Genomic DNA, 56,074 nt, shown 5'->3' with positions numbered 1-56,074 from the left:
GGCATGCCACCGGGAAATCCTGTCGCTCGCGGAGGCTGCAATCCCTCATCCCGTGGACAGGCCGAACAGGGCTATTGCGACCACCGCATAGAACACCAGCCCGACCAGCAACTGCCCCGTGGGTGTGACCAGGCGACGACCATCGTGGGTGTACCACAGGGCGCCCGATGCGCCGTGCATGCGGTGGTCCTGGCTGCCCAGGGCTTGGCACTGGCAGCGGCCGAGCGTTGCCGCGCGTAACACCATCTGGCCGGTGAGGGCGAGAAAAAATTCATACGCCATGTCGTTGAGGGCCTTCTCGTGTGCTGCCGATGGTTGTCATCGTAGCGGAGAGGGATGTGCACCGGATGGTAGGTGCAGCGTCCGTGTGGACCGATGGGTTGGGCATAGGGAGCATGGCTACTGGCACCAGTTGTCCTTTTGCGCGGGATCCGCTGCGTCGCAAGACAGGGAGATGTCGTTCAAGTAGAAAGCCCTCTGGGACGCAAGCCTCTTCCAGGCAACCTTGGCCTTGAAGTCCCTGAAATCATTCAGCCCCGTCGTTGTCTTCTTTTTGCCCGTCAAATAATTGGTGCTGTACTCGGATCGTTCGCCCGTGCTGCGGGAGGACTCGGAGCGGTCATAACCAACCAGCTGGAACCGGGTGCCCTGGGCGCGGAAAGTGAACTTTTCGTTCACCACGCCATAGCTGCCGCAGCTTCGCCAATCTTGCAATTCGATGACCAGATTGCCTCTGGCAATCGACACACCACCGTTCTCGAGTGGATCCGCCAAGCAATCCATGCCTTCAGCACTCTCGCTGGGGAGCAGATCATCCCTGCGCAGGACTTCTTTCAGCCCGCTGAATGAGCGCAGGAGAATGGTGAGACGGCGTGGATTCAAATTGAGGATGTCCGGTCCCAGAGACCCCTCTGGCTTCTTCTTGAAATTGGCAGGATTGGTGGCTTCAGTGACAAGCACCACGTCGTCCATTCCGTCACCGTTCAGGTCCCCTGCGTTGTGGGTGATGACCTTCCAACCGTTGGGTATCCACTGGGCAAGGGCGTCAGGGGGCGCTGCGAAAGACGGTGCTGCCAGGAAGGCCAGTAGCAGAAGATGCAGGGATCTCAACATGGGAGTACCTCTATGGGTCTACGGCAGGTCATTCCAGATGAATCGCCCCGGGCTCTGTGAAGGCTGTTGGGTTCAAGCCATGCCGCCACCTCGGTCGTCTGACTGGCGATTTGTCGACAGTAGTTTGCCTCAGCTTTTACAGGGGGGAGGTACATGATGGGTTCAAGCAGGCCCTGGTGGGCGGTTGCGGGTTGAACCAGTTCAATGACGTCAACGGCTTTTGCAACCTGGGCTACTGGGTGCGCCAGTCGTGGCAGCGCCGCGGCCCGAGTTGGGTGCCTGAGGCTTGAGGCCCTCGGATCAGCGCGGGATGACGCACCTGGACGGCACCGGATATCTGGTGCTGCCCCTACACCACCAGCACCTTGCGGTACGCGCAGTTGCGCCGGTCCACCCCAAAGCCGCAGTCCTCGTACACGCGGTTGGCGCCGCTGGCGTTCTGGCTGTCCACACCCAGGCCCGACTCGGTCATGCCGGCGGCGGCCTGGGCGCGCAGGCTGTGCGAGATCAGCGCGCGGGCCAGGCCGCGGCGGCGCCAGGGCTCGCCCACGCTGATGAACTCGGTCCAGCCGCGCTGGCGGCCGTTGCCCTGGTTCCAGGCGGCATCGATGTAGGTGCGCACCTGCCCGGCCACCTGGTGCGAATGCACGTCCCAGGCCACCTGCCACAGGTGGGGCTGGAAGATGGGGCTTTGCAGCCATTTCAGGTAGTCCACGTCGTCGAGCGGGCAATACCCCCAGTGGTTCTGGAAGGCGCGGCAATGCGCGTCCCAGATGGCGCGGTAGTGGTCCGGCTGCACGGGCCGCAGTTCCAGGCCCTCCGGCAACGGGAAGTCCGCCACATCGGTGAGCGTGGGCCGCACCATGGTGAAGAAATAGCGCTCGGGGGTGTAGCCGGCCTTTTCCAGCAAGGCCGCGCGTGCGGTCTCTCCCTGGGTGACAAAGGCATGGTGGGCATGCCGCGGGGCGCTGCCGTACTCCGTGGCTGCCTGGGTGCGCTGGCGCTCTTCCAGCCAGGCATGCAGCGCCGCGCCGATGCCCTGGCGACGCCAGTGCGGTGCGACCACCGCGAACTGCGAATACAGCTGCAGGCCATCGGCCTGGGCCCAGGGCCAGGAGCGCACGTAGCCGGCAATCTCGTTGCCGGCATCGGCGATCCACACATCGCGCTCGGGTACGCAACTGGTGAAGCTGGCATAGTCCCGCGCCACGTCGTCCACCGTGCGGAAGAAGCCCGTGCCGTCGGCCGCAAAGCTGGCGTTGGCGCAGGCCACCATGGCCGGGTAGTCCGCCGGCCCGGCAAAGGGGCGGAAGGTGATGGGCGCAGGCGGGGTTTCAAGGTGCATCGATGGATTGTCCTCAGAACGCCCAGGCGCCCAGCTGGTAGTAGTCAAAGCCGCTGCTGCGCCCGCCCAGGCACTGGGCCAGGAAGTCCTCGGTCTTGCGGTACATGGTGAGGTTGTTGGGCCAGCGCTGGTTGCCGTGGCCGTCGCCCTGGAAGGTGACGTACTGCACCGGGCGGCCGGCCTGGCGCAGGGCTTGCACCATGCGTTCGGACTGCTCCAGCGTCACGCGCACATCGTTCACGCCGTGCATGATGAGCAGGGGGCGTGTCTCGGGCCCCACCTTGAACAGCGGCGACTTGGCGTCCATGGTGCGGCGGTCTTCGGGCCGGGCCGGGTCGCCCACGTAGCGGTGCCAGCCGGCGATGCCCATCTCCCAGTAGGGCGGGGCTTTTTCCAGCAGCAGGGCCAGGCTGGACATGCCCACCACGTCGATGGCGCAGGCAAACACTTCGGGCGTGAAGGTGGCGCCCACCAGGGCTGCGTAGCCGCCGTAGCTGGCGCCCTGGATGGCCACGCGCGCGGGGTCGGCAATGCCTTGCTGCACGGCCCAGCGCACGCCGTCGACCAGGTCGTCGTGCATGCGGCCGGCGAACTCGCCGATGGCCTTTTCCATGAAGGCGCGGCCGTAGCCACTGGAGCCGCGGTAGTTGATCTGCAGCACCGCATAGCCGCGGTTGGCCAGGAACTGCTGCATCGAGCGGCTGGTGGGTCCCACCGTCCAGCGGTCGCGTGCCCAGGGGCCGCCATGCACCAGCAGTACCAGGGGCAGGTTGCGTGGCTCCACCCCTTCGGGCAGGGTCAGGTAGCCGTGCAGCGGCAGGCCGTCGCGCGCGGTCAGGGCGATGGGGCGGCTGCGGGCCAGGGTGCCGCGCACCAGGCTCAGGCCGGACTCGCCCAGCAGCTCGGGCGGGCCGTCGGCCGGCAGCAGGTAGCTGCGCTGGCCGCGGTCGGTGGCGACCACGGCGGTCAGGGTGTGCTCGCTGTCGTCCATGCTGGTGATGGAGACCTCGGCCGGCTCGCCGCCGGCCAGCGCGTCCAGCCGCTCGCGCAGCCGGGCGTCGAACACCTCGCGGCGCGGGTAGCCGGGCAGGGAGTAGGCCACCAGCGGCTGCTGCGTGCGCGGGCTGATGAGGGCGTGGTCCAGGTCCACGTCGTCGCTGGCGTGCACCACGGTCTCAGCGCCGTCGGCCAGGCGCAGGCGCACCAGGGCCTTCTTGTCGCGCCCGCGTGCGGACAGGGCCCACATGTGTTCGCCGCCATCGTCGGCGGCCTCCAGCAGGCGCACGGCGTCGAAACGGTTCCACTGCATGCCGTCGCGCCAGCCGCCGGGCGCGGCCGCATCGGGGCGCTGCAGCGTGACCTGGTCGCCGGCCAGGGTGGCGCGCGCGTGCAGGCGGCCCTGGCGGTCCACGATCCAGGCGCTCACATTGCCGGGGTTGGTGGCCACCACGGTGTGCGTGCCGGTGCGCGGGTCCACGCGGTACAGGTCGAAGATTTTTCGGTCGCGCCGGTTGCTGGTCACCATCAGATCGGGGCTGCCCTGCACGGTCTGCACCAGGGCGCTGAGCGTCTTGCCAAAGGGCGTCAGGTCCACCCAGCCCGCGCCAGGGCGGTCCACCGCCAGGGCGTGGAGGTGGGTGTTCTCGTCGCCGGTGGCATCCACCGTGGCGACCAGGTAGCGGCTATCGGCCGACCAGCGCAGGCTGCGCGCGCGGATGGGGTAGGCGCGTGCATCGGTCTGCCCCATCGTCCGCACCCAGACGGCGGGCTGCAGGCCCGACACGCCCATCCACGCCAGGCGCGTGCCATCGGGCGAGATGCGGTAGTTGCCCGTGCCCTCCAGGCTGGTGACGAAGTCGCGTACCGGGATCAGCGCGGGCAACTGCGCACCGGCTGCCGCCAGCGAGGGGTGCGTGGGCCCGGTGGCGCAGCCGGCCAGGGCCAGCAGGCCGGCCGCTGCCACCGCCACTGCCAGCGCCAGGCGGGCGCGCCCGCGTGGTCGGGATGTGGCGGTCAGCGTGGTCAGCGTGCCGTGGCCTCGGGGCGGTGCGGGGTGGTCGTGGTGGTGGTAGGAATGCATGCAGCCATTGTGCAAACACCTTGCTTAACGCCAGCCAAAGGCCCGTGCTGAACGGCCTGCATGCACGGCGCTGCCGAGACGAGGGAGCGCCATGCGAGGCGGCTGCCAACGAAAACGCCCGCCGGTAGGGGCGGGCGTTGTCTTGGGATCTACCTGGCGGCTATTTATTGCATGTCGTAGACCCGCTTGTAGCGAAAGCTGTTGAGCATTTCGCCCAGGCTTTCGGCGGTGGTCGCGCCCAGTCCATAGCCGATGAAAAAGGCGGTGCCTGACAGGTGGGTCATGTCCTGGTTCACAAACAGAAGGGAGGATGTGTTTTGCAGGCGGTCGGCCCAGGCCAGCGGGTTGGCTGGATTCAAGCGGTCGAAATTGGGCACCGAGTAGGTGTACATGGTGCCATCGGGCGTGATCGCCACGAGGAAAGGATGCCCCTTGGCGCCACTGGCGAGGTGTTCGGGCTTGATCTCCACGTACGCGGTCAGCGTCAGGCGGGTCCGGGTCCCTATAGCCACCATGGTGCCCAGCCCGGATGCACCCGCACCCTCGAACACCACGCGCACCGGCGACGGTTGCGATGGCCCCACCGGCCCCACACCCAGTTGCCCAAAGTCGTTGTTGCCCCAGGCCAGGAGCGTGCCGTCGGTGGTGACTGCCAGGGAGTGCGAGTCGGATGCCGCGACCTGTGCATACCCGGCGCCAAGCGGTTGCGGGGTTTCCGTGTTGCTTTGGGTGCCATTGCCCAGTTGGCCCTTTTCATTGGAGCCCCAGGCCCAGGCCGTGCCATCGGTCTTCAGCGCCACCGTGTGGCTGGATCCTTTGGCGACCTGGCGATAGCCGCCACCCACCAGCACGGGGGCTTCGCGCTCTTTCCATTGCCAGAGGGTTCCATCATCCTTCACGCCCGCGGCCGAGCGGGAGCCCAAGGCCACCTGCACGAAACCACGGTCCACCGGGCCGGCGTTGCCGTAACCGCCCTCCCAGCCCGGGTTGATGAACAGGTCCCCGGGGTACACGTTCAAGAAAACAGACCGAATGGCGCCGTCGTCCAGCACGAACAACGCGTTGTTGCGGCCACCGACCATCTGCCGGTAGCCGGGTGGCGCCCGGTCCAGTATGCCGTCGCTACCGGCATTCCCTCTGAAGAGATTTTTCATATGGTCCCAGTACCAGAAGGATCCGTCTGTCTTCCTGGCGGTTTCCGAGGTCAACAGCTGCGCAAAGCCACTGCCCACCTGCACCGGCTGGGTTACGGCCAGCTCCTGGGTTGTCGACGTCCCCACAACGCCCCACATCCACAATGTGCCATCGGTCTTGAGGCCCACCATGTGCAAATCGCCCACAGCAACCTGGGCGAAACCGCTGCCGATCTGCACGGGCTTGTCTGCACTGACCGTGGAGCCAGTGCCCAATTGCCCATACCGGCCGTTGCCCCAGGTCCACAGCGTTCCGTCGCTGAGCACCGCTGCGGAGCTATTCGAGCCCGTGGCCATGTGCACCACGGTGGCGGCGTGCACGCTGCCCATGCCTGCCACCAGGGCGAGCAGCAGCCAGAATTTGAAGGCCACAGGCGCCAGGTGGCGGGATGCGGTGGATCGCAGGTGATGTCCTGCAAAAGACGATAAGAATCTCATCAGAAAACCCTCTCTTTGAAGTATTGGTGAAGCCTGCCGAAGCCCAAAAAATGGGCCTCTCCAGAAAGTCCGTGCGCAGGAACGAACGATAGACACGCCATGGTGGCGATTTCCCCTCTCTGAAATCTGGCGAATGTTTTTTTACGATCAGCAGGGGTGCCTCTCAAGTGCCATGGTATTGCGCAGGCTCGCGAAAAGCGGTGACTCGCATCACCACACCCGGTCGGCCAAACAAAGCGTTACGAAATCAGTTCAGGGACGCCTTTTTTTTCAGCTGCATCATCCCTGCCTTGGCGATCCAGATCCAGGCGGGCTTCACAGACCCATGGTCTGCGATCAAGACAGGGCACGCGGCATCGCGACGACTTGGTTGTGCGTTGCCTTAACGCCAGCCAAAGGCATGCACCCGGCAGACACCGGGGCCGGCCCGCCCACGCCACAATAGGCGCCACCATGCACATCCTGCTGATCGAAGACGACCTGGACCTGGGCCGTGCCCTGCAGTCCGCGCTGAAGGTGGAGGGCCTGACCAGCGAGTGGCTGCGCCGCGCCGTGGACGCGCCCCTGGCGGTGGATCCGACCACGGTGGACTGCGTGCTGCTGGACCTGACCCTGCCCGACGGCAGCGGCTTTGACCTGCTGGCGCGTTGGCGCGCGCAGGGCGAGCAGGTGCCCATCATCGTCATCACCGCGCGCTCGGCGGTCGAAGACCGGCTGGCCGGGCTCGATGGCGGGGCCGACGACTTCGTGGTGAAGCCCTTTGCCACGGCCGAGCTGATGTCGCGCATCCGCGCCGTGCTGCGCCGCAGCGCCCGCCAGGCCAGCGAGCGCTGGGCCCTGGGCGAGCTGGTGATCGAGCCCCGGCGCCACCAGGCCCAGCGCGGCGGCCAGGCGCTGGATTTGTCGCCGCGCGAGTTCCAGCTCTTGCTGGAGCTGGCGCGCGAGCCCGGCGCCGTGGTGCCCAAGGGCGTGCTCGCGCAGCGCCTGGACCCGCTGGGCGAGCCGGTGGACTTTGGCGCCATCGAGGTGCATGTCTCCAACCTGCGCCGCAAGATCGGTGCCGAAGCCATACGCACCGTGCGCGGCGTGGGCTACCTGCTGCAGCCATGAGCGCCGTGACCGATACGCTGCTGCCCAGGCCCCAGGGGCGCTTGCGCGCCCTGTGGCGGCGGCTGGCCGAGCCCACGCTGGTGCGCCGCAGCGTGGCCTCGGTCATGGTGGCTTTCGTGCTGGTGTGGGCCGTGCTGCTCGGCTACAACTACTACAAGTACAAGCAGGCCATCACCTACGACCCGGGCATGCTCAAGTACGGGGATGCCGTGCTGGAGTCGCTGGCCGGCATGGCGGACCCGGCGCATGCGGCGGCGGCCCTGGCCGCCACCGACCACTGGACCAATGTGCGCCGCCGCCAGATCGGCCTGCTGCCCGGCGTGCTGCTGCACGGGCTGCACGACCGCGCCTCGGGCCAGCCGGTCTATGCCGCCAGCGGCCTGCAGGGCATGGACCTGCCGCCGCCGCCCGCCGCGGGCCCGGACTCGAACCTGGTCGAAGCGAGCGTGCAGGGCTGGCCCTACCGCATCTACACCGGGCGCAACGAGCGCTGGGTGCTGCGCATCCTGGAGCCCAAGCGCGCCGACGCCGACTACCTGCACTACAACGGCCGCTACCTGGTGCCCTACCTGCTGCTGGCCGCACCCTTTGTGCTGCTGCCCGTGTGGCTGTCGGTGCGCAACGGCCTGCGGCCCCTGCAGCAGTTGGCGCAGCGCATCGCCCAGCGCGGCAGCGACGAGCTGCAGCCCGTGGGCTTCAACGCCCGGCACCGCGAGCTGCAGCCGCTGGAGCAGTCGCTGGACAGCCTGCTCGCCCAGCTGCGCGCCAAGGTCGAGCGCGAGCGCGCCTTCGTGCAGGACGCCGCGCACGAGATCCGCACCCCGCTGGCCGTCATCACCGCCCAGGCCCATGTGATGGCCCGCTCGCCCAGCGCGCACGAGCGCACCCAGGCCCAGGCGCACCTGGAAGATGCCATCGCCCGCACCTCGCACCTGGCCCAGCAGCTGCTCGACCTGGCCGCGCTGGACGAGGCCCAGCGCCCTGCGCCGCGCGAGCTCGACGTGGCCCAGTGGCTGCGCGCCGCGCTGGCCCAGGCCGCGCCCCAGGCCATGGCGCGGCACATCGAACTCTCGCTGGACGCCCCCGACAGCCTGCCCGCGCGGCTCGATCTGCCTGCGCTGGAGTCCATCGCCCACAACCTGATCGACAACGCGCTGCGCTATGCGCACGAAGGCGGCAATGTGGCCCTCACGCTCGCGCAGCAGGGCGGCCAGCTGCACCTGGCCGTGCAGGACGATGGCCCCGGCATCGCCGCCAGCGAGCACCAGCGCATCTTCGAGCGCTTCTACCGCGGCCTGGGCCATGCCGCCAACGGCTCCGGCCTGGGCCTGGCCATCGTGCGCCAGGCCGCGCTGCGCATGGGCGGCCAGGTGCGCGTGGGAGAGGGGCTGGGCGGCAAGGGGGTGGGCTTCTTCGTGCGGGTGCCGCTACCGGGGGCGGCCGGAACCTGAGCCTGAGCCTGGTGCCGAAGCCGAGGCTGGCGCCTTGCCCTGCAGGTGCTGCGCGGCGCGCTCCTGCAGCCGCTGTTGCTCGCGCGCCAGCCTCCGGCGGTCACTCGCTGGCTCCCATGAAGGAAGCCATCGAGAAGTTTCGGTATCCCGGGATCAATCCGGAAGCCTGACCTGGATCACCGCATGGGGAACGGAGATGTAGAGCCTGGAATCACGGATTGCGATGCCGGCGGGGCGGCCGATGCTGCCTGGCAGATCCACTGCTGCAAATCCCCGGCGCCCCACCTGTCCCACGGGGGTGCTGACCTGGCCGCCAGGGGTGATCTTGCGGATCACATTGTTGGCAGGGTCGGAGACATACACGTTGCCTTGGTTGTCGGCCGCGAGGCTGGCGGTCTCTGGCCCCCCTTGCGAATCCACCGAGAACCGTGCCGCTGAACCCAGGCCATCGGCATGGCCGGGGGCGGCGTCGGGCCTACCTGCCAAGGTGCTGACGAGCCCGGACGGAGTGATCTTGCGGATGGTTGGACCCAGGCCCTCGAAGTTTTTCAGGCTATCGACCACATAGAGGTTACCGGCTGCATCGGTGGTCATGTTGCCCAGCCACGAAAATCTTGCGGCCTGGCCTTGGCCATCCCTGTGCCCCCACTGGGCTTCGCTGCCTGCGAACAAGGTGGCTTTCCCTTGGGTATCTATCTTGAAGATGACCCCTTGGTAGGAGGACGCATAGACGTTGCCTGCGGTGTCTGCAGCAATGCCGGTCACGGGGTTGACGGCCGGTACGCCCGTGCCCATCGATGGATCCACTTTCAGCAATGGATTCACATCCGCCAGAAGCACGGCCTCGCAGTTGCGCACCTTCAGGATGCGGGAATCGATATAGGTGTAAAGGTTGCCTGCTCCGTCAGCGGCCAAGGCCGATCCGGGGACGGTGGCCATTGCACTGGAAAGCAGCTCCTTGCCCAGGCCTGTGATCGAAGTGCACCGCCCTCCGCCCTGGCCCAGGGTGCCTGCCAGACCGTCTGCTTGCACCGTGCGGATGGTGTTGTTGCCCTTCTCGCGCACATACAGCATCCCCGAGGAATCGAAGGCCAGCGCCGAGGGCTGGTCAAAGCGCGCGGCATCGCCTTGCCCATCTTTGGCACCCGCGGGAGAAACCGGGCCTGCGACCACCGTGTACGTGCCCTGCTGTGTGTAGCTGCGCAACTGCACGAATTTATACGAGGTATTGTTGCCGCCGACGCCTTCGGCCACCAGGAATTGGCCATCGGCTTTGGCCACCATGGTAATGGCCTGGCACAGGTCATCGTTGCTGCGTCCGCTGTAGTTGTGGCAGTCGGACGGGGCGCTGACCAGGGTCGTGACACGTCCATCGCTGCCGACATGGCGAATGTCAAGCCGTACATACCGTATGGACGGGGGGCCGAGCATGAGTTCGGTGGTCGCATCCTTGACCAGCACCATCAGGCGATCAGCGGGGTCGAATGCGATGGCCACGATGTTCTTGCCGATCTGCCCTTCGGCGCCCGACACCACAGTGGCCAGGCCGTTTGCCGAGTACTTGAGGATCACTCCGGCGTCTGCTGCGTAGAGAGTCCCTGCAGAATCCGTGGCGAGGAGTGGGTTGCGTCCTCTGGTTTGGCTGGCGATCGTGCTCACTGCACCATCCGCAGTGATCTTGCGGATTCGACCTGTTTGGGTTTGATTCGGGAGCAAAGCTTCTGACACATAGACCGTACCTGTCTTGTCGACGGCGATGCTGCTGGGGTTGCACAGGATGGCGCCGTTGCCCACACCATCCTGGTTGCCACATGCCCCTGCCCGGCCCGCCAGGGTGGTCACGAGTCCTGCTGCGCTGATCTTGCGCACCAGGTGGTTCGCGGTATCGGCCACATAGGTGTTTCCTGCTGCGTCCACGGCAACCGCAGCGGGGCGGTAGAACCGCGCGTTCTGGCCGTTGCCGTCCGCATAGCTGGCTGGGGTGCCAGGCGTGGCGCCCAAAGGCACCCAGCCTCCGGCCAAGGTACTGACCTGCTCGCCATTGGCGCTGAGCTTGCGTACCAGGTTGTTGTTGGTGTCTGCGATGACCACTTCCCCCGAACTGGTCAAGGCCATTCCCGCCACGTTCGTGCTGAAGCTCGCGGTCGTTCTTGTCGGGCCGTCCTGATTGCCTTCGCTGAGCGTGTAGCCAGCAAGAAGGGACAAGCTGGCCGAATGCGCGGGTGGTGGGGCAGGCGATTCGACCGAACTGTCGGAACCGCCTCCGCATGCGGAGAGCATGGGAACCATCAATACGGCCAAGTGGCCGATGCGTTGCAGTCGCTTTTTAAGTGGCGCTGCGGTGGTGCTGTTGCTGCTGACAAGGGCGCGAGAAGGGCTGGGCAATGGGGGCGGGGTGGTGGTCGTCACTGGCATGGTCGAAACCCTCTCGGTTCAAAAGATAAAAAAGACAGCCCACCCGTGTCGCGCTCGCAGCAGTGCGGTGAGGTCCGCACGCAAGGGTGGGGCAAGGGCCTTCGCGACCCCGAAATTGGTGTGAACAGGCCCTGATCTTTGTGGAGCCGCGGCGATCCGTCTGTGTCGGGTGTCACACATATGCGCTCACACCCATTTGGGTGGGCGGCAAGGGGGTGGGCTTCTTCGTGCGGGTGCCGCTACCGGGGGCGGTTGGAACCGGGGCCTGGGCCTGATGCCGAAGCCGGGGTTGGCGTCTTGCTCTGCAGGTGCTGCGCGGCACGCTCCTGCAGCCGCTGCTGTTCGCGTGCCAGCACCTTGCTCACCTGGCGCAGCTGGGCAATCTGCGCATCCACGGCGGCGCGCTTTTGCGCCATCAGCAAGGCACCCTGGGCGCAGTCGATGCTTTTGGCGCGCATGGCCGCAAGCACCTCACCGATCTCCTTGAGCGAGAAGCCCAGCGACTGCAACTGCTGGAGCAGGGTGGCATCGCGCACGGCCGACTCGGGGTAGTCACGGTAGTTGTTGGCGCCGCGGCGCACGCCGGTCAGCAGGCCCTCGCGCTCGTAGAAGCGCAGCGCATGGCGGCCCAGGCCGGTGCGGCTTTCCAGTTCGGCAATGCGCATGAGGAAAAATCCCTTGACTGTAGAGTGCACTCTACACAATAGCATGGCCTTTTTTGAGAGGGGAGCGCCCATGCATATGCTGGTTGAAACAATGGTGCACATCGAGCGGCCGGTGCCGCAAGTGTTTGCCTACGTGTCCGACATGGAGCGGTTTGCGGAGTGGTTTCCTGGCGTCGTGGCCATGGCGGCGGCCGACGCGCTGGCCCCGGGGCAGCCCGGCAAGCAGTACCTGGAGACCGTGCGCCTGCCATGGCGCGGGCACCGGCAGATCCGCCTGCAGGTGAAGGAGTCGCGCTCGCCCCATTTCTTTGCCACCGAGGGGCGGTTGCCGCCGCTGCTGCCGCGCATGGAGATCGCCCTGGCGGAGGCGGCCCCGGGCTCGTGCGAACTGACCTGGCGCATGTTCAGCCGCAACACCAACCCGGCCGTGCGCTACCTGCTGCTGCCGATGGCGCGGCGCGTGATGGCCGCCCGCGCTGGCGCAGGTGTGCAGGCGCTGAAGCGGCGGCTGGAAGAGGGTACGGCGGTGCCCGTGCGGTCGGCGGGGTGACGGGGTCACACAGGGCGCGTGCAACCCTTCAGCGCACAGGCGCACTGCCCACCGCAAGCCCGCTGCGCCCCTTCGGCTGCAGCACCTGTGCCATGTAGCCATCCAGGTCGGCCTGCCAAAGCGCCGGGTGGTTGTGGATGCCATGCCCGTCCTGCCCGGGCGGCAGCGCGTAGCCCACAAAGCGGCCCTGGCCGCCCGCTGCGCGGAAGGCGTCGAAGCTGGCGCGGCTGTGCTCCAGCAGGTAGTAGGCATCGTGCTCGCCATACAGCCACAGCGTGGGCCGGGCAAAGGCCGCGCCGCGCGTGAAGCCGTTGCGGTTGACGGCCACGGCGGCCTCCCGGCAGGCATCGCCAAGCCAGCCGCCCACGAAGTTGACCACGCCCAGGAACATGGCGGGGCGCGTGCCCGCATAGGCCACCGACAGAATGCCGCCGCGCGAGACCCCGCCGATCAACAGGCGCGCCTTGTCCACGTCGGGGCGCTGCTGCAGGTGGGCCATCACCACATCGAGGTCGGCGATGGCACGGTCCAGGCCCGGCAGTGAGCGGGCGGGCTCGCAGGAGTAGCCGGCCGAGCGGGTGGCGCCAAAGCCTTCGTCGTACAGCCCGTCGGACTTGCCGCGCCCGCGCCGCTGGGGGAAGACCACCTGCCAGCCCTTGGCCGTGAAGTACTCGGCGATGTCGGGGCTCGTCCACGTCAACCCGAACCACTCGGGTCGGTTGCCCGCGCCCGTGGAGCCGTGGTTGAAGACCACGGTGGGGAACGGGCCCTTGGCGCCCAGCGGCCGGTAGACGACGGCCTCCAGCGTCTGGGCGCGCCCATCGTCGCCAACCCAGGGCGTGGGCAGGCGCTCGATGGAGCGGGCGTAGCGTGGTGCCAGGGCCTGCTTGCTGAGCACGCTGGCCAGCAGCAGACGCGTCTCGGGTCGCCAGGCGGCGATCTCCAGCTCATCGCCGCCTTCGCGCAGGCGCATCACCAGCCGGGCGCCGGTGTGCAGCCGTGCGTGCATCTCGCTGCCGGCAAAGGTGGCCTGCGTGCGGTCCGTGATCTGGGGTTGCTGTTCGTTGGCCCCGGCATAGACCACCGTGGCGCCGCTGGCAGTGACCGACTCGACTGCGATGCGGATGTCGCAGGCCCGCGCCGCGCAGGCCGCGCCCTGCCACACGCCGCTGAAGCGGGCCTTGGCCGCGGGCAGGGCGGCATCGGGCGGGGTGATGGCCACATCGGGCGGCAGTGTGGCTGCCACCGCGCTTTCCGTCGGGGCGGGGGAGAGGTGGGGCATGTAGGCCGGCCATGCCGTGGCTGCCGCAGCACTGGCCGGTGCCGGGGGCGTTGCGGCGGGCGCGGCTTGCGGTTGCGCAGTGGCTGCCCCGCACAGCAGGAGCAGCAGGCCGGCGATGCGGGCGGAGTGGGGGGAGTGCATCCCGCCATTGTGCAGAGGCTCTCTTAACGCCGGCCAAAGCTGCGAAGGAGCGCACCACTGCTGTGGGAGCGCATGGTAGCGCAGGGCGCATCGTCGATGGTGTCCTACGCTCTTGGGTGCGCCTCGTGGCATATCATGCGGTATGAAACAAAATGTCAGGGAGACATGGGTTGTGCCGCGCGCGGCATGGGCCACGGCCCTGTTCGTGGTGCGCAGGGCAACTACCGTGTGCGAAGGTGCCAGGCCATGACCCTCCGGATCGGCGGTCCCCACCAACGGGCGCTGCGCGCCCTGGGCGTGACATTGCTGGAGCTGCTGATCTCCGTCACGCTGATCGGCCTGCTGACCGCCGTGGCCGTGCCCAGCTACCAGGCCTACATGGAGCGCGCCAGGATCGCCGCGGCCAAGAAGGACATCCTGGAGATCAGCGTCAAGCTGGACCGGTACCTGCACTTCAAGAACGCGTTTCCGGCGAGCCTGGCCGATGTGCCCGAGAACCGGCTTGACCCCTGGGGAAACCCCTACCGCTACCTGTCGATGGAGGGTGCCAAAGTGGGGGACAAGCGCAAGGACAAGTCCCTGCACCCGCTCAACAGCGACTACGACCTGTACAGCATGGGCCCCGATGGCAAGAGCCAGACGCCGCTGACCGCCAAGGCCAGCCGCGACGACATCATCCGCGCCAACAACGGGGGATTCATCGGTGTGGCCGAGGACTACTGACGCATGCGCCTGAGTGCGGCCCAGGCCATCCTGCACAGCCGCGTGGGGCGCCAGTTGCTGGCCACGTTCTTTGTGCTGGTGGCGGTGCCGGTGGGTGCCATGTCCCTGCTGGCCTACCAGCTCACGCAGTACGTGGTGCAGCAATCGGCCGCGCAGCTCAGCGGCGAGCTGGCCAAGGCGGTGGGCATCAACCTCATCGACCGGCTGCGCGCCGCCGAAAGCCTGCTGCATGTGCATGGCCTGCCACAGGGCGATGGCCCCGGGCCGATGGCCTTGGACCCGGGGCTCGAGGCCGTCTTTGCCCGCGTGGACCGGCTGGCCCCGGCAGAGGCCGCGCTGGCGCCCGGCGGGCGCAGCGCCCTGCGCGTGACCGGTGCTGCGCAGCCCGGGGCGGCGCCCGTGGTGGAGCTGATCGTGCCGGTGCAAGGCGCTGCGGTGCGCGGCCGCTTCACCGCCGACTACCTGTGGGAGAACGCCCAGTCGGGCACGCACCGGCTCTGCTTTTCGGGGCCGCAGCTGCCCGCGCCCTTCTGCCTGGGGGTGGAAGTGCAGGACGCCCAGGCCGTGCGCACGCAGCGCGAGATTTTCTTCACGCCGTACTTCGATGCCCCGGCCTGGACCCTCACCACCACGCTGCAGCCGGACGTGCGCCGCTACCTGCCCATCGGCGTGGCGGCCCTGGTGGGCAATGTGGCGGGCATCGCATTCTTGCTGGCGCTGGTGAGCAGCTCGGTGGTGCTGCGCCGGCTGACCCGGCCGCTGGATGCGCTCACCTCGGGCACGCGCGCCGTGCTGCGCGGCGATTTCACGTGCCAAGTGCAGATCGGCGGCCAGCGCAGCGAGTTCACCGACCTGGCCGACTCCTTCAATGCCATGACCGAAGAGGTGGGGCGCGACCTGGCGCTGTTTCGCGTGCTCGCGCAGATGGACCAGGCCATCATCGGCCAGCGGCCGTTTGCCGAGGTGGTGCAGCTGATGCTGGCGCACCTGCACCGCCCGCCGGCGCAAGACCCGGTGGGCGTGCTGCAGTGGCCTGCGGGCGCACCCGGGCCCCATCTGCTGTCGCTGGCGGCCAACGGCACGCTGCAGCAGCGCGAAACTTCTGCGGACCCCACCGGCGAAGCCGGCCCTGGGCACGACCTGCCTGTGGCCGAGACCGGCACCCAGCGCGTGTGGCTGCGCCTGGCCCAGTTGCCGGCACCGCAGGGCCGGGCCGAGCGCGAGCTGGGCGCGTTTCGCCAGCGGCTGGCCGTGGCCCTGCATGCCGAGCAGCACGAGCAGCAACTGCGCGAACGCGCCACGCAAGACAGCCTGACGGGCCTGCTCAACCGCTTCGGGCTGGTGGAGGCCATCGACCAGCTGGTGCAACCCCCCCCGGATGGGGGCAGCCCGCGGGCCGCAGGCCAGCCCTTCGCCGTGGTCTGCATGGACCTCGATGGCTTCAAGGAAATCAACGACGCCTATGGCCACTACGTGGGCGACTGCGTGCTGCGCGAGGTGGCCAGCCGCCTGCGTGCAGGCATGGGCGCGCGCGCGCTGGCCATGGCCCGCCCGGGCGGGGATGAGTTTGTCTTTGTGCTGCCGGCCGATGCGCAAGGGGCTTTCAGGGCCGAGATCGAGGCCGTGGCGCAGGCCGTGCGCGTGCCCTACAGCGTGCCCCCGCGCGTGCTGCCGCTGGGCGCCAGCCTGGGCATGGCGCTGTTCCCCGTGCATGGGGTGTCGCGGGACGAGTTGCTACGGCACGCCGACCTGGCCATGTACACCGCCAAGGGTGCGGGCCGCAATGCGCTGGTGGAGTTCGAGCCCGCGCTGGCGGCCCGGCAGGCCGAGCGCCTGGTGCTGCGCCACGACCTGCGCCAGGCACTGGCCGCGCAGCAGATGTTCGTGGTGTACCAGCCGCGCGTTGGTTCGCACAGCCGCCAGGTTGCCTCGGTCGAGGCGCTGCTGCGCTGGCGCCACCCCGACCACGGGCTGGTGCCGCCCGACACCTTCATCGCGCTGGCCGAAGAGTCGGGCTTCATCCTCGAGCTGGGCCTGTGGGTGCTGCGCCAGGCGCTGCAGCAGTTTGCACTGTGGCGTGCCGACCCCGCAGTGCCCGTGCGCCACCTGTCGGTGAACCTCTCGCCCGTGCAACTGGCCGACCCGGGCTTTCCAGCGGCGCTGCATGCACTGGTGCAGGAGTTCGGCATCCGCCCCGGCGAGCTGGAGCTGGAGGTCACCGAGGGCGCCCTCATCCAGGACGTGGACGCCGCCGTCACGCGCCTGGCGGCCTTGCGCGCGCGGGGCGTGGCGATCGCACTGGACGATTTTGGCGTGGGCTACTCGGCCATGCGCTACCTGAACCGCCTGCCGTTCGATACGCTCAAGATCGACAAGAGCTTTGTGTTCGCCTTTGGCGTGGAGCGCCCCGCCCTGGCCATTGCCACGGCCATCGTGGCCCTGGCCAAGGCGCTGGACAAGCGCGTGGTGGCCGAGGGTGTCGAGACGCCCGAGCAGGCCGACCTGCTGCAGGGCCTGGGCGTGAACGAGCTGCAGGGCTACCTCTATGGCAAGCCGCAGACCCCCGCCGAGCTGGCGCGGTCATGGGCCGGCAGCGCGCCCGCCGCGCTCAAGCCGTAGTCAATTCGGCAGCAAGAAGCACTGCCCGCTTTGCGCCGGGTTGCCCACCACGATGCGCTCTACAGAGTCCATGGTGGGGAACTGGGCCCAGAAGTGGTCGGCCCCCCAGCACAGGTAAGGGCCCGAGCGCGCAAATACGGCGCGCGTGGGGTTGGCGGGGGTCGCGGTGAAGGTCCAGTTGCCCCAGAAGGCGGTGATGCCACCCCGGGTCTCCTTGCGGTCCACCACGAAACGGGCGTATTCCTTTTCGGACTGCACGGTGCCTGCGCCGCTGCACTGGGCATTGGCATAGGCCATGGTTCCATGGTTGACGGTGAGGCGGGTCTCGTCCTGGCGTGTCAGGCGAAAAAGGTTGCGCGCGCCTTGGTCCGGGGAGACCTTGCTGCAGGTCTCGCGCACCCAGACGCCTTCAGGCAGGCCCCATACCGCGGTGGCGCAGCCCACCTGCACCCCGTCCACGGCCGCGCCGGGCATGGCCCCGCTGCCCTGGGCCACGGTGCAGGTCTGGCCGTCGGGCTGCGACTTCACGCGCACCGCATAGGCGCTGCCGGCCGCGAGCGGCGTGGCAAACACGAAGCGGCCGTTGGCCGTGGGCAGCAGGTCGTCGCCCTCGTTGTTCTGCAGCACCAGCCGGCTGCTGCCGCTGATGCCGGACGCGGGTGCCAGGCCGCTCACCGTGCCGCCGAGGGTGAAGCGCTCGATGTGGGTAGGGCCGGGGCCAGGGGCGGGCGGTTCATCACCACCACCCCCACCGCAGGCCGACAGCGATGCGGCCAGGGCCAACCAGGCCAACGGGGCGCAGCGGCGCACGGATGTTGCGGGCGCAGAGTGTGGAGCGGGCAAGGACACGGCAATGGTCATGGCAAAAAAATGCGAAGTATGGCGAGGCCTCGCACTCGGGGGAACCCCACGAAGGTAGGGGTCTGTGTCGCCCGTCACCTGCCCTGGTCGCTGCAGCCCGGCATGCTCGCTTGCCACTGCGTTGCATGGGGCGGGGGGAGGCGAGTGCGCGTCGGCAACGAGAAGATGCCGGTGCAGCGCATGCCTGCACATGCGCCCAAGGCCCGTGAGCGGCTCAGCGCAAGTCCCTGAAGGTGACCGACCAGCGCAGGGCCGGCGTCGGCTCCACGCAGTGCTGCCACTTCCAGCGTGCGTCGCCCTGCAGCACATAGATGGAGCGGGGCTCGACCTCCAGGGCCACCACCTCGCGCTGCAGTTCAGGGCGGTAGGGCCAGGGCCGAAAGCGCAGCGTGGCCGGGCCGCCCAGCGAGACGCCGATGATGTGCTCGAAGTCGGGCACGTCGCGGTGCCAGCCCAGGGGCGTGCCAGGTGCATATTCGGACACCAAGGCATGGGCCAACTGCTCGGGCTGCATGCCCTGCCACGCGGCCACGCGCTCGCGCAGGGGCGCAAGCCGTTCATCGAGCGGCTTGCCCGGCAGCAGCTGGTTGGTGTCGAAGTCGAACGAGCCGCCAAAGCCCGCTACCCGGCGCCGCGCCAGGTACTCCTTGTACCGGGCGGCGCGCAGCGGCAGGGATTGCAGGATGGGGATGAGCGCTGCCTCCTCGGCCCGGCCCAGAAATTCGGGCTGGTAGACCAGGCCAGGAATGGAGGCGAGCACCGGCGCATCGCCGAACAGCGTGGACTGGTCCATGGCCGTGGACCCGCCGCTACCCCAGCCGCACCTCGAAGCGGCTGCCATCGCGCGGCGCCAGGCCGCGGTAGCCCGCCAGGCGCGCAATGCCCAGGGCCCGCACCCAGTGCTGCAGGGCCACCAGGTCGTGCGCCGACACGTCTTCGGGCTCCACGCGCTCCAGCGCGTCGATGGTGTGCAGGGTGGTCGCTATGTCATCGGGGCCGCCGAACTGGTGCTCCAGTGCAACGGCAAAGCGCACCTCGGCAGCGGTGCGTTCGGCCTGCGTGAGGCCGGGGTGGTCGCACAGGGCGACGGTGTAGGTGGCGTCCAGAACAGCCATGCTCGATCTCCAGATAATACTGTATGAATTTACAGTATTTTGGAAAAGCGTGCAGCAGATTTATGCGGGGCGCGCCCGCCCCGTTGTCAGCCGGTCAGTACCTTGTCAGTACCGCAGGCGCCCGTCGCTGCCGATCACGCCGATGTCCACAAAGCGGCTGCCCACGTTGCCCTTGGAGAAGTCCACGCGGAAGCCGCCGAAGTCGATCTCGCCCATGCTGGTGAGCGTGCTGGCCAGGGCGGCGGCGCTGGGGTTGGCATCCTTGCTGCGCTTGAGCGCCTCGCCCACGGTGCGGGCCGAGAGGTAGCCCTCCAGGTGGAAGGATGTGTACTCCTGCACGGCAGGGAAGGCCTCTTTCATCGCGGCCTGGAACTCGCGGTGCAGGGGCAGGGTCTTGCCATTGGGGTTGGGATAGGTCTGGGCAATGCCCACGCCGCGCGCGCCTTCCACGCCCGCGAGCTTGACGATGAGGCCGGCCGGCACGTACGACAGCACGAAGATCGACTGCTTGACGCCCGCCTTGCGCAGCGCGGCAATGCCTTCGGCCATGAAGCGTGGGGCGCCGAGCACGAGCACGCCCTGCGCGTCCTGCTTGGCCAGCTGCTGCGCGGCGGCGTCGAGCGCGGCCGCGTCGGTGGCCGACTTCACGCCCTGCAGCGTGATGCCCTGCGTGGCCTTGGCGGCCTCTTGCGCCATGGCCATGCCCGAGGTGCCGATGGGCAGGTCCTGGTACAGCGCCGACAGGCGCGTCATGCCCAGCGTGCGCGTGTGCGTCACGATCTTCTCGATCTGCTGCTTGTCGCCCGCGCGGATGTGAAACAGCTTGGCATGGCCGGGCGTGCGCAGGCTTTCGGCGCCGGGCACGGCGTTCATCACCACCACGGGCGCGGCATCGAGCAGCTTGTCGTCGAGCATGCGCTTGATGGCGGCCGAGCCGATGGGCGAGATCAGCGCCACGGGCTTTTTCTCCAGCGCCTTGGGGAACTGCGCGAGAAAGCCCTCGGGGCTGTACTCGTCATCGGCCTCGAACAGCGAGACCTTCTGGCCCTTGATGCCGGCCTTGTTGGCCTGGGCCACATAGGCCTTGATGCCCTGGTTGACCTCGACCGCATCGGGCACGGGCAGCTTGGTGAAGGGCCCGATCTGGCCGAGCACGATGCCCTGGGCCAGGGCCAGCGTGCCGGTGCAAAGAAGGGAGGCGGCCAGCACGGAGTGGCGCAGAAGGGCAAGAGAAGGGCGCATGGATGAATGTAATAGTCGTTTGGAGTCCGGGCCGCACCATCCGCACAAACACTGTCTCCCGAGCGGCACCGAAGCATTGAAGAAAACCCCCGCAACGGCAGCAGGCCGGCCACCCCCGGGGGGTTGGGCAAGGCATTTTGCTGCAGTGCGAAAGAGGCGAGTCTACCGCCAGGCAGGGCCCGCAGGGTGGACTTTGTGGCAGGGGGGCGCTCCGTCGCCGCACCCGGCCCCGCGCCAGCGAATGCAGCGCCAGGCCCCCCTGCGTACCGCTGTTGCTCGCGTGCGGCCGGTGCCCCCCAGCGCGCCCATTCCTTGCGTGCCCGGGGCGCCATGCCAACCGCCGCGTGTCATCAGTTCTGGGGACAGACAGGCGCGTGGCAAGGCACTAGATTCAGTTGCGCGCCCCCCGCCTGCCTTGGCAGCGGCGCCCCCCGTGCGTGCCCATTGGAAACCCCTGGCCTGACCATGACCCACATCCTGCCCCTCCATCGTTTGCCCTTTGCCGGCAGCCGGCACCGCCGCGCGGCCGCGTGGCTTGCCACCGTGCTGGCCTGGCTGCTGCTGATGACCCTGGCCGCGCTGTGCGCCCCGGGCCGGGCCCAGGCCACCAGCATCACGTCTGCCGCCAGCAGCAGCGGGGGCAGTTGGGGCGGGCCAGGCAACAACACCTGGACGCCCGGCGGCCCCGGCGCGGTGGTGGCGGCCAGCGATGTCAACACCCGGCTGGCCGCAGGTGCCCATGTGGTGGTGCAGACGCACACGAGCGAGCCTGTGCTGGCCATCAAGGCCGCCCTCACGCTGACGCCCACCAGCCACCTGGAGCTGCAGGCCGGGGGCGACGTACGCATAGAGGCCCCGCTCCAGGCCGGCACGGGCACCCTCACGGTGCGCTACGGCCAACAGGCGGTGGCAGCCGGCAACAGCGCCACCGTGGTGGCCACGGCCCCGGTGCACCTGCAGTCTGGTGCCAGCTACACCACGCGGCTGGGCAGCGATGGCGCGGACCAGTCCCCCACCATCATCACCAGCCTGGGCGCAGCGGGCAGCAACACGGGCAGCGACCTGCAAGGCATGCAGGGCAACCTGGCCGGGCACTATGTGCTGGGCGGTGACATCGATGCCAGCGCCACCAGCGGGTGGAATGGCGGGGCGGGGTTTGAGCCGGTGGGCAACAGCATAACCCTCTTCACCGGCAGCCTGGACGGGCTGGGGCACACCATCACCGGGTTGCGCATTGAGCGGCCGGGGCAAAGTTTCATCGGGCTGTTTGGCGTGACCAGTGGTGCCCGGCTGCGCAATATCGGATTGGTGAATGCCCAGGTCAGAGGCTACGATTCTGTGGGAACTTTGGCTGGAAGCTTCGACGGTGGGACCATCAGCAGCAGCTACGCCACGGGCGAGGTGAGTTCTCGCAGCAATTATGCGGGCGGGCTCGTCGGTAGCTGCTACTACAACTGCACCATCAGCAGCAGCTACGCCACAGGCGCGGTGAGGTCTGAACTCTATACTGCGGGCGGGCTCGTCGGTTCCTGCAAAAACAACTGCACCATCAGCAGTAGCTACGCCACGGGCGCAGTGCGTGTTGAACTCTCGTTTGTGGGTGGGCTCGCCGGTGAATGCTATTCTGGTTGTACTATCAGCAGCAGCTACGCCACGGGCGCCGTGACTGGGACGGCTATGGTCGGTGGGCTCACCGGCATTTGCACTGGCTCTTGCACCCTCAACAACTTCTATGCCACCACCGATGCGGGCGGCGCCTCCATCAACAACGGTGGGGTGCCCGATGGTACCTGGTCGGGCAATGGCAACGGCACGCCCAAGACCCTGGCCGAACTCAAGACCCTGGCCACCTTCTCCGGCTGGAGCATCGACGACGCCGGCGGCACCGGCACCACCTGGCGCATCTACCCAGGCCAGAGCACCCCGCTGCTGCGCAGCCTGTTCACCGCGCCGCTTGCCATCACCGCCACCAGCGGCAGCCGCACGGTGGACGGCACCACCAACGCCCTGGGCGTGACCTACACCCCCGCCAGCCCCGATGCCCGCCTGCTGGGCACGCCCGTGGCCACGGCGGCGGGCAGTGCGGTGGGGGTGCATGCCATCACGGTGAGCGGGGTGCACTCCACCCAGCGCGGCTACGACATCACCCTGGTGCCGGGCACGCTCACCATCACTGCTGCGGTGGTGGTGGCGCCCGAGCCCGAGCCCGAGCCCGCGGGGGTCACCCAGCCGGGCGACATCTTTACCGTGACCCACCCCAACCTGCCCATCGTGGTGGGCCCCCAGGCTGGCGGCGCCACCATCGTGCTGCCGCAGGGAACGGGCACCAGCCCGGTCACACTGCAGATCAGCATCAACGGCCAGCCTATGCAGGTGCAGGCAGCCCCCGGCACGCAATTGCGCGTGACCCAGGTCAATGGCCAGAACGTGCTGGTGCTGGTGGTGATCCAGGGCTGGGCGTCCATGGCGAGCACGGCGGCGGGCCAGCCCATGGCGCTGGCGGGCGATGTGCTGCTGAGTGCCGGCCGCGCCGGCACCACCATCGAAGCCCAGCCGCTCACGGTGGCCGTGCTCACCGGCGCGCTGCTGCCGCCCCAGGGCAGCCTGCCGCAGGTGGGGCGCATGGGGCTGCTGGCGGGTGAACGGCTGCAGGTCAACGAACAGGGCGCGCTGGTCTCCATCACGCTGGGCTCTCTGGCGGGCAATACCAGCCAGCCCGGTGACCCGATGGCCTTCATCAATCTGCCCGCATCCATCACGGTAGACAGCAAAACCTTTGCCCGCCTGAATGGCCCGCTGGCCCGCCTGTCGGGTGTAAACCTGGCGCAAGGTCTGGAGACGAATGCATCGGGTGTCTACCTGCTGCGCGATGGCGGGCAGACCTTCCAACTGCTGCCCACCTTGCCCATCACCATCGACGCCACCTTGCCCGATGGCCTGACATTCACCCCACTGGGTCTGCTGCGCTGGGTGCGCGGCGGGGTGGTGGTGCAGTTTGCGCCGGCAGTGGCCGACCTCGCGGGCCTGGCCAGTGCGGTGACGGCCGTACTGCCCGGTGCGCAGATCCGGCTGGGGGCCGAGGGTGTGATCCAGCTGCGCACGGGTGGGCGCACCTATGTGCTCAAGCCTGGGTGGACGGGAGCAGGCAGCACTGCAGGTACACCGCAGATCGGCGTCGATGAACAGGGCCGCATCTACCTGCAGACCGGCACTGGGCCACGGCAGTTGCTGCTGCCCGCACTGCTCAATGCCACGCAGGCCAACGCCATCTTCCAGACCGCGTTGCCGGGGGCCACGCTGTCCGTGCAGCCTGCATCGAACGACGGTGCGTTCACCGTGACCCTGGCTGGCCAGACTTGGCGCCTGGTGCCGCAATGGGTGCTGCCCGAGGGCGCAGCGGTGCAGGTGCCCGCAGCCAGCGCCAACTGGTGGCTGGGCAGTGACGGGCTGCTGTACCTCAAGCTGGGCGCCCAGGTGCAAGGGGTGCGCGCCGTGGATTGATGGGCGGGTCTTCGGTCGGTGACCCGGAGTGCCGCTTTATCCATCCATCCATCCATCGATCCATCCCCATGGGGCTTGCCCCCGTTCAGGCCTCGTCGTCCGGCAAGGGTACGTATTCCTCGGGCGAGCCGATGTGCCCGGCTTCGAGTTGGGCGTGCATGTCCTGCTCCAGCGCAATGCCGCGCAGCAGTTGCAGGTGCTGGCGCGCCTTCTCGACGCCCAGGTGCTCTTCTTCGGACCCACGCACAACCGATTTCTCCGATTCAGTGGACTAGGCGCTCAGGTCCGGGTGCGCGGGCTTGAAGCGAAAGCAGCTGTGGCTCATGGGGTCGGCGGGGCAGGAGCGCGGGGTGGACTGGCACCTGCAGGCACCACCGGCGGCAAGCCCAGGGCCTGCAAGATGAGGGCATGGTAGGCGGGCCAGTCCTGCCGTGAGTTTTCGATCACCAGCTTGGAGAGCGGGAGGCGTTCAAACAGCGTGTCGGTCAGGCGCCGGTAGTCCTGGTACAGGGCAACCAGGCCCTGCAGCCCCGCGAACCCGCGGCCTGTGCTGTAGGGCGCTGCAAGCTTCCAGTTGACCTGGTAGGCCACCCACTCGGCGCCGCGCTCTTCGCAGACGGTCCGGATGGCGTGCTCGACGTCCTCTTGCCTGAAGTACACGACCAGAGGGTTCAGCGGAGCGATGGCCGACGCCAGTGCCTGGATGTGGTCGAGCAGGGTAGCGGGATCGGCCTCCATGAGGAACAGGTTCGTGAGGTCGCCGTGGAACAGCTGGCCATCCATGACGCGGATGGTGCCGTCTGCCTGCGATGCCTCGACCAGCGCTGCCCATCTGCGGATGCTGCGGGCGGCCAGTTGCGCCGGGCTGGTGTCGAGCCAGGGTTGGAACCAGTGTTCCAGCTCGTCCGTCGCCCGCACGGGATGCGGGTCGGTCCTTTCGTGCACAGGCAAGGCGGCGTGGCCAGCGTCCTGCAGGCTTTGCGCGATGGACCGCATGGTGGTGGACTTGCCTGAGCCCATGATGCCCTCCACGATCACCAGGCGGTGGGCAGATGGGGTACGGGGCAGGCTTGGAGGGTGGTGCATCGCTTGGCGTGGTGAGAAAAAAAGGGTGCGGTTGGGTACGCGGCAGGCCGCCTGAATTGCCGACGGACTTCTGGCCCAGTGGGAATCGTACGCGTTGGGCCCCTTCGCCAGGCGCAAGGAGCGGGACGAGGGCTACCTGGGGTAGACCAGGCACAGGGGGGCCTTGCCTCCAGCGCAGAAGCCCTCCGTCTTGCGGGATTCGAAAACGATGTAGCTGTCCGCCAGTTGCCGCTTGGTGAACTCCCCGTTGATGACCTGAAAAACGCCGGTGCCCTTGCAGCCCGTGGAATCGCGGGACCAGCCGCCGGGTGTGGAGAATGCCCCGCTGCTTTGGGGTCCACACCAACCAAAAACCGCGCCTTGCGTTCCACCGGAGGGTTGGGGGAACTGAAGGTAGGCGACAAGCCGTTCTTCGGACAACCTGGCCTCGACCTTCACCGGGCAGTGGTCCGACTCCGGCCCGATGCACGAGATCGTGAGTTCTGCAGCGGACGCCAGCAAGGGCGTGCAGAGCGCGAAGAAGACCAGCAGGTGTCGTTTCATCGGTACGATGGCAAATCAGAAGGCAAGGGGGTGGCAGTATCCGCGCTGTGCTGAAAAGCAGGTGCCTGCGCGGCATAGATGGCGCGCAGACCCCGGCCTTCGCTGTGCAGGCTGCTGTGCAACTGCATGCCGATCTTCTGCAGCGTGGCAATGGATGCCCGGTTGTCGGGGGCGACCTGGGCCAGCAGGCGCTGGCAACCCAGCGCACCAAAGCCGTAAGCCAACTGGCCCCGCCCGATTTCCGTGCCATAGCCCAGCGACCAGACGCTGCGGGACAGCACGAACCCGATCTCATAGTCCTGAGATCCCAGCACCGTGCAGGGCATCAGCCCCGAAAACCCAACCACATCGCCGCTGGCCCGTTCCGTCAACACACCCAGCCTGCGGCCGCTTCGGTCGTGGTCGAAGCTGGTGGCAAAGAAGGCTTCGGATTGCGCGGGGGTGAAGGGTACACCCAGGAACACGTGGCGCATCACCTGTGCGTCCGACAGCACCCGCGCATGCAGGCAGGCGAGGTCACCGGCCTGCGGGTAGCGCAGCACCAGGCGGCGGGTGGCGATGATGGTGTCGGCGGCGGTCATGTCGGAGGGGCCAGGCTGGCCATGCCCGGCACACTATAGCGGTGGGCGAGGCGTGGCTGGGGCTCATGCCTCCAGCAAGGCCCCGTCTTCGCGCAGGCACGACTGCAGGTGCTGCACATCGACATCCTGCAAGCGCGTGCTGCCCGCCAGGGCCGCAGCCGTGCCCGCGGCCTGGCCCATCACAAAGCAGCCGCCGCTGGCGCGCGCGGCGGACTGGCCCTCGTGCGTCATGCTGGCGCAGCGGCCGGCCACGAGCAGGTTCTCGATCTGGCGGGGCACCAGCATGCGCCAGGGCAGGTCGTTGTAGGCCCGGCGCGGGTCTGCGGGAAAGCCCCAGGAGATGCCGCCCGCGCGGTGCAGCTCCATGGGCCAGGCGTTGATGCCGATGCGGTCGTCGAAGCGGGCCGACTGCAAAATGTCGTCGCCCGTCAGCGCGTACAGGCCCTCGATGCGTCGGGTTTCGCGGATGCCGATCTGCGGCGCGATCTCCACGATGCGCGAGCCATCGAAGCCCGGCACCTGCTCGCGCAGGAAGCGGAAGTACTCGGTGATCTGGCGGCGGCCCTCCACCTCGCCATCGCTCAGCTCGACGGCGTTGACGGCATTCATGGCCTGGCCCCGGGCATTGGCGATGGAGGTGACGTTGGCGCGCCATTCCGAAGGGTGGATCTGCGGCCGCAGGATCGCGCCCTCGCGCGGAAAGCGGTAGCGGCCCGGGAACTGCTGCTGCGCCCGCTCCATGAAATCGTTGATGGCCTTGAACTCGCCCACGGCGGGCAGCGCCTGGCCGGGATCGACATGGCCGACGCGGAACATGGTGGTGGGGAAGAGGCCGCTGCCATGCCCGTCGCCCACCTCGTAGGGCACGCCGGCAAACGCCGCCACATCGGCATCGCCCGAGCAGTCGATGAACACCTGGCTGCGGATGGCCTGGCGGCCCGACTTGGTCTCCACGACAAGCGCCTCAATGCGATTGCCGTCGCGCAGCACGCCTGCTGCCCGTGCGTGGAACAGCAACTGCACGCCCGCGCCGAGCAGCCACTGGTCGGCCGCGCATTTGTAGAGGGAGGTGTCGTAGGAGCGCACGCGGATGCGGCCCTGCATGCCGTCCTGCGGCTGGTTGAGGCCGCCCATGGCCGCAAGGCGCGCGAGCAGTTCGTCGACCACACCGCGCACCAGCAGCTTCATCTCCCCCTCGTGCCGGCCATACAGCCCAGCAAAGTTGGTGACGCCGCCCGCCGTGCCCATGCCCCCCAGAAAGCCGTAGGACTCCACCAGCAGGGTGCGGGCCTGGCGGCGTGCGGCGCTCACGGCGGCCGCCTGCCCGGCCGGGCCGCCGCCCACCACGACCACGTCGTACCCGCCAAATACCGGCAGCTGGCGCGCGGGCTCCAGCAGGGTGGAAACAGCAGCCATTGCGTTCTCTTCTTTCATGGCGTTGGTCATGGCATCAGTCCAGGGCGATGCGGTGGGCTTCGATCACCGGCTTCCAGCGCGCGATGTCGGCACCGATCTGCTTGCGCATGCCTTCGGGCGGGCCGCCCACAGGGTCCATGTATTGCGCGCGGAATTTCTCCACCATGGCGGGCTCGGCGAGGATCTGGGCGATCTGGTTCTGCAAGGCCTTGACCACGGCATCGGGCGTGCGCGCGGGGGCGACAAAGCCGATCCAGGCATCGGCCTGGATGGCGGGCAGTCCGCTTTCGGCCAGGGTGGGCACGTTGGGCAGCGAGGGCGAGCGGGCCGGCGAGGCCACGGCCAGCGCCCACAGCTTGCCCGCCTTGACATGGGGCATGACGGCCGCCGCCGGCAGCAGCGCCATGTCGACTTCGCCCGCCAGCACCGCGGTGACGGCGGCGCCCGATCCGCGGTAGGGGATGTGCACCGCATCGGCACCGCCCTGGGTGGCCAGTGCCGCCATGCCCAGGTGCGAGATGGACCCGGCGCCAATGGAGGCGAAGGTCAGCTTGGCCCCCTTCATGCTGGACGCGAGCGCCTTGGCATCGGTGCCCTCGAGCTTCTTGCCCACCACCAGCACCGAGGGCTGGGAGACGGCGATGGAGATGGGCGCCAGGTCTTTGGCGGGGTCGTAGGGCAGCTTCTTGAACAGCAGCGCATTCACCCCGAGCGGCCCGGCGATGCTCACGCCGATGGTGCGGCCATCGGGGCTGGCCTTGGCAATCGCGTCGGTGCCGATGTTGCCCGCCGCGCCGCTCTTGTTCTCGACCACGAAGGGCTGGTGCAGCCGCGCCGCCAGCCGCTCGCCAATGGCGCGCGCGGCCAGGTCGGGGGTGGAGCCGGCGTCGAAGGGCACCACCAATCGGACGGGGCCCTGGGGCCAGTCCTGGCTCCAGGCCGGCACGCTGGCCAGGCACAGGCAGGCCGCCAGTGCGGCGGCGCGCAGGGTGGGGGATGCTGCGAAAGAAAGGGACCGCTTGCGGGATGCCATGGGTGTTGTCTCCTGGTGGGCTCCCCAACGGCGCTGCGGGGATTGCGCAAACTTTAGGGCGGGGGCAACATTGCGTCTATTTAATGCGTGCCATAACGCCCAACAGGATTTGAAATAATGGACATGCGGCTGCTCTCCGTGTTCGATGAGGTCTACAAGACGCGCAGCGTGTCGCGCGCGGCGGAGAACCTGGAGATTCCCCAGACCTCGGTGAGCCTGGCGCTGGCGCGGCTGCGGCGCCAGTTCAACGACCCGCTGTTCGTGCGCACGGCGCAGGGCATGGTGCCCACGCCGCATGCGGCCGATCTGCTGGGGCCCCTGCGCCAGGCGCTGGAGCTGCTGCGTTCGGCCACGAGGCAGCAGGTGGTGTTCGACCCCAGGACGTCCAGGCGGCGCTTTCGCCTCAGCATGACCGACGTGAGCCATCTGGAGTTTCTGCCGCGCGTGGTCAAGAAGGTCGAGTCGGTGGCGCCGGGCATCCAGATCGAGGTGCTGCGCATTGCGCCCGATACCGCGGCGCGGCTGGAATCGGGCGACACCGACCTGGCCGTGGGCTACATGCCCGAACTCGACGCGGGCTTCTACCAGCAAAAGCTGTTCGACGAAGGCTTTGCCTGCGTGGTGCGCCGTGCCCACCCGCGCCTGGTGTCGCGCGCCACCCGCACGCTCTACAAGCGCGAGCGCCACGTGGCCATCATCGCGCCGGGCACGGGCCATGAGTTGCTGGAGCAGGAGCTCAAGCGCCTGAAGATGCAGCGCGATGTGGTGCTGACCCTGCACACCCTGCCGGGCCTGGGCAACCTGCTGGCCCAGACCGAACTGGTGGCTACGGTGCCCGCGCGCGTTGCGCAGACGCTGGCACGCATTGCGGCGGTGCGCCTGGTGCCAACCGCGTTTGCGCTGCCGGGCTTTGCCATCAAGCAGCACTGGCACGAGCGCTTTCACCACGACCCCGGCAACCGGTGGCTGCGCGCCATGGTGGCGGAGCTGTTTCTGGAGTGAGGGGGCGGGGCCTCGCCCTCTGCTCCTGAGGGTCTATCAAGCCCCCCCGGCCGGGGGAGGGACAAGCCGCGTCGCCCTGCGCATACTGCCTGGAGCGCTGGAGCAGGGCGGCTGCGGTGCGGGCTTTTTTCTTTCTTTCTGTCCTCCTGTTTCTTCCCTTCTTTTTTGTCTTGAAAGGCGCAACCCCATGAATTGCCTGGCCGTGTTGACCTCCGCATTGCAGCCGCTGCAACCGCTGCAAAGAAGCGCACCGCGCCGCCGCCAAATCGCGGCGAGGCTGGGCCTGGCCTGCGCCTTGTTTGCCGCCGCACTGGGCGCCCATGCGGCCACGGTGGTGAAGTTCGCCACGGGCGCGTCGAATTCGGCCGCCATCCTGAGCGATGGCTCGCTGTGGACCTGGGGCAACAACATGAACGGCCAGCTGGGCAATGGCACGTCCACCAACGCCAACAAGCCGGTCAGCATCGGCACCGGCTTCACCCAGGTGCAGGTGGGCAGCCGCTACATGGTGGCCCTCAAGGCCGACGGCAGCCTGTGGATGTGGGGCCACGCGGTGCTGAGGGACCGCGAGTTCTACGAAACCGTGCCGGTGCAGATCGGCAGCGGCTTTGACAAGCTGCTCACCTCCGACACGGCCGCCAAGGCCGATGGCACGGTCTGGTTCTGGGGCGATTCCAAGCTCATCTACAGCGCGCCCGCAGGGGGCAACAATGGGTCGCTGGACCAGTTGCCAGCGGGCTATTGGCAGATGGCCACCGGCCCCTACAACGCGCTGTTCGTGCTCGGTGGTGGCGCCATGCGCTATGTGTCGAACAACAACCTGCTCAACACCTGGCGCACCGCCTACGGCAGCAATGGCCCGGCGGGCAGCGGCTTTGCCCAGGTGGCGCTCAATGCCACCACCGCCGCAGGCGTGAAGACCGATGGCACGCTCTGGCAGTGGAAGGGCGAGGAGCAGCCCGCCTCGCTGGGCGCGGGCTATGGCCAGGTGGCCAAGGGCACATCGCACACCGTGGCGCTCAAGACCGATGGCTCGGTGTGGGCCTGGGGCTCCAATGCCAACGGCCAGCTGGGCGTTGACTCGGCGGCCGATGTGGACAGCCCCCAGCTCGTGGGCAACGGCTACACCGCGATCGCGGCCGCGGCCCAGCACACCCTGGCCCTGAAGTCCGACGGCACCCTCATGGCCTGGGGCAGCAACAGCGTGGGGCAGTTGGGCACCGGGGCTGCAGGGGCCACGCCGGTCCAACCCACGGCCGTGGTGTTCGGCGGCACCAGTCCGGGGCCGCTGGGCGAGGTGACCGTGACGGGGCCCATTGAGCTGCGGACGCTCACGGTGCGGGTGCAGATCGCCAGCGAACACCTGGCCAGTGGTGTGCAGGGCGATGTCTATCTCATGGTCTTTGGGCCGGATGGATCGGCATACTTCTACAACGGGTACGGTTTCCCACACGTGACGCCGTTCGGTCTTCCCCAGCCCTGGATCAACGGGCTGGAGAACAGGACCACCGTGCTGATCTCGAACCAGGACCTGCGCGCCTTGCGGGGCACCAAGCTGTATGTCGGTTACGGGCTGAAGAGCAGCAAGCACAGCGACACGATGCAAGAGATGCTGGCCAGCAAACGCTACCAGCTGGTGTACAGCTTCCCGTAGCCCCGGGGGCGGGCCGGGGAGCAGGTCCAACCAGCCTGCCTGTCTGCCTGCGCCAAGTGTCAGCCCGGGCGCTGTGCCAGCGTTGCAATGACCTGCGCGAGCGGGGTCGCTCCGGCCTGTTCGGTGGCTGCGGAATCGCTGTGGATGTCGATGTGCGAGGCATTGAGGCCCCGTGTCATTTCGGTGAAGCCCGCCAGGGCGGCCTCAGAGAAGCGGGCATCGGCCAGCGCCTGGGCCCACTGGGCCTCGGGCACGGTGGCCACGTCGATGGGCCGGCCGAGCGTGGCCGCCAGGACGGCGGCGACATCGCTCGGTGCGTAGTCCCGGGGCCCTGCGAGGGCCACGGCGCGGGTCCCGGTCCAGTGCCCGGTCCCCTGCAGCAGCAAGGCCGCTGCAGCGCTGCCGACATCCGCGGTGGCCACCATCGGCAGGGCGCGCCGGGGCGGCGCCAGAAAGCTCGGCAGGGTGCCGCTGCGCGCGGCCTGCGCGACCATCGGCGCCCAGTTTTCCATGAAGTAGGCCGCGCGCAGGAAGACGGTGGGTACGCCGGCCGCCTTCAAGCGTTGCTCGAGCATGTGGTTCATCCGGATCCACCCCGTGCCGCCCGTGCGGTCGGCGCCCACCGAGGACAGGGCCACCAGCCTGGGCACGCGCGCCGCCAGCGCGGCGCGCGCCGTGGTGGCGGCCATCGCGTCCGCCAGCTCGAAGAGGTCATCGCGACCGTAGTGCTGCGGACAGACCACATAGGCGCCGCGCGAGCGGCTGAGCGCCTGGGTCATGGAGGCCAGGTCCGTGAGGTCGGCCACGGCGATCTCGGCGCCACGGTCGGCCCACCACCGGCCCTGGGCCGGGTCGCGCACCACGGCGCGCACGGGCTGGCCGGCCCGCAGCAGCGCATGGGCCGCGGCGGCGCCGGTACGGCCGGTGACACCCACCACGGCATAGGGGAGAGCAGGGAAAGCAGTCATGCAAAAAACTCCGGTTCAGAAGAGCCGCCATGGTGCGAGAGGGCTTAGCATGCGGCAATGGCATGAAAGTCATAGTGAATATGCACCAAGTGGATTTATCGGCGCTCGACCTGAACCTGCTCACGCTGTTCGATGCCCTGGTTCGGGAGCGCAGCGTCACCCAGGCGGGCCTGCGCCTGGGGCTGAGCCAGCCGGCCGCGAGCCGGGCGCTGGCGCGGCTGCGCAAGATGCTGGGCGACCGCCTGGTGGTGCGCGGCAGGCTCGGGCTGGATCTGACGCCGCGCGCCCAGGCGCTGGCAGGCCCGGTGGCCCGGCTGCTGGACGATGCCCGGGGCATCATGGCGCCCGCCGTGTTCGACCCTGCCTCGGCCACGGGCCGCATCACCATCGCCGCGCACGACCACCTGGCCCTGGTCGTGCTGGCCGGGCTGATGGCGCGCCTGGAGCGCCAGGCGCCCGCACTGGGCCTGCACATCGCGCCCCCCGTGGGCGACAACCTGCGCCTGATCGAGCAGGGCGGTGCAGACCTGGCCCTGGGCATCTTCGAGGCACTGCCTGGCAGCCTGCACCGCCGCGGCCTCTACACCGACCACCTGGTGTGCGTGGTGAGGGCCGGGCATCCCGCGGCAAAAGGCCGGTGGGGCCTGGAAACCTACCTCGCCTTGCGCCACATCGCCATCACCATTTCCGGCGTGGGCGAAAGCGCGGTGGACACCGCGCTGGCGGCGGCGGGCCGCACCCGCCACGTCGCGCTGCGGGTGCCGCATTTTCTGGCGGGTGCGGTGCTGGTGGCAGACAGCGACATGGTGCTCACTGTGCCCCGCCGCCTGGCGCAGCTGCTCGCGCAAAGGCTTTCACTGGCGCTGCTGGATCTGCCAGTGCCGGTGGCCCCCCTGTCCCCGGCGATGGTCTGGCACGAGCGCCTGCACGGCGACCCGGCCCATGGGTGGGTGCGGCAGCAGGTGGTGGAGGTGGTCGCGCCGTTGGCGTCGCCGGGGAAAAAGGGCCCCCGGCCCGGTTGAGTGGGAAAGCGCCCTGGCGCCTGGCGCAGGCCCCGCCGAAGGGCCGGCCCGCGGCTTCGGTGGTGGGTGCGCAGGCCCCGCACCCCATGGATTCCGGGTGAGATTGTGTTGTTGACCAAGACCGCGTTCTGGCATTAAATATTTTTGAGGGCGGGATTGCCAGGCACTTGCAGCCGGCGGGGGACTGTTTTCGCAGGTGACACGGGCATTGCAATGCGACTTCTGCCCCTGAGCGCCACCTTGCGGCCAGCCTCCACCTTGCGCCTGTCCCACGCGTAGCGCTTGGCGTGTGGCAGCGCGAGGCCTTTTGCATCGCGCTGCCCCCTCGTTCCTGTCTTTCTTCATCGGTGTCCAGGGAGGCCCGTTTGGCAACGGTTCTGGTAGCAGACGACGAGCCTGTCAACCGCGAGTTGGTGGTGACCTTGCTCAAGTACGCAGGCCACCAGGCCCTGGAGGCGATCGACGGTGCCCAGGCGCTCGATTGCGTGCTGCTGTACCGGCCGGACCTGGTGATCTGCGACATCCTCATGCCCACCATGGACGGGTACGAGTTCGCGCGCCGGCTGCGCGAGGACACCCGCGTGCAGGCCATCCAGGTGATCTTCTACAGCGCCACCTTCCTGGAGCACGAGGCGCGCGTGCTGGCGGCCGCCTGCGGCGTGCACACGGTGCTGGCCAAGCCCTGCGAGCCCGAGCTCATCTTGCAGACCGTGGAGCGCGCGCTGGCGCCCGGCGGGCTGGACCAGCGGGTGGCCGGGCATGGCGCCTCGTTCGAGCGCGAGCATGTGCAGCTCATCAGCGACAAGCTCATCGAGAAGGTTGCCGAGCTGGAGCAGGCCAACGTGCGGCTGCAGGGGCTGTCGAGGCTGAGCCTGGGCCTGTCCTTCGCGCGCGACCCCCAGCAATTGCTGGAGACCTTTTGCCGTGGCGTGCAAGACCTGTTTGCGGCGCAGGCCGCCATCACCGCCGTGCTGCGCGTGGGCGACAAGGGCATGGACTGGTGCGCGACGGGCTTGCCGGGGGATGAGCCCCCAGGCCTGCGGCCGGCCGTGGCAGAGGCCTTGGCCGGCATGGCCCGGCAGGGGAATGGCAGCGCGCCGGCCACGCGCCGCATCGACCTGGACCCACCCGCGGGCGTGGACGGCGGGACCGGGGGGAGCGGCTGCGCACCGCTGGCGCAGGCGCTGCGGGCCTGTCTGCCGCAGGCGCGCTGGGCCCTGCTGGTGCCCATAGCCGCGCACAGCGCCTGCGATGGCTGCGTGGTCCTGCTCGGCGCGCGCGAGGGCGAGCTGCCGCCCGGCGGCAGCGAAGCGCAGGCCCTGGAGGCGCAGGCCGCGCACTTCGGCCGGGTGTTCGAGAACATCCGCCTGTATGCCCAGGAGCAGGACCAGCTGGCCCAGCTGCGCGCGCAGGAGCGCGAGCGCGAATGCACCGAGGCCCTGCTGCGCCTGGAGCATGCCACCGCCAGCGCGCTGGCCGGCGCGGACGGGCTGGACGCTGGGGCCCTGGCGGTGCTGCGCATCCTGTGCGAAGCGCAGGACTGGGTGTTCGCCCGCTTCTGGATTGCCGACGACGCGCGCGGCGTGCTGCGCGTGGTCGCCCACTGGAGCCTGCCGGGCATGGCGCCGCCCGAGCCGCCCGAGGGCCTCGCCCGGCTGGTGCTGCACAAGGGCGAGGGCCTGGCCGGCCATGTGTGGGCCAGCGGCGAGCCGCTGTGGGTGCCGGACCTGCGGGCCGAGCCGCGCGTGGTGCAAAAGGGGCTGGTGCAAAGCGACGTGGTTGCCAGCGCCAGCCTGCTGCCTGTGGTGTCGGGCGGTCAGGTCTTTGGGGTGCTGGCGCTGCGGGCGCGCGGCGCGCGCGTGCCCGATGGGCGCCAGCAGGCCTCGGTGCAGGCCATCTGCCAGCAACTGGGCCAGTTCGCGCGCACCAAGCTGGGTGAGCGCCGCGTGCAGCGCCTGCACCGCGTGTCCAGCGTGCTCAGCGACATCAACTCGCTCATCGTGCGCGCCACCGACCGCGACGAACTGTTTGCCGAGGCCTGCCGCATCGCGGTGGAGACGGGCCGCTTTCGCAAGGCCTGGATCGGCATGCTCTCGCACACGCCCTGGCGCCTGCAGGCGATCATGGCGGCGGTGAGCGACGTGCCCCTGTCCGCCGAGGCCCTGCTGTCCATCCGCGAAGCCATGCAGCAGCAACTGCAGGGCGGCGGCGTGCGCCTGGAGCAGCTGCTGGAGCACGGGCAGCCGATTTTTGAGAACGACATCGCCGCCAGCGACTGGCCCGGCGTGCGCGAGCGCGCACTGTCCGCGGGCTCGCGCTCCCTGGCCATCCTGCCGCTGGTGGTGGAGCGCCAGGCGGTGGGCCTGGTGGTGCTGCACTCGCTGGAGGTCGGCTTCTTCGATGACGAGGAGTGCCAGTTGCTGCTGGAGCTGGCGGGCAACCTGGCCTTTGCCATGGAGCACCTGCAGCGGGCAGAGCAGATCAACCGCCTGGCCTACTACGACGTGCTCACCGGCCAGGCCAACGGCATGCTGTTTCGCGAGCGCCTGGCGCAGCACCTGCATGCGGCCGCGGAGCGCCAGACCCTGGTACTGGCCATGGTGGACATCGAGCGCTTCAAGTCGATCAACGACTCGCTGGGGCGCCATGTGGGCGACGAGGTGTTGCGCCAGGTCGGCGCGCGCATGGCGCAGCTGCTGCGCGGCGCGAGCCACATGGCGCGTGTGGGATCGGACCAGTTCGCAGTGCTGTTCGACGAAGAGCTGGCAGAGATCGAGGTGGCCCGCATGCTGCAGGACTTCTACCGGCAGTGCTTCAGCGACCCGGTGGTCGCCAGCGGCGTGGAGCTGCGGGTCAGCGGCCGCATCGGCGTGGCCCGCTTTCCGATGGATGGCGACAGCGCCGAGGCGCTGTACCACAACGCCGAGGCGGCGATGAAGCGCTCCAAGACCTCCATGGACCAGGTGCTGTTCTACGACGCGCGCATGACCGAGGTCATCGCCGCCAAGCTGGCGCTGGAAAACCGCCTGCGCCGCGCGCTGCAGGCGAGCGAGTTCACGCTGCACTACCAGCCCAAGGTGGACTGCGTTGCGCGCCGCACTGTCGGGCTGGAGGCGCTGATCCGCTGGAACGACCCCGAGCGCGGCCTGGTGTCCCCGGGCGATTTCATCCCGCTGATGGAGGAGACCGGGCTGATCGTCGAGGTCGGTGCCTGGGCCTTGCGCCAGGCGCTGGCCGATCGGCGCAGCTGGCAGGCCCAGGGCATGCACCCGCCGCGGGTGGCGGTGAATGTGTCTGCCATCCAGCTGCAGCGTGCAGAATTTCTGGGCATGGTGCGGACCCTGCTGGCGCAGGAGCCGGGTGAGCCGGGCATCGACCTGGAGATCACCGAAAGCGCGGTGCTGCAGCAGGTCGACAAGACGGTGCAGACCCTGCACGACTTGCGCGCCCTGGGGCTGGACATTGCCATCGACGACTTCGGCACGGGCTACTCTTCACTCTCCTACCTGGCCCGGTTGCCCGTGCAGGTGCTCAAGATCGACCAGTCCTTCGTCTCGGCGATGGCCAGCGATGCCGATGCCCAGACCCTGGTGGACACCATGATCTCGCTGGCACATGCCTTGCGCATGAAGGTGGTCGCAGAAGGGGTGGAGACCGAGGAGCAGGCCGCCCTGCTCAAGATCCTGCGCTGCGATGTGATGCAGGGCTACCTCATCAGCAGGCCGTTGGCGGGTGAAGCGCTGCTGCAGTGGCTGCAGCGCCAGTCTGGCCATCCCCAAGGGGCTGTGCGCCAAGGGCCCTAGCCTGGGCGGAGAGGGCGGCTGGGTGGCTGCTCAGTGCTCGGTATCGTTGCCCTGCTTGCCCGTGGTGACCGAGGCGATCACTTCGAGCACGAAGGTCAGCAGCAGCACGGCGCCGGCCGCCATGGCATGGCCCGAGAAGTACAGTGCGGGGGGCGCGAGGATGGCTGCGAAGATCAGCAGGGCGTAGTGCCTGGGTTTCATTGCGGGTGCCTCCTTGGGGTGCGCCGTTGCCCTGGCTCAGGTGCGCGGCAGCTCGCGCAGGTCCACGGTGCCGCCGGCCTCATAGACGGGGTTGCCGGCCAGAAAGCGCCTGGCGGCCTCCAGGCTGTCGGCGCGCACGCGGATGAAGCCGCTCGGCGCGCCGCTGAGCGCCTGGCCGGGCTGGCCCTTGCGCAGGCGCTCGCCCGCGCCGATGGCACTGCCACCGTCGAACTGGCCGCTGGCGCGCAGCTGGGTGAGGTAGTCGCCCCAGCGCTGCGGGTCGTTGGCGGCCGCGGCGTCGCTGGCGTCTTCGTGCATGAGCAGGATGTATTCGTTCATGGTGTGTTGCTTCTTGCTTGTGGGGCGTTCACAGCGCGAACACCTCGAGCGACAGCTGCTGCATGCCGCCCACCAGGGTCACCAGCGGGTCGGTGGCCAGGGGCAGGGCGGCGGCTGCGGCGATGAGCGTGGCGGCGGTGGCAAAGGGCTTGTCGGTGCCCACCATGGCCGAGAACTGGGCCACGAAGGCCTCGTCCACGGGCGTGTTGAGCAGGTTGGAGCCCACCAGGCGCACCAGGGCGGCGTTGTCCGTGCCGGGCAGCAGGGTGTCGACCATGTTCTGCGCCAGGGCGTTGTAGCTGCCCAGTTCGTCGGCCTTGCGCACCCAGACCGATAGCTCATGCCGGTCGGGGCTGCGGTCGGTGAGGGCGCTGAACAGCGTGAAGGCCTGGCCCACATGGCCGCCTTCGGTCACGCCCAGGTGGGGCAGGGCCGTGTCGTAGGCGAGCAGTGTGTCCTTGAGCTCGATGCGCTCCACGCCGCGCAGGGTGGCCGGCGTGCCGGCGCTGCCGCCGACGGGGGTGAAGACGATGGCCCCGTCACTGCGGTGCAGCAGGCCCAGGGCCTGCAGGCTGGCGTAGGGGGTGTCGAGCACCACGGTGTCGATGTTGCTGCTGCCGCTGATCTGGTCGGCACCGCCCTGCGAGACAAAGCGCGTGCGCACGCCTGCGGCCGCGGCCAGGGTGTCGGCGCCGGCGGTGCCGGTGAGCGTGGTCTGCACATGGGCGGTGGTGGTGGCGATGGTGCCCAGCTCGTCGAAGGCGGAGATGTAGGCGCCGTCGCCCGCCGTCCAGCCGATGGCGAAGCTGCCGTCGGCAAAGGCCTGTGTGGCCGTGCCGACGGAGAAGGTCTTGTCCACGATGCGCACGTAGGAGTGCGCGTCCACCAGGATCTCGCCGCCGAACTTGCTGCCATTGGCGTGGAAGATCTGGCCCCGGATCTCGCCGCCCAGGTTGCCCTGCACATCGACCGTGCTCCAGAACACGACGAAGCGGCCGTCTGCCAGCGCCTGCACGGCCTGCGGGCTCTGGCTGCCCGTGGCACCGGCCGTGTTGACCACGAATGCGTTGCCCTGGGGGGCACCCTGTGCGTCGAGGAACTGGCCCTGCACGTCGATGCTGTCGTTGGTGTTGGGGCCCGTGCCACGGCTGCTGGTGAGCTGCAGCAGGCGCCCGTCGCCCAGCGCGTGGATGAGGGCGCGCCCGGCATGCACGCCGAGGTTGATCTCCGCGCCGATGGGGGCGCCCGTGTCGGCGCTGTAGAACTGCAGCCAGTTGACTGCACCGGTGAAGTCGGTCGTGCTCGTGGTGCGCAGGCCGGCAAAGCGCGTGGCGTCCACCGCAAAGAAAAGGCTGTTGGTGGCATAGGCCGTGGGCGTCCCCATGGCGGCGCCGGTTGCGTCGTACAGGCCGCCGTAGGTGGCAGCGCTGCTCGCGTACTGCCCCCACGAGACAAAGACCTTGCCATGGGCCAGGGCCAGTGCGTTGATGCCCGAGATGCCTTCGCGGTTGCCGATGAGGGTCTGCTCACTGCCAATGCGCGCGCCGTCTGCGCCAAAGCGCTGGGCCAGGATGGCGTTGCTGCTGTTCGGCTGCCAGGTCACCAGCACCGTGCCATCGGCAGCCGTCTCGGCATGGGCGCCGTACTGGTGGTTCTGCGTGGCCGTGTTGACGACGAAATCGCCCCCGGCCAGCGTGCCGGTGCTGCGGTCTGCAATGCGGCCGATGATGGCGTCGCCATCGCTGTCATCGGGGTGCCGGCCGCCGTAGACGATGAGCATGCGGTCGTTGGAGAGCGCGGCAATGGACAGCGGGCCGGTGGCCCGCGGCGTGTAAAGGGCGGTGTGCGCCAATGGCATGGACGAGGATCTCCCAGGAGTGCATTGATTCTTGTAGTGCCTGCCGGTTCGGGCGCTGGGTGCGCATGCATGAGCGTGTGCATGCATGGATACCCGCACGAACATGGCGGCGCAATGGAGAATGCCGCAAACCGGGGGAGCGGTCGAGCTTTTGAAGGCAACAGAATGTTGGCGCGGCCCAGGGGCCGCGCCGCCTCATTCTGCGGCCTTCACCTCTCTGTGGCAGGGCCGGCCAGCCGGTGCCCGGGCCGTCAGAATGCTGCGGCGAGCTGGCCGGCACCGAAGTTCGCGTAGTCGGTCGCGCTCATGGTGAGCACGCCGACCACCGAAATGCCTGCGTTGGTGAAGTCGCTGCTGGCCAGGTTGGTATCGCCACCCGTGTTGCTGCCCACATTCACCACGGCCAGCACCATGCGCGAGTTGGTGGTGTCGTAGGCCGATACCAGGTAGTTGCCGTTGGCCGCCAGGGTGTCGATGACGGCCGTGCCCAGGGCTGCCGCAAAAGTGCCCTTGACATCGGTGGTGAACGCGACGGCGGTGGTCAGCTTGATGAACGACACATCGGTGGCAGCGGTGGCCGAGGTGTCTTTCGCCACCGTCTGCACCACCATGGCGTCACCTGGATCCAGCGCCTGCGCGGCGGCACCTTTGGCCAGGCCGTTGGCGACGGAGTGCGTGAAGCTGGTGTCATTGGCACTGAAGGCCAGTTGATCGGAGGCCAGCGCGAAATCGGTGATGTGCGCGAACGCGGTGTAGTTGGTCGCGGCGCCCGTGCCGGCGGACACACTGGCCACAAAGCGCACCACATCGTTGCCCGTGCCGGTGGTGATGGTGTCGGCCCCCGTGCCGCTGGGCAGAAAGCTCACCGCGCCCAGCTGGATGGTGTCGTCCCCACCGCCGCCCACCAGCGTGTCGGCCGCGTTGCTGCCCTTGAGGGTGTCGTTGCCCGAACCGCCCTTGATGGTCACGGCACCCAGGACGGAGCCCGTGATGGCCAGGTTGCCCGTGAGGGCCGAGGCATCGATCTCCACGCCCCCGGCGATGTTGCCTGCAGAAAACGTGAAGTTTCCCGGACCAGTGAGGGTGTATTTGGTCACGCCCGTCACGTTGCTCGCATCCAGTTGGCTGCTGCTGTTGACGGTCAGCGCGATGGTTTCGACGTTGGTGATGGTGGGCGCAATGGCGGCGCTGGCCATGGTGGCCGTGAGCTTGTCGTTGCCGCCCAGGCCGTCAATCTGATCGCCAGTTTGCAGCGTGCCTACGGGGGCATCGACCCAGTCGTCCCCCGTGGTGAGCGTGTGGGTGTCGGTCGTCCCAGTGAGTGTGACGGTGGGCGTTGCCGGTGGTGGTGGTGGCGGCGGCGGCGCAGGCGCGTCCTCGGGCGGCGGTGGCGCTGGGTTGAGCCGGATCTTGGCAGGCTCCACTGTGGCGGGGTCGGCGGTCACGCCCACCAGTACCTGGGCCAGCTTGGTGAAGTCGGTCTCGGTACTGACCAGGAGCTCGGCGTGGTAGTAGGCCACCTCGGTCTGGTTGTTGAGCACGGCCTTGGCCGGAGCGAACCCTGGGTGGGTGGCCGCATCGAGCGCTTGCAGGGCCTCCACGATGATGTGCGCGGCCGTTTTGCCACCTTGGTAGCTGTTTTCTGCCCAGGTGCGCAGCCACTGGTACTGTGCGGAGGCCATGCCCAGCGGGGCGAGGAACTTGGCGGAGAAGACCTCGATGAAATCGCTGGACGCCATGCGATCGGGATAGGTGGCCTGGAATTTGTCGGTGGCAGCCAGCGTGGTGGCCAGCTGAAGGAGCGTGCTGCCGGCCTCCATCGCCTCCTTCATCAGCTTCAGGTAGGACTGGCCCGGCGCAATGCCAAACATGCCGATGGCGAGCTTGATGAGGTTTTTCGTGCCTTCCACTGTGACGATGGCCATGGGTGAATTCCTTTTTGTGAAAGTTTGTAAGCGCACCGCCATGGTAGCGCCTGTGTGGGCTTGCTGTGTCCGGACAAGCCCCGAAAAGCCTCCATCGGCGCTTTGTCATTGCAGGCCAGCCCCGGCACGCGGCCGCGCATGGCCCGGGTGATGGCCGGGGCATGCGGGTGCTGCAGGGTTTTGTCTCCATGGGCAGCCCGCCTGGCCCTGCGATCCCATGCCCATTCGCATGGGGCCGTCACAGCCGGGGCAGCACCTCTTGCCCTATCTCGCGCAGCACCTCGTCCGGCGCGCGGCCCTGGCGCTGCGCCAGGTTGAACAGCACGTGGCCCACGCCCATGGCATGCAGGCGCTGCAGGTAGGCGATGAGTTCATTGCGCCCGGTGCGCAGGCCCAGCTCCAGCGGCTCGGCGGGGGCTGCCGGGTCGGCCAGCAGGTCGAGCTGCACGGACTGGATGAAGGGCTTGCGTTCGCCGCCGGCCTTCTGGTCCAGCGCCTGCTGCCACAGGTGGATGCGGCCCTGCTGGCGCCCCTCCTCGCGGTGGTAGCTGGCCCAGGCGTCGGCGTGGGCGGCCGTCCATTGCAATGATTGCCGGGCCGACCCGACCACCACCATGGGGATGCGCGCCGCAGGCGGCGGCATCAAGTCATAGCCGCCGGTGGCATCGAGCAGCGCCTGCCGTTGATCGGCATCGGGCGACAGCGCGGCGCGCACCAGCGGCCAGCGGCTGCGAAAGGCCTCGCCCCGCGCGTCCAGGCTTTCGCCGAACGAGGCGAACTCCTCGGGCCGGTCGCCCGAGCCCATGCCCAGGATGAAACGGCCGCCGCTGATGCGGTCCAGCGACAACGCCGCCTTGGCCACATGCAGCGGGTGGCGCAGCGGCAGCACGATGGCGGCCGCGCCGATGGCGATGCGGCGCGTGGAGGCGGCCAGCGCAGCCAGCCACAGAAAAGGATCGTCGAGCGCGCTGGCGGTGTTGTCGCTGCCCTGGGGGACCATCAGCGGCACATCGCGCGCCCACAGGGCGGCAAAGCCCAGGTCATCGGCCAGCGCGGCCAGGCGCGTGTTGGCATGCAGGTCGGCCATGGCACCGCCATGGTGGCCAAAGGGGGTCATGAAACCGAGCGTGAGTCGCCCGGTTTGGAAGACCTGCGTGTGGCCGGCGTTGAAGGAAGGCGAAGACATGGCGTGGAGGATAGGGCGAACAGCCGCCGTGTGCCCGGGCGGCGGCAATGCCCCTGCCTGGCGGGGCGGGCCCTATTTGCGCGCCTCGCGCGCCCAGGGGGCCAGCCGGCCCAGGTCCCGCAGCTGTCCGTTGGTGTCGGGGCCCATGTACATCAGGTGCGGGGTGCCGTGGTCGTTGACGCCCAGGGCATGCCCACCGGGGTAGACACGGTAGCGGAAATTCACGGGGTGGTCGGCCATGACCCGCTGCCCGGCGGGAAAGATCTGTGGCAGGGCGCGTTCCGCCCAGTCCATGACCAGCGCCGCGTCGTTGTGGGGCCGCAGCGCGCTCACGGCGAAGGGGGTGAAGGATTGGGGCGGTGCACAGATGGCCAGGTTGAAGTCGGGGTTCTTGTAGGGCAGGTAGCCCGTGTTCGGGTCGTAGGGCGTGTCATCATTCATTTCACCCCCGCGCTGGCCCCGGCATGCGGATGGATGCGCGAAGCGCGGCGCAGCCCATAGTGGACTATGGGCAAGCCGAGCGACAAAGCAGACGCCGCATGCCGGGGCCAGCCCGAAGGGAAAGCCTGCAGCGCGGCACATTGCGGCGTTGCCCTTCGCTTGCGTAGCGGTGCTACGCGGCACTCAGGGCGCCTTGCACTGCACCGCGCTGCAGGCTTTCGCGGGGGTGAAATGAGTGATGACACGCCCTATGCGCCATAGCTGTAGCACAGGTTGTGGCCCAGGGCAGGGCCCTTGCCCCAGCATTGCGCATAGCCGCCGTCCAGCACGGCACAGGCGTGCTCCAGGCCGGCACTGATGGCCACGGCGTCGGTGATGCCGACCACCTGCACATAGACCGCACCCGTCTGGTTGGGCACGTAGCCGGTGCCCAACTGGCCCTTGGAGTGGTCGCCCCAACACTGGACGCGGCCGTCCAGCAGCAGGGCGCAGCTGAAGCCGTAGCCCACCGCGACCGCTTTGGCCCCAGGGCCCAGGCCGGGCACGTCCACCGGGGTGGTCACCGTGCCTGCATGGGCCGGCACGCCCAGCTCGCCAAACAGGTTGCGGCCCCAGCAGGCGACCTTGCCGGCGCTGCGCAGCACGCAGGCGTGGCCGTCGAAGAGGGCGACGTCCACGGCATCCTGGACGCCGGGCAACTGCCGGGGCGTGCGCGGATCGTCCTGCGCGCCTGCCAGCAGGCTGCCCGCGCCAACGCACCACACCGTGCCGGTCCGCAGCACCGCGCAGGTGCTGCTATTGCCTGCGGCGATGCGCACCGCATCGGACAGGCCGGGGACGCGCAGGGCGGACTCGGTGGTCATGACGGCGGGCGCCTGCAGCCCCATCTGGCCCTGGCCCGCATCGCCCCAGCACGCCACGTCGCCAGCCTGCATGAGTGCGCAGGCATGCCGCATGCCTGCCGCGATCTGCGTGGCGTAGAGCCTGCTCTGTTCGGTGCCCTGGCGCAAGGCCATGGGCCAGATGGCGTTCCTGCCGTCGTAGTTCAGGCCCCGCTGGCGGTACTCGTTCCTCGGGCCCCAGCAATGCACGGTGCCCTCGGCCGACAGTGCACAGCTGAAGCCGTTGCCTGCCTGGATGTCCAGCATGCGGGTGGTGGCCAGTGCCGGATCCACCGGCACGCTGCCCCAGCAGGTGGGCAGGCCGGCATCGGAGACTGAGCACGCATGCTCGTACCCTGCGCTGATGGTGGTGGCCAGCGCCGGCACCATGGTGCTGCCGAGCAGCCATGCTGCACAGGCCAGCAGCCAGCGCGAGACGAGGGGGCGGGTGATGGAGGGGCGAAGGCTCATGCTGGCTGCGGCAATGCGGGAAAAACCATTCTAGGCACGTGCCCGCTGCGGGGCGCAATCCCCCAATCGGGCCGGCCCTGGCCCGCACTGCCTCGGCCCGGCGTTTGCGTCAGAAGCTTTCCCACTCATCGTCGCCACCCTTGGCGGCGGCGCGGGCCACGGGGGGCGCCGCCAAGGGTCGGGCGGTGAGGGGCGCAGGGGCTGGTGCCTTGGCGGTGTGGGCCACCCTGGCCGCGGCACGTGCAAGGGCCGGTGGCTTGCTGGCCGTGGCTGCGCGGGTGGGTCGGGCCGGCGGTGGCGGGCTGCGGTGGCTGATTTCGCCATCGTGCGCCAGCCGGAACACCGCCACCGCGTTGACCAGCTCGCCCGCCTGGCTGTTCAGGCTGCTCGCTGCCGCCGCCATTTCTTCCACCAGGGCTGCGTTCTGCTGCGTGGCCTGGTCCATCTGCGTGACCGCTTCTCCCACCTGGCCCACGCCTGCGCTTTGTTCGCTGCTGGCCGCGCTGATCTCGCCCATGATGTCGGTCACGCGCCGGATGGAGGCCACCACTTCGGTCATGGTGGCCCCGGCCTTGTCCACCAGCAGGGTGCCTTGCTCCACGCGCTCGACGCTGGCCGTGATCAGGCTCTTGATTTCCTTGGCGGCCTCTGCGCTGCGCTGGGCCAGGCTGCGCACTTCGCCGGCCACCACGGCAAAGCCGCGGCCTTGTTCGCCTGCGCGCGCGGCTTCCACCGCCGCATTGAGCGCCAGGATGTTGGTCTGGAAGGCGATGCCGTCGATGACGCTGATGATGTCGGCGATCTTGCTGCTGCTGGCGTTGATGCCTTTCATGGTCTCGACCACTTCGGCCACGACGTCACCGCCTTGCACGGCCACGGTGGAGGCGCTCAGCGCCAACTGGTTGGCCTGGCGCGCGTTGTCGGCGTTCTGGCGCACGGTGGAGCCCAGCTCTTCCATGGAGGCTGCGGTTTCTTCCAGCGCCGAGGCCTGCTGTTCGGTGCGGGCGCTCAGGTCGTTGTTGCCCGAGGCAATCTGGGCGCTGGCCGAGGCCACGCTTTCGGCGTTGCCGCGCACGCCGGTGACCACGCGGGCCAGGTTCTGGCGCATGTACTCCAGCGCCGAGAGCAGCTTTCCTGTTTCGTCGCGCGATTGCACGCTGATCTGCCCGCTCAGGTCGCCACTGGCCACGCGGTCCGCGGCCTGCACGGCCTGGGCCAGGGGGCGGGTGATGGAGCGGATGATGGTGATGGCCAGGAAGATGGCCAGCGCAATGGCCAGGGCCCCGGCGATCATGACGTCGCGCTGCAGGGCGGCGGCGGCGGCCTCGGCCTCCTTGCCGGACTGGTCGGTGAGCTGCGCCTGGAAGTCCACCTGGTCGCGCAGGGTCTTCTGGTAGTCGAGCTGGATGGGGCGCAGCTTTTCTTCGAGCAGCCGGGTGGCCTCGTCCTTCTGGCCCTTTTGCACCAGGGCCAGGAACTCGTCGCCGCGGCTGTAGAAGTCGGCACGGGCCTTGAGCATGCTGGCCAGCAACTCTTCGCCCTTGGGCGAGGAGATCAGCGTGTCCAGCAGCTTGTACTGCTCGGCCGTGGTAGAGCGCGCGGCGCTGATCTGCTCGAGCGCCGCCTTGGTGATGGGCTCCGAGCTGAAGATCACCAGGTTGCGGTACTGGATGGCCTGGGTGTTCACGCTGTTGGCCAGCACCCCCAGGGCCTTGGTGATGGGCACGCGCGTATCGAGCACGTCGTTGAGCTCGGAGCGCTGGTCTGCCGAGCGCACCAGGGTGGTGGCACCCAGTGCGATGAGCAGCAGCACCATCGCTGCAAAGGCCACCGTGAGCCGGGTGGCGATGGTCATCTTGTCCATGGTGGTTCTCCCTCGGGCAGGTTGCACGACTGCACAGCGGCATGCCGCATCCGTCGACAGGGCGGCCGCCTGGCGCACCCTACCGCGAAAGGCGGTTTGCCCGAAGGGATTTTTGACACGCACGCCACGCAGAAGCGGCGGCGGGCCTGGGGATCAGAGGGAGAAGGTGTTGCCCGCCTCGGCGCGCGCGCGCAGCCAGGAGAACAGCTGGTCGGCGTTGTCGACGATGTGCTCGAACAGCGCGCACTGGTCGTGCGACCAGAAGTACACGGCGCCGGCATCGGGCCCGTCGGTGCGCAGCAAAAAGCAGTCGGGCACGTCCGCATCGCCCACGATGGGCAGCATGCGCGCGGGGGTGATGCCGTCGTCGGCAATGGCCTGGCGGATCTCGGCGGCCAGCCCGGGCGAACTGTGCTCGTGCAGGCCCAGCCAGTCCAGCAGCTCGGCGTGCTTGTCCAGCGCCTCGCGCACGCTGAACCGGGTGTAGTCCTGGCGGTACTCACCGTCCACCACGCTGAGCTGGTGCGGCTGGCCGGGCGCGGTGAGCCATTGCCGGTAGGCGGCGGAGACTTCCAGCGCCTGGGGAAAGCGTTCGCGCAGCAGCGCCAGGTCGGCCTCGGTGGCGGGCTGGCCGCTGGCCAGCTCGAAGCGCAGGGCGGCCAGGCGCTCGCGCTCGGCCGCGTTGGCCTCGCCTTCCTCGCGCGCCACAAAGGCCTGGTAGCCGGGGTCGGCCAGCACCTCGGGCAGGTCCAGCTGCCAGGTGCGGTGCGCCTGGTAGGCCTGGGCATTGCGGCCCAGCTGCAACAGGGCGGTGACGCGGTATTCCTCGATCTGCCTTGTGCCGTGGCTGGTGCTGTCGGAGATGGCAATGGCCGCTAGCGCCTCACCGGGCTGGCCGGCCATGTGCAGCAGGTATTCGGCCCGTGTCTGCGCGGCGGTGGCAAGCTGCGGCGGCGCACTGGCATAGCCATCGCCAAAGTGGTAGCCCTTGCTGCCCTTCTCGCCGGTGTGCATGCGGTACACGTCGCCGCCCTGCGCGGCGGCGCTGTCGATGATGAAGCCGGCATGCGCCAGCGCGGCGGCCCAGTCGGCGTCGGCCTGCGCCGTGCCGGGGTTGGCGCGCGCCCGGTTGGCATGGGCGCGCCGCGCGGCGGTGTGCCAGTACCAGGCGTCGCGGCTGCCCTGGCATTGCTGCAGCAGGGCCAGGGCGGCATCGAAGTCGCCGCACTCGGTGTGCAGCGCGGCCAGGTCCATCCGGCATTCATCCGCCGTCTTGGGCCGCTGGCCGCGCAGGCTGGCAGGCGAGTACACCCGGTCGGGCGCCACCACTTCCTGCAGGCCCGCATCGGCCAGCGTGCGGCGCAGTTCGGCAAAGCGCTGCAGCAGCGCCTGCGGCCCGCCATCTTGCGCAAAGGCCAGGTCCTCCACCATCTTGAACTGGTGGGCGCTGGTGCGTGCCTCCTGCCGCTTCCAGTAGGCCTGGCCGTCGTAGCCGTGGGGCTCGAGCGTGAGCTGGACGAGCAGTGGGGCGGTGTTCTTGCGCTGGGGCGCGGTTTCGAGCCAGAGGCAGGTGTAGGTGGTCATGCGTGCGTGCGAAGGTGCGGAGCGCCCTGCGGCGCAAGGCGGCTATTGGAGCACCGATACAGGGGCGCTCGCACGCGGCGTTGTGACGGAATTCACGGGAGGCGTTCTTTTCAGGCTCCGCCGCCTTGCCGCCGGAACACCCGCTCCACCACTTCGAACACCACCTGGAAGACGATGGCCAGACCGGCCGAGGGAATGGCGCCCGCCAGCAGGGTGGTGCCATCGTTGAGCGCCAGCCCCTGGGCGATGCGCTCGCCATAGCCGCCCGCGCCGATGAAGGCGGCGATGGTGGCCGTGCCCACCGTCATCACGGTGGCGGTCTTGATGCCGGCCACGATGACGGGCAGCGCCAGGGGCAGCAGCACCAGGCGCCAGCTTTGCGTGGGCGTCATGCCCAGGGCCACGGCGGCCTGGCGCGTGCCCTGCGGCACCTGCATCAGCCCCACGGCGGTGTTGCGCACGATGGGCAGCAGGGCATACAGGCTGAGCGCGACGATGGCCGGCACGGTGCCGATGCGGCCCAGCAGCGGGATGAGAGCGGCCAGCAGGGCCAGCGAGGGGATGGTCTGCAGCAGGCCCACCAGGCCCAGTACGCCTTGCCCCAGCCAGGCGTGCGCCGCAGCCAGCGTGCCCAGGGGGATGCCGATGAGCACGGCAATGCCGACCGATACGGCCACCAGCCACAGGTGGTCGCCCGTGAGGCGCCAGAAATCGCCGCCGAAAATGGCGCTGGACAGGGAAGGGCGGGCCTGCGGTGACGCCGCCGTGCTGGCTGCAGCGGCGGGCGTGGCGGCAGGTGGGGCGGAACCGGCCAGAAAGCCGGCCGCAATCGCCGAGAAGGCCTGACCCTGCAGCTCGGCCTGGGCGTTCATGGTGATCATGCGCGTGACGCCGATGCGGCCCTCGAGCGCCGCAATCTTCTGCCAGGCCTGGGGTGCGCGCGTGAGCAGGTCGGCGCGGTAGAGCAGCACCGCGTCGTAGCGCGGGAAGTAATTCGCATCGTCCTGCAGCGTCACCAGGCCCAGGTCGGCGATGCGCGCATCGGTGGTGTAGATGTCGGTCAGGTCGATGCGCTGGGACTGCAAGGCCTGGTAGGACAGGCCATGGTCGATGGAGGTGGGACGCTGCGGCAGCTGGTAGCGGCGGGACAGGCCGGGCCAGCCGTCCTCACGCCCCAGGAACTCTTGCGAGATGGCAATGCGCAGGTCCGGGGCCTTGCGCAGGTCGCCCAGCGTGGTGAGGCCATGCTGGCGCGCCACCTCGGCGCTGGCGGCCAGCGCATAGCCGTTGGCAAAGCCCAGTGGCACGCCCATGGCCAGGCCCATGGCGCGCAGCTTCTCGTCGATGGCCGCGCGCGGCGAGCCGGTGGGCAGCTTGAGGATCTCGCGCTCCACCGTGCCCAGGTATTCGGGGTAGAGGTCGATGGAGCCGGTCTTGAGTGCCTCCACTACGACGGCGGTATTGCCCAGGCCTTGGCGGTGTTCGGCCGTGGCGCCCGCCTGCCGCGCCGCTTGGGTGATGACCTCGCCGAGGATGTAGCTTTCGGTGAAGCGCTTGGAGCCTACGGAGACGGACTCGGCGGCCTGTGCCGGGCCGGCCACCAGGCCGACAACGGCCAGCGCGAGTGCAGTGGCTGTGGCTGTGGCTGTGGCTATGGCTATGGCGCGCAAGGAATGTGCTGCGTTCATCATCCGGGCCATTCTGCGCTGACTTGGCGGCCCCCGTGCGCATTGCTCGCCTGTCCGACACGCAGCATGCCACCCGCCTGACAGCGCACCCCCGGGCGCCGCCCCACCATGGTGGCATGCATGCCACCTCCCACCTCCCCGAAACCGACACGGTTGCCCGCGATGGCGCGGACATGGCCGGCACGGCGCCCCCGGTGCTGGACACCATCCACCGCCCGGCGCTGCTGGTGCTGCCCGGCTGGGACGACGATAGCCAGGCCCAGTACGAGGCGCTGGACCACGACCTGGCCGCCGAGGGCTGGCAGACGCGGCGCGCGCACCTGCCCGATGCCTATTGGCCGGCGGCAGAGCGCGCCAAGGTGAACCGCGAGGACAGCCTGCGCCAGTCGCTGCATAGGGTCTGTTCACACTACTTTCGGGGATCGCGTTGCCCGGCCTGGGGGCTGGATGCCAGGCGCCCGCGCGCAGCAAGGTAGGCACCTTGCAAGCGCGGGCAACGCCGCAGACGGCCCCCAGGCCGGGCAACCCGAAGGGAAGGCCCTTGCCGGCGCGCCACTCGTCGTTGCGCTCCTTGCGTGTGCAAGAGCACACGCTGCGTCACGCGCCTAGATTGGCACGCTGGCAAGGGCCTTCGCGACCCCGAAAATAGTGTGAGCAGACCCTGACCAAATGCTGCGCGTGCACGCCCGCCCCGACGGCATGGGGGTGCTGGGCTTCAGCTACGGCGGCTACATGGCTGCGTTGCTGGCGGGCATGTACCCGTTTGATTGGCTGGTGCTGCGCTCGCCGGTGATCTACCCCGATGCGGATTGGCTGCTCGCCAAGGAAGACCTGGACCGGCGCGAAGTGGACGCCTACCGCCACGCCATGCACACGCCCGAGAACAACCGTGCGCTGGCAGCGTGCACCGCCTTCAAAGGCGATGTGCTGCTGGTGCAGTCCGAGCACGACGAGGTGGTGCCGCGCCCGGTGATCGACAGCTATGCCTGGGCCTTCGGCAATGCGCGCAGCCTGGTGCGGCACACGCTGCTGGAGGCCGACCATGCCCTCTCGCAAGCCCGCTGGCGGCGCACCTACCACGCCATCGTGGTGGACTGGCTGCGTGAGCGCCGGCGTGGGGGGCGTTGAGGGTGGGTGGCCTTGGGCGCCCGCCAAGGCTCACAGGCGCACTTGGCGGATTGTTTCCATCTTTCGTGGGCGGCCGTAGCGCCAGCTGAAGGCGCTCATGAGCAATGGCAGGCTGGATGACACCACGGCGGTCAAAATGAAGTAGCCCAGGTCATTGGTCATGGCGGGAAGATTGCTCAAGGCGAGCATCGGGTAGCCCAGCCAGCAGAGGCCGCCGATGCCGCCGCCCAGCAGCATCGCCCGCCAGCGGGGCAGCCGGTTCGTCGCATGGCCCTGGTACTCCCTTACACCGAACAGCAGTACCGCCAAGATCAGGACGAGCGACAGGGCACTGGCAACGGCATACAGCGACATCCGGTAGGCGATGTAGTCCACGCCTGCCGGGCCTTCCAGCAACCTGGCCGGAAACACCAGTTTGCATATCCAGATCCCCAGGCCTGGATCGATGCTGCCGGCAATGGCAAACACCGACAGGCAGGCCAGGTGGACCGCCACCAGCGGCCAACCCGGCAAACCTTCGTCCGCGACATGCCGCACAAAGCTCTTGTGACCCACGGCCCTCTCCCTGCATGCAAAGCCGCAGGTCCGCAGCCATGAAGACTGCATTGCCTGCGGCATAGGTGTTGTTGTGTCGTGACAGTGTAGGGGGCGCTCCTTCACTGCCTGGCATTTGTCACACGGAGGGCATGGCTACTGCACCCGGGTATCAGCGGGCACCTGCGCCCGCACCGGCACCGGCACCTGGGCCAGCGCTGCCTGCGCCTGCGCCAGCGCCGGGGGCGCCTGCACCCACGCCTGCGCCTGCAGCACCGCCGCTACCGGTCCCGGCACCAGGGCTGCTACCGGCAGCACCGATGCCTGCACCGGCCGCTGCCGCACCGGGGGCGGCGGCCCCGGCAGCGCTGCCGGGAGCGCCCGCGCTGGTGGTGCCACCCGAGCCCGAGCCCACGCTGCCCGGGCCGGTGCCGCTGTTGCCGGCGCTGACCCCGCTGCTGGCCCCCGGGGCTGTGCCGCTGGTGCTACCCGCTGCGCCGGGCGCAGGCCCGGCACCGTTGGTGTTGCCCCCCGTGGCCGTGTCACTGCCGGGGGCGCCTGTGGTGCCGCCCGTGGCCGTGCTGCCTGCCACGCCGCCTGCGGGATTGCCGGCCGTTCCAGCGTTGCCCGCAGTGCCCGTGGTGCCTGTCGTACCCGTGCTACCTGTGGTGGTGCCGGTGTTGCCTGGAACAGCGGATGTGTTGCCGGTAGCCGGCGGCGAGCCGATGCTGCTGCTCGGTATGCCGCTCGGGATATTGCCCGGCACGCTGGTGTTGCCGATGCTGCTGTTGCTGCTGGGCGTGGTGGCCGTGCTGCTGGTGGTTGTGGTCGTCGCCGTGGTGCTGGGCACTGTGCCTGGGCTGGGGCTGCTGGTGATGGCCGTGTTGTTGTTGCTGCTGCTCGGTATGGCGCTGGGGATGTTGCCGGGAATGCTGGTGGTGCCGATGCTGCTGTTGCTGCTCGGCGTGCCGGGGGTGCTGGGGGCACTGGTGTTGCCCGGGCTGCCGATGGTGGCGGTCGATGGCGTGGCCGGGCTGGCGCTGCCGAAGCCGCCCTGTGCCTGGGCGGTCTGTGCGGCGGCGAGCGCCAGCACCGACGCTGCAAACATCGGGGCCGCCACAAGGCGGCGTGTATGCGAGAGAAATGGATGGCGCATGGTGAAGAAGCTCCTGAAGGTGGCGGTGGCCTGGGTGGTCACCATGCTTTCCATGGTGGAGCCGCCGGTGGCGCGCCGCGGTAGGGCCTGCGGTGTGCACGGGGTAGGACGCAGCGCCTGCGGCGTAGCCGGTGCTGTCTTTTGAAACATTTGGATACTTGGCCGCGATTTCGGACATCTCTGGAACGCCTGCTTGCGCATGTAATGGTGCCGCCTTGTTGCGCCCCACAGCCCCATGAACCCCTTGCTGCCGCAATTTCCCGAGTCGCTTGTGCAGATGCTGCACAGCCCCGATCTGTCCACCCTGCACGGGCACGTGCAGACGGTGGCGCAGGCGCTGGGGTTCGAGCATTTTGTCTACGCCCTGCGTGTGCCGGAGAACTTCACGCAGTCGAGCATCCTGATGGTTGATGGCTACCCGCCGGGCTGGACGGGCCACTACATGGCGCAGGCCTACCATGCGCACGACCCGGTGATCCGCTATTGCAGCCGCAACATCCTGCCCGTGCTGTGGCATGGCGTGCCGGGCGGTGCCTCCGAACCGGATGCCCGGCGCATCATGGGCGAGGCGGCCGAGCATGGGCTGTGCACCGGCCTGAGCGTGCCGCTGCACACGCCCCACGGCGAGCTGGGCATCTTCAGCGGCACCGTGTCGCGCGTGGGCCGCGCGGCCCAGGCCGACATCGCCCAGGCCCAGGCCCATGCGCACCTGCTGGCCAGCTATGTGCACGAGGCCTTGCGGCGCCTGGCCCCCATGCCGCCCCAGCGCCCGGTGCTGAGCCCGCGCGAGCAGCAGGTGCTGCGCTGGGCCGCCGATGGCAAGACCTCTTGGGAGATCTCGTGCCTGCTGCACATCTCCGAGCGCACGGCCAATTTCCACCTCAACACGGTGGCGCAGAAGCTCGGGGTGTTCAGCCGCCAGCATGCGATTGCAAGAGCGCTGCTGCTCGGGTTGATCCAGCCCAGCCCGTTCTGAAGCCGCCCCGGGTGGCTGTGCCCGGTTCAAGCGGTTGCGGCCACTGTCATATCTGACAGTTCATGCCCGTGCGGTGCGCCGATATGGTCGGGTCTTCATTGCCTTTGTTAGCTTTTTTCCTTTCTATTTTTGAGAGACGTCAATTCCATGAAGACAGCCTTTTCCGCACTGACTTGCCTGGCCGCTCTGGCCGTGATGAGCCCCCTGTCCGTGCAGGCGCAGGGCGTGCAGATCAATCTCGCCGGCTCCCAGGTGGGGGTGGTGGATGGCCAGAACCTGCGCATCAACAACGTGGAGTACGCGGGCCGGCGCTACATCCTGGAGGTGCAGTGGAACCCCAATGCCGCGACCTTCGTGCCCACCAAGGTGAGCGAGCAGGCGGCCTCGGGCTTGCTGTGCAACGCGCCGGTGTTCGCCTCCAATGCGCGCGCGGGCACGCTGATGCTGCAGGTCGACCCCGGCAACCGCGCGGTGCAGGCCTCGGTGGTCAATGACGGGCCGCAGGACCCCTGGAGCTTCTCGCTCTATGGCTGGCGCTTCGTGCACAACCAGACCGCCTATTCGCTGACGCTCAAGCCCTCGGAGGTGGACCCCAACACGGCGCTCATGAACCTGGCGAGTTCGAGCCTGTACAGCGTGCGTCCGCTGGCGCGGGGCGAGCGGCTGGTGGTGGGCACCATCAACAACCTGCCTGCGGGCTTCAACTTCAACATGCCCATCAGCAGCGTGGTCTACGGCAACCAGACCACGGCCTGCCAGTAGGCCAAAAGGCCAGCAGGCCTGGGCAAGCCTGCTGGCAGGGGCGCCGCAGCCCGTTCAGAGTCTGGCGCCGGCCTGGGATGACACGCCCAGCAGGTAGTCGGCCACCTCTTCCGAGAAGCGGCTGCGGTGCGTGCCGCCCAGCAGCACCGCGCCGTCGTCCCGGCCCTCGGGGTCAGGCCGCACGCTGGGCATGCCGTGGGCCACCAGGGCCTGGGCGCAGCCGACCCAGTCGCCGTCCGGCACAGGCGCATTGATCGAGGCCCATGACAGGGTGCCGATCACGTTGTCGCCAAAGCCGTGCATGGCCCGCCAGTCGGCACCGTGCTCGAGCAGGAAGCGGGTGAGCGGCGCATCGCCGCGGAACACGGCCTGGTTCAGGGCCGAGCCATCCCAGTCGCCGCCGCGCGTTTCGATGGGCCAGCCCAGGTGCACCATGGTGCGCACCGCTTCGCCACAGCCCTGGGCTGCTGCCAGCTCGGGCAGCAGGCGCAGCTGGGCGGGGGCCAGTGTGCCGAGGATGCCAGGGTGCGCGGCCTGGATGGCGCGGGCCGCCGGCTCGTCGCCGCGCGCGCAGGCGGCGATGAAGGCTTCGTCCGGAGCGAGCGGCGCGCTGCTGCTACTACTGCCTTGCCCTTCCTTCTCGGTGGCGTCCTGCAGCAACTGCGCCACCTCGGTCAGGCCGTAGCGCAGGGCCACGGTGCGGGCGGGCGTGCCGTCTTGCGTGCGCACATCGGGCCGGGCACCTGCGGCCAGCAGGGCGGCGATGTGCGCGGGTGAGCGGCGCCGGCGGATGGCCCACAGCAGCAGCGATCCCCATTCGGAGCCGGGCGCGCTGCCGGGCGCCTCGTTGGCATCGCCGCCATGCGCCAGCAGCAGTTGCAGGGTGGCCAGGTCATCGAGGTCGAGCACGCGGTACATGGCGTTGGTGCCGGTGATGCGCGCGCCGGCGGCCAGCAGCAGCCGGGTGCATTCGGGCCGGTCGAGCGAGTGGTACAGCGATTCGTTGTCGTCGGGGTCGGCGCCGGCTTCGAGCAGCAGTTGCGTGAGTTCGGGGTCGCGGTTGCCGCCGGCGGCGCCGTACAGGGCCGAGAGCGGGTGCGCCGCGTCGGGCGCCTGCAGCGAGGCCGGGGGCCAGCGGTTGCCCACCGCCTGGTCGGGCGAGGCGCCGGCAGCCAGCAGGTGGCGCGCGCAGTTGCGCAGCCGCTCGCGGTAGTCCGGCAACTGCAACAGTGCCGAGTGCGTGACGGCCACCAGCGGCGGCAGCCGCAGCGGGCCGCCCGCGCGATGCACCCAGCCCGGGTCGCGCTCCGTGGCCTGGCGCAGCACGGCTTCGTCGCCCACAGCGCAGGCGAGGTACGGGTCATCGCCCAAGAGCAGGGCCGGGTTGTCCTGCAGCAGGCGCACGGCCACGGCCGGCCGCGCGCGGTTCATGCCGCCGGAGATGTCGCCCGCATACACCAGGCCCAGCCAGTGCAGCAGGGCCCGGGCCGGGTCGCCGCTGTCGTCCAGCATGGCGCGGCGTGCGGTGACAAATCCCTGCAGATCGGCCCAGGAGGCAAAGCCGTATTCGCGCGCAATGCACGACTGCGCATCGTGCAGGCGCAGGCCCTGGGCGATCAGGATGGCGTCGTCCTGGCCCGCGGCGGCGGGCAGGGCGGCGCGAAAGCGCTCGAAGGCCGTGGGCTCGCTGGTGGTGTCGTGGGTGCGGTACAGGGCCAGGAGATCCTTGGCCTGTTTCTTGAGGTGGCCGATGTCGGGCCGGGCGGGAAGCCGCTTGCCGTAGGGCGTCGTCGTCATGAAGAAAACCTCCGTGCATCAGGTGCCGATGGCCCGCAGATCCGGCTGCACAAAAGGCGTTGGATAGGCGTGTGGTTGAAGGCAGCGCGGACTCTTTGTTGTCCTGTGCTGCCTTCTGCAAGTGGGTTCTACCCTTCCCGCGGGCCCGGGGGCGGCTTGCAACCGCGCGGGGGGATGATAGCGGATGTGTGTTTGCTGTTGTGGGTGTGGGTGCTGCTGTTCTTGTTTTGAGGTCAGAGGCCGGGATGTGCGCCCGGCGGCGCACCTTCTTTCTTTTGCGTCGCCAAGAGGGTGTAGAAAAAACAAAATACAATCCTGCAGCCTTGATTGA

Annotated in this window: 46 protein-coding genes and 1 pseudogene; 15 read left to right on the top strand and 32 right to left on the bottom strand. The window is 68.8% G+C overall.

The window, feature by feature from the left end:
• Window positions 1–45: 45 nt before the first annotated feature.
• Both HNP48_RS31540 and HNP48_RS31535 read right to left on the bottom strand, forming a co-directional pair.
• Window positions 46–282 (bottom strand): hypothetical protein, encoded by a 237-nt coding sequence (locus HNP48_RS31540; protein ID WP_184864873.1) that lies wholly within the window; start codon window positions 280–282, stop codon window positions 46–48.
• A 117-nt stretch (window positions 283–399) separates the two neighbouring features.
• Window positions 400–1,113: a hypothetical protein gene (locus HNP48_RS31535; RefSeq protein WP_184864871.1), complete on the bottom strand. Its 714-nt coding sequence runs from the start codon at window positions 1,111–1,113 to the stop codon at window positions 400–402.
• A 170-nt stretch (window positions 1,114–1,283) separates the two neighbouring features.
• Between HNP48_RS31535 and HNP48_RS35860 the strand changes: the two are divergent.
• Window positions 1,284–1,379: pseudogene (locus HNP48_RS35860) on the top strand (GNAT family N-acetyltransferase); the annotation flags it as partial.
• An 83-nt stretch (window positions 1,380–1,462) separates the two neighbouring features.
• Here the strand turns inward: HNP48_RS35860 and HNP48_RS31530 are convergent.
• The 3 genes from HNP48_RS31530 to HNP48_RS31520 form a co-directional block, all read right to left on the bottom strand.
• Entirely contained in the window at window positions 1,463–2,458 is a 996-nt protein-coding gene (locus HNP48_RS31530; RefSeq protein WP_184864869.1) for a GNAT family N-acetyltransferase, read from the bottom strand.
• A 13-nt stretch (window positions 2,459–2,471) separates the two neighbouring features.
• Window positions 2,472–4,538 (bottom strand): S9 family peptidase, encoded by a 2,067-nt coding sequence (locus HNP48_RS31525; RefSeq protein ID WP_184864867.1) that lies wholly within the window; start codon window positions 4,536–4,538, stop codon window positions 2,472–2,474.
• A gap of 164 nt (window positions 4,539–4,702) precedes the next feature.
• On the bottom strand, window positions 4,703–6,061 hold the full coding sequence (locus tag HNP48_RS31520; RefSeq protein ID WP_221480423.1) for a hypothetical protein: 1,359 nt from the start codon (window positions 6,059–6,061) through the stop codon (window positions 4,703–4,705).
• A 561-nt stretch (window positions 6,062–6,622) separates the two neighbouring features.
• Between HNP48_RS31520 and HNP48_RS31515 the strand changes: the two genes are divergently transcribed.
• Both HNP48_RS31515 and HNP48_RS31510 read left to right on the top strand, forming a co-directional pair.
• The gene (locus HNP48_RS31515) at window positions 6,623–7,279 is read left to right on the top strand and encodes a response regulator transcription factor (RefSeq protein ID WP_184864863.1); all 657 of its coding nucleotides are present in this window, start codon (window positions 6,623–6,625) and stop codon (window positions 7,277–7,279) included.
• Complete coding sequence (locus HNP48_RS31510) at window positions 7,276–8,730, top strand: HAMP domain-containing sensor histidine kinase (RefSeq protein ID WP_184864861.1); 1,455 nt, start codon at window positions 7,276–7,278, stop codon at window positions 8,728–8,730. Before HNP48_RS31515 ends, HNP48_RS31510 begins: the two co-directional genes overlap by 4 nt.
• Before the next feature lie 153 nt (window positions 8,731–8,883).
• Here the strand turns inward: HNP48_RS31510 and HNP48_RS31505 are convergent, their stop codons facing one another.
• Together HNP48_RS31505 and HNP48_RS31500 are read right to left on the bottom strand one after the other, a co-directional pair.
• Window positions 8,884–11,145 (bottom strand): hypothetical protein, encoded by a 2,262-nt coding sequence (locus tag HNP48_RS31505; protein ID WP_184864859.1) that lies wholly within the window; start codon window positions 11,143–11,145, stop codon window positions 8,884–8,886.
• Between the two features lie 239 nt (window positions 11,146–11,384).
• Window positions 11,385–11,810 (bottom strand): MerR family transcriptional regulator, encoded by a 426-nt coding sequence (locus HNP48_RS31500; protein ID WP_184864857.1) that lies wholly within the window; start codon window positions 11,808–11,810, stop codon window positions 11,385–11,387.
• 70 nt (window positions 11,811–11,880) lie between these two features.
• Between HNP48_RS31500 and HNP48_RS31495 the strand changes: the two genes are divergently transcribed.
• Window positions 11,881–12,360, top strand: coding sequence for an SRPBCC family protein (locus tag HNP48_RS31495; RefSeq protein WP_184864855.1), 480 nt, complete (start codon window positions 11,881–11,883; stop codon window positions 12,358–12,360).
• A gap of 28 nt (window positions 12,361–12,388) precedes the next feature.
• On the opposite strand, the gene HNP48_RS31490 is transcribed toward HNP48_RS31495, so the two are convergent.
• Window positions 12,389–13,783, bottom strand: coding sequence for a S9 family peptidase (locus tag HNP48_RS31490; protein WP_184864854.1), 1,395 nt, complete (start codon window positions 13,781–13,783; stop codon window positions 12,389–12,391).
• 246 nt (window positions 13,784–14,029) lie between these two features.
• Here HNP48_RS31490 and HNP48_RS31485 point away from each other — a divergent pair, with 246 nt between their 5' ends.
• Together HNP48_RS31485 and HNP48_RS31480 are read left to right on the top strand one after the other, a co-directional pair.
• Window positions 14,030–14,506 (top strand): prepilin-type cleavage/methylation domain-containing protein, encoded by a 477-nt coding sequence (locus tag HNP48_RS31485; protein WP_184864851.1) that lies wholly within the window; start codon window positions 14,030–14,032, stop codon window positions 14,504–14,506.
• 3 nt (window positions 14,507–14,509) lie between these two features.
• Window positions 14,510–17,125 carry a bifunctional diguanylate cyclase/phosphodiesterase gene (locus tag HNP48_RS31480; RefSeq protein ID WP_184864849.1) on the top strand — a complete coding sequence of 872 codons (2,616 nt, stop codon included), beginning with the start codon at window positions 14,510–14,512 and terminating at the stop codon, window positions 17,123–17,125.
• Here the strand turns inward: HNP48_RS31480 and HNP48_RS31475 are convergent, their stop codons facing one another.
• The 4 genes from HNP48_RS31475 to HNP48_RS31460 all read right to left on the bottom strand — a co-directional run bounded on the left by HNP48_RS31475 (window position 17,126) and on the right by HNP48_RS31460 (window position 20,343).
• Window positions 17,126–17,986: a hypothetical protein gene (locus tag HNP48_RS31475; RefSeq protein WP_221480422.1), complete on the bottom strand. Its 861-nt coding sequence runs from the start codon at window positions 17,984–17,986 to the stop codon at window positions 17,126–17,128.
• A 214-nt stretch (window positions 17,987–18,200) separates the two neighbouring features.
• A complete protein-coding gene (locus tag HNP48_RS31470; protein ID WP_184864845.1) occupies window positions 18,201–18,779 on the bottom strand; it encodes an alpha-ketoglutarate-dependent dioxygenase AlkB in 579 nt (192 codons plus the stop codon).
• A gap of 16 nt (window positions 18,780–18,795) precedes the next feature.
• Window positions 18,796–19,101: a hypothetical protein gene (locus HNP48_RS31465; RefSeq protein WP_184864843.1), complete on the bottom strand. Its 306-nt coding sequence runs from the start codon at window positions 19,099–19,101 to the stop codon at window positions 18,796–18,798.
• A 105-nt stretch (window positions 19,102–19,206) separates the two neighbouring features.
• Window positions 19,207–20,343, bottom strand: coding sequence for an ABC transporter substrate-binding protein (locus HNP48_RS31460; RefSeq protein WP_184864841.1), 1,137 nt, complete (start codon window positions 20,341–20,343; stop codon window positions 19,207–19,209).
• Window positions 20,344–20,808: 465 nt separating this feature from the next.
• On the opposite strand from HNP48_RS31460, the gene HNP48_RS31455 reads away from it, so the two are divergent.
• Entirely contained in the window at window positions 20,809–23,844 is a 3,036-nt protein-coding gene (locus HNP48_RS31455; RefSeq protein ID WP_184864839.1) for a hypothetical protein, read from the top strand.
• 85 nt (window positions 23,845–23,929) lie between these two features.
• Here the strand turns inward: HNP48_RS31455 and HNP48_RS31450 are convergent, their stop codons facing one another.
• The 6 genes from HNP48_RS31450 to HNP48_RS31425 form a co-directional block, all read right to left on the bottom strand.
• Entirely contained in the window at window positions 23,930–24,091 is a 162-nt protein-coding gene (locus HNP48_RS31450) for a hypothetical protein (RefSeq protein WP_184864837.1), read from the bottom strand.
• Between the two features lie 74 nt (window positions 24,092–24,165).
• The gene (locus HNP48_RS31445) at window positions 24,166–24,930 is read right to left on the bottom strand and encodes a hypothetical protein (RefSeq protein ID WP_260420448.1); all 765 of its coding nucleotides are present in this window, start codon (window positions 24,928–24,930) and stop codon (window positions 24,166–24,168) included.
• Between the two features lie 132 nt (window positions 24,931–25,062).
• On the bottom strand, window positions 25,063–25,473 hold the full coding sequence (locus HNP48_RS31440) for a hypothetical protein (RefSeq protein ID WP_184864835.1): 411 nt from the start codon (window positions 25,471–25,473) through the stop codon (window positions 25,063–25,065).
• Complete coding sequence (locus HNP48_RS31435) at window positions 25,470–26,054, bottom strand: GNAT family N-acetyltransferase (RefSeq protein WP_184864833.1); 585 nt, start codon at window positions 26,052–26,054, stop codon at window positions 25,470–25,472. The genes HNP48_RS31440 and HNP48_RS31435 overlap by 4 nt, the downstream gene beginning before the upstream one ends.
• A 63-nt stretch (window positions 26,055–26,117) precedes the next feature.
• Entirely contained in the window at window positions 26,118–27,470 is a 1,353-nt protein-coding gene (locus tag HNP48_RS31430) for an FAD-dependent oxidoreductase (protein WP_184864831.1), read from the bottom strand.
• Window positions 27,471–27,504: 34 nt separating this feature from the next.
• Window positions 27,505–28,503: a tripartite tricarboxylate transporter substrate binding protein gene (locus HNP48_RS31425; RefSeq protein ID WP_184864829.1), complete on the bottom strand. Its 999-nt coding sequence runs from the start codon at window positions 28,501–28,503 to the stop codon at window positions 27,505–27,507.
• A 117-nt stretch (window positions 28,504–28,620) separates the two neighbouring features.
• On the opposite strand from HNP48_RS31425, the gene HNP48_RS31420 reads away from it, so the two are divergent.
• Window positions 28,621–29,505 (top strand): LysR family transcriptional regulator, encoded by an 885-nt coding sequence (locus HNP48_RS31420; RefSeq protein WP_184864827.1) that lies wholly within the window; start codon window positions 28,621–28,623, stop codon window positions 29,503–29,505.
• Window positions 29,506–29,692: 187 nt separating this feature from the next.
• Entirely contained in the window at window positions 29,693–31,159 is a 1,467-nt protein-coding gene (locus tag HNP48_RS31415) for a hypothetical protein (RefSeq protein ID WP_184864825.1), read from the top strand.
• 59 nt (window positions 31,160–31,218) lie between these two features.
• Here HNP48_RS31415 and HNP48_RS31410 read toward each other — a convergent pair whose 3' ends face one another.
• A complete protein-coding gene (locus tag HNP48_RS31410; protein WP_184864823.1) occupies window positions 31,219–32,127 on the bottom strand; it encodes an NmrA family NAD(P)-binding protein in 909 nt (302 codons plus the stop codon).
• Between the two features lie 80 nt (window positions 32,128–32,207).
• Between HNP48_RS31410 and HNP48_RS31405 the strand changes: the two genes are divergently transcribed.
• Window positions 32,208–33,149: a LysR family transcriptional regulator gene (locus HNP48_RS31405; RefSeq protein WP_184864959.1), complete on the top strand. Its 942-nt coding sequence runs from the start codon at window positions 32,208–32,210 to the stop codon at window positions 33,147–33,149.
• 365 nt (window positions 33,150–33,514) lie between these two features.
• The gene (locus tag HNP48_RS31400) at window positions 33,515–36,952 is read left to right on the top strand and encodes an EAL domain-containing protein (protein ID WP_184864821.1); all 3,438 of its coding nucleotides are present in this window, start codon (window positions 33,515–33,517) and stop codon (window positions 36,950–36,952) included.
• Between the two features lie 30 nt (window positions 36,953–36,982).
• Here the strand turns inward: HNP48_RS31400 and HNP48_RS31395 are convergent, their stop codons facing one another.
• The 10 genes from HNP48_RS31395 to HNP48_RS31350 form a co-directional block, all read right to left on the bottom strand.
• Complete coding sequence (locus tag HNP48_RS31395) at window positions 36,983–37,153, bottom strand: hypothetical protein (RefSeq protein ID WP_184864818.1); 171 nt, start codon at window positions 37,151–37,153, stop codon at window positions 36,983–36,985.
• Between the two features lie 36 nt (window positions 37,154–37,189).
• Window positions 37,190–37,492 (bottom strand): YciI family protein, encoded by a 303-nt coding sequence (locus tag HNP48_RS31390; protein WP_184864816.1) that lies wholly within the window; start codon window positions 37,490–37,492, stop codon window positions 37,190–37,192.
• A gap of 28 nt (window positions 37,493–37,520) precedes the next feature.
• Window positions 37,521–39,350, bottom strand: coding sequence for a hypothetical protein (locus HNP48_RS31385; protein ID WP_184864814.1), 1,830 nt, complete (start codon window positions 39,348–39,350; stop codon window positions 37,521–37,523).
• 251 nt (window positions 39,351–39,601) lie between these two features.
• Entirely contained in the window at window positions 39,602–41,275 is a 1,674-nt protein-coding gene (locus HNP48_RS31380; protein ID WP_184864812.1) for a hypothetical protein, read from the bottom strand.
• A gap of 238 nt (window positions 41,276–41,513) precedes the next feature.
• The gene (locus tag HNP48_RS31375) at window positions 41,514–42,461 is read right to left on the bottom strand and encodes a TIGR03571 family LLM class oxidoreductase (RefSeq protein ID WP_184864810.1); all 948 of its coding nucleotides are present in this window, start codon (window positions 42,459–42,461) and stop codon (window positions 41,514–41,516) included.
• Window positions 42,462–42,533: 72 nt separating this feature from the next.
• Complete coding sequence (locus tag HNP48_RS31370) at window positions 42,534–42,902, bottom strand: hypothetical protein (protein ID WP_184864808.1); 369 nt, start codon at window positions 42,900–42,902, stop codon at window positions 42,534–42,536.
• Window positions 42,903–43,150: 248 nt separating this feature from the next.
• Window positions 43,151–44,254: a hypothetical protein gene (locus HNP48_RS31365; RefSeq protein WP_184864806.1), complete on the bottom strand. Its 1,104-nt coding sequence runs from the start codon at window positions 44,252–44,254 to the stop codon at window positions 43,151–43,153.
• A 109-nt stretch (window positions 44,255–44,363) separates the two neighbouring features.
• Window positions 44,364–46,118 (bottom strand): methyl-accepting chemotaxis protein, encoded by a 1,755-nt coding sequence (locus HNP48_RS31360; protein WP_184864804.1) that lies wholly within the window; start codon window positions 46,116–46,118, stop codon window positions 44,364–44,366.
• 153 nt (window positions 46,119–46,271) lie between these two features.
• Window positions 46,272–47,702 (bottom strand): SMI1/KNR4 family protein, encoded by a 1,431-nt coding sequence (locus tag HNP48_RS31355; RefSeq protein ID WP_184864802.1) that lies wholly within the window; start codon window positions 47,700–47,702, stop codon window positions 46,272–46,274.
• 110 nt (window positions 47,703–47,812) lie between these two features.
• A complete protein-coding gene (locus tag HNP48_RS31350; protein WP_184864800.1) occupies window positions 47,813–49,390 on the bottom strand; it encodes a glycine betaine ABC transporter substrate-binding protein in 1,578 nt (525 codons plus the stop codon).
• 116 nt (window positions 49,391–49,506) lie between these two features.
• Here HNP48_RS31350 and HNP48_RS31345 point away from each other — a divergent pair, with 116 nt between their 5' ends.
• Both HNP48_RS31345 and HNP48_RS31340 read left to right on the top strand, forming a co-directional pair.
• Window positions 49,507–49,866, top strand: coding sequence for a hypothetical protein (locus tag HNP48_RS31345; protein WP_184864798.1), 360 nt, complete (start codon window positions 49,507–49,509; stop codon window positions 49,864–49,866).
• Window positions 49,867–50,068: 202 nt separating this feature from the next.
• Window positions 50,069–50,518 carry a YqiA/YcfP family alpha/beta fold hydrolase gene (locus HNP48_RS31340; protein ID WP_221480421.1) on the top strand — a complete coding sequence of 150 codons (450 nt, stop codon included), beginning with the start codon at window positions 50,069–50,071 and terminating at the stop codon, window positions 50,516–50,518.
• A gap of 30 nt (window positions 50,519–50,548) precedes the next feature.
• Here the strand turns inward: HNP48_RS31340 and HNP48_RS31335 are convergent, their stop codons facing one another.
• Together HNP48_RS31335 and HNP48_RS31330 are read right to left on the bottom strand one after the other, a co-directional pair.
• Complete coding sequence (locus tag HNP48_RS31335) at window positions 50,549–51,073, bottom strand: hypothetical protein (RefSeq protein ID WP_184864794.1); 525 nt, start codon at window positions 51,071–51,073, stop codon at window positions 50,549–50,551.
• Window positions 51,074–51,224: 151 nt separating this feature from the next.
• On the bottom strand, window positions 51,225–52,253 hold the full coding sequence (locus HNP48_RS31330; protein ID WP_221480420.1) for a hypothetical protein: 1,029 nt from the start codon (window positions 52,251–52,253) through the stop codon (window positions 51,225–51,227).
• A 190-nt stretch (window positions 52,254–52,443) separates the two neighbouring features.
• On the opposite strand from HNP48_RS31330, the gene HNP48_RS31325 reads away from it, so the two are divergent.
• Window positions 52,444–53,184: a LuxR family transcriptional regulator gene (locus tag HNP48_RS31325; protein ID WP_184864790.1), complete on the top strand. Its 741-nt coding sequence runs from the start codon at window positions 52,444–52,446 to the stop codon at window positions 53,182–53,184.
• A 147-nt stretch (window positions 53,185–53,331) separates the two neighbouring features.
• Window positions 53,332–53,946: a hypothetical protein gene (locus tag HNP48_RS31320; RefSeq protein ID WP_184864788.1), complete on the top strand. Its 615-nt coding sequence runs from the start codon at window positions 53,332–53,334 to the stop codon at window positions 53,944–53,946.
• Between the two features lie 54 nt (window positions 53,947–54,000).
• On the opposite strand, the gene HNP48_RS31315 is transcribed toward HNP48_RS31320, so the two are convergent.
• Window positions 54,001–55,743, bottom strand: a complete 1,743-nt coding sequence (locus HNP48_RS31315; RefSeq protein ID WP_184864786.1) for an ankyrin repeat domain-containing protein — start codon at window positions 55,741–55,743, stop codon at window positions 54,001–54,003.
• Window positions 55,744–56,074: the final 331 nt, after the last annotated feature.

The sequence above is a fragment of the Acidovorax soli genome (assembly GCF_014207955.1).
Classification (GTDB): Bacteria; Pseudomonadota; Gammaproteobacteria; order Burkholderiales; family Burkholderiaceae_C; genus Acidovorax; species Acidovorax soli_A.
Note: the sequence above shows the minus strand (reverse complement) of the source record. Positions and strands in the feature narration are given on the sequence as shown.

Excerpts from the sequence above, each read along its gene's own strand:
- HNP48_RS31540 (WP_184864873.1), bottom strand. The coding sequence starts at position 282 with ATGGCGTATGAATTTTTTCTCGCCCTCACCGGCCAGATGGTGTTACGC.
- HNP48_RS31535 (WP_184864871.1), bottom strand. The coding sequence starts at position 1,113 with ATGTTGAGATCCCTGCATCTTCTGCTACTGGCCTTCCTGGCAGCACCG.
- HNP48_RS31530 (WP_184864869.1), bottom strand. The coding sequence starts at position 2,458 with ATGCACCTTGAAACCCCGCCTGCGCCCATCACCTTCCGCCCCTTTGCC.
- HNP48_RS31525 (WP_184864867.1), bottom strand. The coding sequence starts at position 4,538 with ATGCATTCCTACCACCACCACGACCACCCCGCACCGCCCCGAGGCCAC.
- HNP48_RS31520 (WP_221480423.1), bottom strand. The coding sequence starts at position 6,061 with ATGGGCAGCGTGCACGCCGCCACCGTGGTGCACATGGCCACGGGCTCG.
- HNP48_RS31515 (WP_184864863.1), top strand. The coding sequence starts at position 6,623 with ATGCACATCCTGCTGATCGAAGACGACCTGGACCTGGGCCGTGCCCTG.
- HNP48_RS31510 (WP_184864861.1), top strand. The coding sequence starts at position 7,276 with ATGAGCGCCGTGACCGATACGCTGCTGCCCAGGCCCCAGGGGCGCTTG.
- HNP48_RS31505 (WP_184864859.1), bottom strand. The coding sequence starts at position 11,145 with ATGCCAGTGACGACCACCACCCCGCCCCCATTGCCCAGCCCTTCTCGC.
- HNP48_RS31500 (WP_184864857.1), bottom strand. The coding sequence starts at position 11,810 with ATGCGCATTGCCGAACTGGAAAGCCGCACCGGCCTGGGCCGCCATGCG.
- HNP48_RS31495 (WP_184864855.1), top strand. The coding sequence starts at position 11,881 with ATGCATATGCTGGTTGAAACAATGGTGCACATCGAGCGGCCGGTGCCG.
- HNP48_RS31490 (WP_184864854.1), bottom strand. The coding sequence starts at position 13,783 with ATGCACTCCCCCCACTCCGCCCGCATCGCCGGCCTGCTGCTCCTGCTG.
- HNP48_RS31485 (WP_184864851.1), top strand. The coding sequence starts at position 14,030 with ATGACCCTCCGGATCGGCGGTCCCCACCAACGGGCGCTGCGCGCCCTG.
- HNP48_RS31480 (WP_184864849.1), top strand. The coding sequence starts at position 14,510 with ATGCGCCTGAGTGCGGCCCAGGCCATCCTGCACAGCCGCGTGGGGCGC.
- HNP48_RS31475 (WP_221480422.1), bottom strand. The coding sequence starts at position 17,986 with ATGACCATTGCCGTGTCCTTGCCCGCTCCACACTCTGCGCCCGCAACA.
- HNP48_RS31470 (WP_184864845.1), bottom strand. The coding sequence starts at position 18,779 with ATGGACCAGTCCACGCTGTTCGGCGATGCGCCGGTGCTCGCCTCCATT.
- HNP48_RS31465 (WP_184864843.1), bottom strand. The coding sequence starts at position 19,101 with ATGGCTGTTCTGGACGCCACCTACACCGTCGCCCTGTGCGACCACCCC.
- HNP48_RS31460 (WP_184864841.1), bottom strand. The coding sequence starts at position 20,343 with ATGCGCCCTTCTCTTGCCCTTCTGCGCCACTCCGTGCTGGCCGCCTCC.
- HNP48_RS31455 (WP_184864839.1), top strand. The coding sequence starts at position 20,809 with ATGACCCACATCCTGCCCCTCCATCGTTTGCCCTTTGCCGGCAGCCGG.
- HNP48_RS31445 (WP_260420448.1), bottom strand. The coding sequence starts at position 24,930 with ATGCACCACCCTCCAAGCCTGCCCCGTACCCCATCTGCCCACCGCCTG.
- HNP48_RS31440 (WP_184864835.1), bottom strand. The coding sequence starts at position 25,473 with ATGAAACGACACCTGCTGGTCTTCTTCGCGCTCTGCACGCCCTTGCTG.
- HNP48_RS31435 (WP_184864833.1), bottom strand. The coding sequence starts at position 26,054 with ATGACCGCCGCCGACACCATCATCGCCACCCGCCGCCTGGTGCTGCGC.
- HNP48_RS31430 (WP_184864831.1), bottom strand. The coding sequence starts at position 27,470 with ATGGCTGCTGTTTCCACCCTGCTGGAGCCCGCGCGCCAGCTGCCGGTA.
- HNP48_RS31425 (WP_184864829.1), bottom strand. The coding sequence starts at position 28,503 with ATGGCATCCCGCAAGCGGTCCCTTTCTTTCGCAGCATCCCCCACCCTG.
- HNP48_RS31420 (WP_184864827.1), top strand. The coding sequence starts at position 28,621 with ATGGACATGCGGCTGCTCTCCGTGTTCGATGAGGTCTACAAGACGCGC.
- HNP48_RS31415 (WP_184864825.1), top strand. The coding sequence starts at position 29,693 with ATGAATTGCCTGGCCGTGTTGACCTCCGCATTGCAGCCGCTGCAACCG.
- HNP48_RS31410 (WP_184864823.1), bottom strand. The coding sequence starts at position 32,127 with ATGACTGCTTTCCCTGCTCTCCCCTATGCCGTGGTGGGTGTCACCGGC.
- HNP48_RS31405 (WP_184864959.1), top strand. The coding sequence starts at position 32,208 with ATGCACCAAGTGGATTTATCGGCGCTCGACCTGAACCTGCTCACGCTG.
- HNP48_RS31395 (WP_184864818.1), bottom strand. The coding sequence starts at position 37,153 with ATGAAACCCAGGCACTACGCCCTGCTGATCTTCGCAGCCATCCTCGCG.
- HNP48_RS31390 (WP_184864816.1), bottom strand. The coding sequence starts at position 37,492 with ATGAACGAATACATCCTGCTCATGCACGAAGACGCCAGCGACGCCGCG.
- HNP48_RS31385 (WP_184864814.1), bottom strand. The coding sequence starts at position 39,350 with ATGCCATTGGCGCACACCGCCCTTTACACGCCGCGGGCCACCGGCCCG.
- HNP48_RS31380 (WP_184864812.1), bottom strand. The coding sequence starts at position 41,275 with ATGGCCATCGTCACAGTGGAAGGCACGAAAAACCTCATCAAGCTCGCC.
- HNP48_RS31375 (WP_184864810.1), bottom strand. The coding sequence starts at position 42,461 with ATGTCTTCGCCTTCCTTCAACGCCGGCCACACGCAGGTCTTCCAAACC.
- HNP48_RS31370 (WP_184864808.1), bottom strand. The coding sequence starts at position 42,902 with ATGAATGATGACACGCCCTACGACCCGAACACGGGCTACCTGCCCTAC.
- HNP48_RS31365 (WP_184864806.1), bottom strand. The coding sequence starts at position 44,254 with ATGAGCCTTCGCCCCTCCATCACCCGCCCCCTCGTCTCGCGCTGGCTG.
- HNP48_RS31360 (WP_184864804.1), bottom strand. The coding sequence starts at position 46,118 with ATGGACAAGATGACCATCGCCACCCGGCTCACGGTGGCCTTTGCAGCG.
- HNP48_RS31355 (WP_184864802.1), bottom strand. The coding sequence starts at position 47,702 with ATGACCACCTACACCTGCCTCTGGCTCGAAACCGCGCCCCAGCGCAAG.
- HNP48_RS31350 (WP_184864800.1), bottom strand. The coding sequence starts at position 49,390 with ATGAACGCAGCACATTCCTTGCGCGCCATAGCCATAGCCACAGCCACA.
- HNP48_RS31345 (WP_184864798.1), top strand. The coding sequence starts at position 49,507 with ATGCATGCCACCTCCCACCTCCCCGAAACCGACACGGTTGCCCGCGAT.
- HNP48_RS31330 (WP_221480420.1), bottom strand. The coding sequence starts at position 52,253 with ATGGTGACCACCCAGGCCACCGCCACCTTCAGGAGCTTCTTCACCATG.
- HNP48_RS31325 (WP_184864790.1), top strand. The coding sequence starts at position 52,444 with ATGAACCCCTTGCTGCCGCAATTTCCCGAGTCGCTTGTGCAGATGCTG.
- HNP48_RS31320 (WP_184864788.1), top strand. The coding sequence starts at position 53,332 with ATGAAGACAGCCTTTTCCGCACTGACTTGCCTGGCCGCTCTGGCCGTG.
- HNP48_RS31315 (WP_184864786.1), bottom strand. The coding sequence starts at position 55,743 with ATGACGACGACGCCCTACGGCAAGCGGCTTCCCGCCCGGCCCGACATC.